This is a genomic window from Parapedobacter sp. (assembly GCF_035556095.1).
In the GTDB taxonomy this organism is placed as follows: domain Bacteria; phylum Bacteroidota; class Bacteroidia; order Sphingobacteriales; family Sphingobacteriaceae; genus Parapedobacter.
Map to the genome: position 1 here is coordinate 57,672 of NZ_DATMFT010000022.1, position 57,671 is coordinate 115,342.

A 57,671-nucleotide genomic window follows, 5' to 3' on the forward strand; every position below is an offset into this window, starting at 1 on the left:
AAATATCCACCAAGCGTTCAACATCAGGGTGCGCTTGCTTAACGATGACGAGTTCAAGTGCCCACTGGTTATTCCATCAATGATATTATCCGAACAAACATAAAACTGAAAACAACATGGAACATACAACCCTATCTCTCAGAGAACAATACGACTCGTTTAAAGCCGAGAACCCCAAAACGCGTATCCGCGATGCAGCCAAACAGCTGGGGGTATCGGAAGCCGAACTTGTCGCTACGGGCGAGCATAACATCACACTCAGACCCGAATTTCAAGACATCCTCAAAGAAATCCGTACCTTGGGGTACGTGATGGCGCTTACACGCAACGACTACGCCGTGCATGAGCGTAAAGGTATTTACACCAAAGCTACGTTCAACGGACACGTGGGCTTGGTGGTCAACCCGGATATCGACCTACGCCTATTTATGAGTGCCTGGCATCTCGGCTTCGCGGTACAGGAAGGCGATCGGCGCAGCCTTCAATTCTTCGACAAAGACGGCGAGGCCGTACACAAGATTTACCTCACCGAGCAAAGTGATGCTGCGGCTTACGATGTACTGGTTGAAAAATACAAAGCCGAAATACAAGGAGAAGTGCCACAGACCTCCCCAATAGATAAAACCATCCATGAGACACCAGACAGTGAAATCGACGTAGCCGGTTTCCAGGAAGCATGGTTGACGTTGAAAGATACACATGCATTCTTCGGTATACTTCAGAAATTCGAGGTAGCCCGTCATCAATCCATGCGATTGGCCCCCAAGGGTTATGCCACCCAGTTGTCAGTCGGCTCATTAAAACGTATTTTGGAAGGTGCATCCGAGCGGGACCTAGACATTATGGTATTTATCGGAAACCGGGGGTGCATCCAGATTCATACCGGAAAAACGAAGAAATTACTGCAGACAGGACCTTGGTTTAATGTGCTTGACCCGGAATTCAATATGCACCTACGTGATGACGCCATCGCTGACGTATGGCTGGTTAAAAAACCGACCGAAGACGGTGTTGTCACTAGTCTCGAGGCATTTGACGCCGATGGCAATCTCATCGTCCAGTTCTTCGGCAAGCGCAAGCCTCGTATTCCGGAGCGCGAAGATTGGCGACAAGTTGTAGCGGATTACGCAATCTTGATTTGACACTTAATATAAGCTGTTAATCAAATACTTGACAATTAATTATATTTTATTTATAATCTTTCTAAATAATTTATATCTTTGGAGCAGCCGCAGCGCTTATAGAGTCTATATATGGTTTGTTTATATAGTTGTTTAGTTTAGTTAGTAGAATCCCCGCTGATGTGAATCACCGGGGTTTTTTGTTTGATAATACGATTGATTTCCGTTAGGTTTTTATACACGCCCCAATGGAAGACCTAAAGAGATAATTATATAACTATTATAAATCTTACTTTTGTAGCCAACTATGGCTTCAAAAAATCAGGTGGGCATCCCCATTTCGATGTCGCTCAATGATACCTTAAGTTCGGAAGGGATCAACTCATCCTCGATACCGAACAAAACCCGCATCATCGTGATCGCCGCATACGCGGTAGCTATCGCGGCTATGATTAGCTTCATCGCGAAGTTTCTGGTGATGTTTATCAATGTAATTACCAACTTATCTTTTTACGGCACATTTTCCTTCCATGAAGGTACCCCTTGGGCTACCAATTTAGGTATATGGGTCATTGTTGTCCCGGCTATCGGGGGGCTGGTTGTTGGTCTGATGGCGTTATATGGCTCTAAAGCCATCAGGGGGCACGGCATCCCGGAAGCCATGGAGCAGGTACTGACCAACCAAAGTAAGATCAGACCTTCCATCACCTACCTCAAGCCCCTATCATCGGCCATCGCCATTGGTACCGGTGGGCCATTCGGCGCTGAAGGTCCTATTATCGCAACGGGTGGAGCCTTGGGGTCAACACTTGGCCAGCTACTAAAAATTACACATTCCGAGCGCAAAATCCTGCTAGCAGCCGGAGCTACGGCTGGTATGACGGCAATTTTTGGTAGCCCGGTAGCGGCTATTTTCCTAGCCATCGAGCTGCTTCTTTTCGAGTTCACACCCAAATCCCTCATTGCTGTCTCACTGGCTTGCATTACGGGCGCTGCTGGGCACCATTTCCTATTTAGTGCCACACCCGTTTTCGCGTTAGAACATCTTATACCCACAGCATCTAATCCAGCTATACTAAGCTATAGCGTCATCGGCATCGTCATCGGTTTTCTCTCGATCGGTATTACCAAGGCAGTCTATTGGGTAGAAGATGCTTTTGAGCGCTTACCTTTCCACTGGATGTGGTGGCCGGCCATCGGTGGTCTTGTCGTAGGTATTGTGGGCTATTTCGCTCCCCGTACGCTCGGCGTGGGTTACGAAAACATCACCGACCTACTCAACAATAGCCTGCCGTTGACGGTGGTGCTGTCATTGTGCTTGCTCAAGTTTCTCTCATGGGTAATTGCCCTCGGTAGCGGCACGTCGGGTGGTACGCTTGCCCCGTTGCTTACCATCGGAGCCGCCATCGGGCTATTGTGTGGGCACGTATTGCTCACCATCTTTCCCACTTGCGGTGTCAGCCTTCCCCTAGCGGCGCTGGTAGGCATGTCCGCCATGTTTGCAGGCGCATCCCGTGCGGTTCTCACCTCCATTGTCTTCGCATTAGAGACTACCGGACAGTTCAATGCTATGTTGCCATTGCTGGGTTCTTGCGTAGGCGCATACCTTGTTTCATACCTGTTTATGGATACTACGATCATGACTGAGAAAATTACCCGACGGGGTATCCACACACCTGATTCGTATCAGCCCGACCAGCTTAACCAGCTAACCGTTGGCCAAGCCATTGAACAAACCAGCACAGTCATCGAGGGCGACAATACGATCGAAGAGCTGCGCAACTGGTCGACCGACGAAGGAATCACTGAAAACTATTATATTGTCAGTTCATCAAGTATATTTGCCCATCATCAGGACCGTGAGAAAACCATTAAATCACTGATTAAAAGACAGCCTGCTTACCTCAGAGCAACAAACAGCCTTAGAGAAGCCATCCGTAAGATGACCCAAGAGAATGTGGATGTATTGCCAGTGCTTGATGCGCGAGGAAGCACCGTAATCGGGTTACTGCATTACAAAAACATTCTATCTGCCTACGATGCCGCCGATACGTTTAACGACCAGCGGGAAACCAATATTTCCATCAAGCGGTCTAGCATGCGAATGCTTGTAAAGGGAAAGAAAATCTTGATCAGAAAACGGAATAGTTAAACTAACCAGCGCCTGCCTAGAGTATCTGCGCTGCGAAGCCTCCCAACATGCTGCTATCCCTTTCAACGGGTTCGAACAGCTGATCGACGCGAAATGCCAGTGCGCTGTATATTTCCAAATTGCTTTGTTTTTCGAAACCTACAGATGCCAACACCTGTTGTTGAGCATTCAATGTACGATTAAAGGCTACACGGTACTTACCGTTGATGGGCTCCGAAGGTGGAAAAACCTGTGCCAGCGCATCCACCTGTTTACCATGCTTCCAAAAGCGGTAGCAAACATGCGGGCCTGTAGCTAGCCCAGTGCTCCCCACGTATCCAATAACCTGTCCTTGGCCTACCCGTTGGCCACGTTTCACGGCGCGCTTGCTCATATGGAGGTATTGTGTGGTATACACATTGTCATGTTTGATTTTAACATAATTCCCATTGCCGCTGCCATAGCTCGATTCAATTACCACACCGGCAGCTGTCGCCACGATGGGAGTACCATGGGGTGCAGCGAAATCTGTGCCCAAATGTGCTTTCCATCTGCGTTGCACAGGGTGGAATCGTCGCATCGTATACCGCGACGAGATACGGCTATATTTCAACGGCGCTTTAAGGAATGTCCGGCGCAGGCTTTTCCCATTTTCATCGTAATATGCTCCACGCTCATCATCCTCACCTTCAAAATAGTATGCTTGGTATTCTTTGCCGTTATGGCCGAATATAGCTGACTCTATCCGTCCCGGACCAACAGGCTGGCCATCTACATACTTTCGCTCATATACCAGCTTGAACCAATCGCCCTTATTGATGCGGTAAAAATTGACCGCCCAGCCGTATATCTCGGCCAATTGCACTGCCAAATCGGGGCTAGCGCCGTTTGCCTCCAATGTTTCATAAAGCGAGCTTTGGATCACTCCCGCTACGGTTTCCAGTTTTGTATTAACCGGCTTCTGCCCGCTGTATACTGAAGTGTTCTCGCTTAAATCATAGACCACGTAGTCAATCGGATTGGGCTGGTAAACGAAATAGTGTGCCTTGCCCGATTTATCTTTGAAAACGGTATAATCATGCCCTGCCGCTATCTTACGTACATCAAACACAGTCTTTGACTTCTCTGCAATCACTGCTATACGTTGCAGGTCTATCTGGTAGCGTTGCAAGATATCCGATAAGAATTCATTACGCTTCACGGTCGCTGTTTCGATATCGAATCGATCGCTGGCCAATCCATACAACAATTCCCTGTCGTCAGCCTCAGTGGTTGGCTCAGCCATAACCAACGGCTGTTCAGGTGTGGCATCGAAAGAAGAAAGAGAAATAAAAGTGGCGCCCAAAACAATCACACCAAGCACAATAAGTGCAAGTACATTTTTTCTTGAGGTCATTCTTTAATGTAGGTAGTTAGAATCTTCAAAAGTTGATCCTATATTCATCTAAGTTAAATCGGTAGCCGCCGCCACCACTCATCCATCATCACACGTAGTAAAAGCGCAAATAACACATTTTTATTTAAAAAGTTTAATTTTTTAACATTTTTTTACACTTTCAACGTATGCCAGATCGCTGATAACTATTCCTTTACAACCGAAAACCGATAAATACACGTGCTGAGATAGCTTTCGCCCGGTTCGAGCACGGTAGTGGGCCAATGGAGTTTATTGGGTGCGTCGGGAAAATGCTGGGTCTCGAGGCAAATTGCAGTCTGTTTACTGTATGGTACATTCTCTTTACCCGTACGCGAGCCATCGAGCATATTTCCTGTATATACCTGCATGCCCGGCTCGTTGGTATACACTTCCATGGCGATGCCACTACTGGGTGCATACAGCCGTGCTGCCAATTTATCGATGTCTCCATCGGTATCTAATACAAAGTTATGGTCAATTCCGCTGGCTATCTGCAGCTGCGCATGCGATGGATTGCGCGCCAATGCCGTACCGATGCTTACCGGTTCAGTAAAATCAAAGGGGCTGCCTGCTACCGGACTTATTTCGCCGGTAGTAATAAGCGTACTATCCAGTGGCGTGTATTGTGTTGCATTAACGTACAGTATATCGTCCAGTATCGTATTGGTTGGGTTCCCAGAAAGGTTGAAAAAACTGTGGTTGGTAAGGTTGATAACTGTTTTTTCTGTGGTCTCTGCTTTGTAATCAATGGTCAGTTCATTGGGATGGCTTACGGCAAATGTTACACTCACGGTTACTTCACCCGGAAAGCCGCTTTCGCCATCGGGCGAGATATATGCGAGCACCAATGTGCTGTCATTGGGTTGGTGGGCCTCAAACACTTGGCTGCGCCATCCCTCCCCACCGCCATGGATGGTATGTTCGCCATTATTGCGATCAAGTTGCACAGTATCGTCATCCAACACAAAGCGCCCATTGTTTATGCGGTTGGCAAAGCGCCCCATGGTAGCACCAAAAGAAGAAGGTTCGGCTGTATACCCGTCTATATGAGCAAAACCTTGTACCACATCACGTAACTCACCTGTCGCATCAGGCACCATCAAAGAAACGACGCGGCCACCATAGTTGGTAATGCAGACTTCCATCCCACCGGCGTTACGGATAACGTATAAGTCGGTGGAATCACCGTTTACTGTCGCCTGGAAATCTCGCCGATCCAAGCCCGATTGCGTCGTTAAAACATCAGCTTTGTTATTGCAAGCTGCCAAAAATGTCATAGCCCCCAAGCCGCAGGCCAGGGCTTTCGTCGGTACTCTCATCTGTAGTATCACAGGTTCTCTTTTAGTAGTCGTTCAAGTTCATTCGCCGGAAAAACGCCGGACTGCTGCCATTTAATCTTACCCTTTCGGAAAATAATCAGTGTAGGCACGCCCCGTATGCCAAACCTGGCTGCCGCCTGAGGGTTCTTGTCTACATCAACTTTGATGATAACTGCTTCATTGCCAATTCGCCCTTTCAACTCCTCCAATATCGGGGCCTGCGTTTTGCAAGGACCGCACCATTCGGCAAAAAAATCGACCAATACTGGCTTATCTTGATTGATTGTTTCTTGAAACGTCATCTATTTTTCTCTAAATGTCCTCCGTTGTAAAAAAACAAATTTCCGAATAATATTCGAGACCGTAAAAATTCGCATGTTTATATTAACTTCCTTTTGATTGTCCGGGATTTCGTATTTTTGCTTAGATGATTATCCTCCCGGATAAATGATACCCCATAAATACTGCCTAAAAAACCCAAAAGTCCGTTGCAAGTCCGTTAAAGTCCGTTGTCCCTCCCATGTCTCTTCGATATCCCTTCCATGTCCCTCCGTTGCCCCAATAGGGGGCCTACGGCCCATTGGCGTCATCTCTGCCGTTCCTATACATGATCAGCAGGGCTAAGGAGAATCGGATGTAGCGTGTATATATCCGGGATAAGACACGGCTATCCGGGGTAATACGGTGGCATGGCCGTAAGGCCTACCGCGTCAATCGGACTCCTTCGGGATATGAGGTCATATCATTTAAATACAACCGCTCCCACTAGAATGCCCGAGTTATTCGCGGGTAATAGGCTGCTAGCGTAGCCGCCCGTGCAATGACGTATATGATAAAACCAATCCAAAGTCCCACATTACCATACGCGGGAGCTAGCAAAAGAACTACGCCAATGAATACGAACAAGGCTATCAGTGTAGCATTACGCATTTCCAAACTCTTCGTGACGCCGATGAATACGCCATCAAGCTGGAACGCGGCAAAGGATACCGCAATGTAGATGGCGGCATACCTGCTATGAGCCAACGCAATAGCCTGTACCTGGACATCTTTGGTGAGCAAGGGAATGAGTTGACTACCGAAGATGGAAACCAGCCCGGCGAGTACCAATGCGGTAATGGCTGCCAACACACTCGAATGCCGCACCTGCTGGGTAAAAGACTCGCTGTCCCGTGCTCCATACGCTTTACCTGTAAGCATTTCGGCGACATGTGCATATCCGTCGAGGAAAAATGCGGAAAGCGACACAAACTGAAGCAGTACATGGTTGGCGGCCAATACATGGTCTCCAAAATCGGCCCCTTGGTTGGCAAACCAAGCAAATCCCGTAAGCAGTGCCAGCGTACGGATCATGATGTTACCATTTACCTTAATCAAGGCGGTAAGATTCGTCCGATTGAAAATGCGCGACCGGAGCTCACGGAAACGAAGCACGGGATTGCCAAGCTGCATCTTCCCAACAAGCAAATAGGAAGCAAAGAAAAGTGTACACCACTCGGCTAATACGGTACCGAGCGCAATACCGCGCACACCGAAATCGTAACCTACAACGAAGAGGACATTCAATAGGATATTGAGCCCATTCAGAAATAATTGCACCGCCAATAACTGCTTGGTCCACCCCGCCCCTATGAACGTGCCCAGCAACGCGAAGGTTATCAAGGTAGCCGGAGCACCCCAAATACGAATGTAGAAGTATGTACCCACGAGGGTTTTGATTTCATCGCTGGCCGTTAACAAGCCGATGACGGCCAGGCCGATCAATGACTGGAGCAGAACAAGGAGCAGCCCGATGATCCCACCCAGCAATACGGAGCGAAACAGCAAGGCATGAGTCTCATCGATATCACCTGCCCCGATGGCCTGCGCCACAAAGCCGGTGGTACCCATACGCAAAAAACCGAAGCCCCAATACACAAAGTTGAAAATGAGCGAGGCCAAGGCGATGGCACCGAGATCTGCTGCAGTGCCTGTTTGCCCAATTGCTGCCGTATCTGTCAAGCCCAATAACGGAACGGATGCATTTGCCAATATAATGGGAAACGCGAGTTTGATGATGCGGATGTAATTGCCGTGAGCCATGCGACACGCTTCTTTATAACCTTAAGCAAGGCGAACAACTACTATGTGCTCGGAGGTAGTTGTCTTGTGCTTGAATTATACCCGTTAGCTTATCCATTCGTTAATAACCATCGACAATAAAAGCTGGCCCCATTCTCTTAAAATAACAAAAGTCCTCCGTCAATGACGGAGGACTCGATCTTTTAAGCTGTGTCGGGGTGGCAAGATTCGAACTTGCGACCTCCTGCTCCCAAAGCAGGCGCGATAACCGGGCTACGCTACACCCCGAACCCTTGAGGTCTGCAAAGGTAAAAATTAAATCCTATTTCCAAAAAATACCGCACAATTCTTTTTTAAAAAACAACTTTCGTATTCCAAAAAATATCGCTAATATTGCAGCTCGATTTTTACGGGATAATAATCGTCATTAATTACTCAAAATCATGGATTTAGTAAAGTTTGTAGAAGATCGGGCGGTAACAAAAAATGAGGTTCCCGCATTCAAGGCAGGGGATACTGTTAGCGTTCACTATAAAATCCGCGAAGGAAACAAGGAGCGTATCCAGGTTTACCAAGGTGTTGTTATCCAACGGAATAGCATTGGCACCAATCAAACCTTTACGGTACGCAAGATTTCAAACGGCATCGGCGTCGAACGTATCTTCCCGATAAACTCGCCGAACATCGAGAAAGTGGAGATCAACAGCCATGGGAAAGTGCGCCGCTCTAAATTGTACTACCTACGTGGTCTTACCGGCAAAGCAGCTCGTATTAAATCAAAGCGATTCTAAGAGCTCTGCTTAATCTTAAGGATAAAAAAGAAGCTGTCTTCAAGAGATGGCTTCTTTTTTATTTAGACGGTGCGGATACTACAAAAAGCTATACCGAAATGAATAGTTGGCTGAATTGTGGTTCGTTTTGTTGTAATAACCGAGGATCTCTAATTTGACGTACTTACCGGTGGTGGTTTTGATCACCAGCACGCGGCCGGGAATAGGATTGATGCTGTGATCGGCCATATTGTACTCGTACCATCCGTTGCCACTACCTGTCGGGATAGCCTTCTCCTTTTCTGTATCGGTCTTGAAACCTGCTGTCGGCTGCTGCTTTACGTCTTCAAACGAAGTCTCCTTCAACAATGTAGCCTGTGCGCCTCCGTCGCCACTGCTCCCCCCGTTGATTAGCACAGTAGTGCGTTTGAACGCTATATCCCACGCGTCTGATGCTGCCATCACTTATTTGCCGGCAGCAAGATTAAAATAGACTGTTTCCGCCGATGCATCTATATCTGTAATGGTTTTGACCTCTTGTGCATGAAGCGTTAGCGAACATACCAAAACAAATACGATCGTTGACATGCGATTAAATCGTGTTCTCATACAGCAAACTTAGCTAAATTCCAGATTATTTAAAACGAATCTAATTTATTTCAGCCCTATTTAAAGTCATAACGATCAAATAATCATTTCTGCAGTTCATCGAGGTCGATTTCACACCGTGAATAAGGCCGGTGATTAAATGAGAAAGTTGCCCAAAAATCTTTTACTTATAATCTCAGAAAAAAGCCTACCTTTGTATCCCGTACACAAACGTGATGTTTCAAGCTTTTTTTAGCTTACTCAACGTATAGCAGACACCCAAAATTTGTCATGACTAAATACATTTTTGTTACGGGCGGCGTCACCTCGTCGTTAGGGAAAGGTATTATTTCGGCCTCCTTGGCCAAACTGCTCCAAGCGCGGGGGTACAAGGTAACGATCCAGAAATTCGACCCCTACATCAACATTGATCCCGGTACGCTCAACCCCTATGAACACGGCGAGTGTTACGTTACCGAAGACGGCGCTGAGACCGACTTGGACCTCGGCCATTATGAGCGATTCCTTAATACCGCTACATCGCAAGCTAACAACGTAACCACCGGCCGCATCTACCAACATGTCATCGACAAGGAACGTGAGGGCGCTTATCTGGGTAAAACGGTGCAAGTGGTGCCGCACATCACCGACGAGATTAAACGCCGGATGTGCTTACTCGGCAAAGACGGCGACTATGATATTGTGGTAACCGAACTTGGTGGTACTGTGGGTGATATAGAATCACTCCCTTTTATCGAGGCTGTAAGGCAATTACGTTGGGAGTTGGGCAGCAGCAACTCGCTGGTGATCCACCTTACGCTGGTTCCCTTCCTTGCTGCCGCAGGCGAACTCAAGACCAAGCCCACACAGCATTCTGTTAAAACCTTATTGGAGTACGGTATCCAACCAGATATCTTGGTTTGCCGCACGGAACACCACCTCAATTCGGAAATTCGCAAAAAACTGGCGTTGTTTTGCAACGTGAACATCAACGCGGTGATCGAATCGATTGATGCACCTTCCATTTACGATGTGCCACTGCTGATGCTCAAAGAGCAATTGGACAAGACAGCGCTGACCAAACTCAAACTGTCTACTAAGAATGAGCCCGATTTGGCCAATTGGAAGGTGTTCTTGGGTAAGCTCAAAAATCCCACAGCAGAGATTACCATCGCGGTAGTGGGAAAATACGTCGAATTGCCGGACGCTTATAAATCCATCAACGAAGCTTTTATCCATGCCGGTGCCATGAACGAGTGCAAAGTAAGGGTAAAATACATCGCTGCGGAAAGTATCGACGAAAACAATGTTCAGGAAAAGCTCCGGAAAGCTTCGGGTGTGCTGGTAGCTCCCGGTTTCGGCGAACGCGGGCTAGATGGTAAACTAACAGCGATTAAATACGTACGCGAAAACAACATTCCGTTTTTCGGCATTTGCCTAGGCATGCAGTGTGCGGTGGTTGAGTTTGGGCGAAGCGTATTGAAACTCAAAAACGCCAATAGTATAGAGATGGACCCGAAAACCAAGCACCCGGTAATCCATTTAATGGAGGAGCAGAAGCAGGTGAAGAACATGGGTGGCACCATGCGCTTAGGTGCGTACGACTGCGAAATCAAAAAGGGAACGAAAGCGGCTAACATCTACGGCAAGCACAAAATATCAGAGCGTCATCGCCACCGTTACGAGTTCAACAACGACTACCTCGAGAAATACGAAGAAGCCGGCATGGTGGCCTCAGGCATCAACCCAGCCAACAACTTGGTGGAAATCGTGGAGCTCAAAAACCATCCTTTTTTTGTAGCAGGGCAGTTCCACCCAGAATTAAAATCAACGGTTGCAAATCCTCACCCACTTTTTGTTAGCTTTGTAGCCGCTTCTTTGACCTATAGCAAAGCGGCAAAACAGAAATAGCGTACAGCGCAGATTAAGAAATGGATAGAAATACACTGACGGGCCTGGTTTTAATCTTTGTCATCATTGCAGGTTCTTTTTACTTGTTGCAACCTTCAGACGAAGAAATAAAACGCGAGCGCCAGTTACAGGACTCGCTTGCCCGCGTCCGGGCGGGCATTGAAAATGTAACACCAAATACCACCGACACCACCGGGGCAGCACCAACAACGGCTACTCCCGAAATTGACTCTACATTATTAAGTGGCCCATTCGGCCAAGCTATCGCAGGCGACGAACGGAACATCACGCTCGAAAACGAACATATCAAGGCCACCATCAGTACCAAAGGTGGCCGGATAAAATCGGTGGAGGTCAAAGATGAGAAAACGTACGATGGACAGCCGCTGATGCTCTTTGAGGGTGACCATAATAAATTCGGCCTCTTCTTTTCGGCGGCCGGCAAAAACATCATCACCAATGACCTGTATTTTACCACCGAGGGCAACAATGTCCATGTGACCGACCAAGACTCGGCCTCCGTTACATTCCGTTTGACCTATGCTGCCGATAAGTATATCGATTATATATATTCCATACGCGGCGGCGACCATAACATCGGCTTTACCATCGTGACCAAGGGCATGCAGGATGTGGTGGCTCCCACGGAAAACCAACTGGTACTCAATTGGGAGGCTGCGCTCACACAAAAGGAAAAGGATATGGATAGCGAGCGCCAGCGGTCAACCTTATATTATGCACTTTCCGACAATGAAGTAGACCATTTAAACACGTCCAAAGACGATAATGAAGAGCTCGCTGGGCAAATTGAGTGGGTCTCTTTCAAGCAGCATTTTTTTTCCAATGTCTTGGTTTCTCAAAATGGCTTCGATGGGGGTAAGGTAAATGTATATACCAGCGCTGATGCGGCAATCGTGAAACTGTTTGCTGCTAACCTCCGTCTCGATTTCAACCGCCAAGACATCAATACCTACCCCATGCATTTCTTCTTTGGGCCAAACCAGTACAAGGTCTTGAAAGCACACGGATATGGGCTGGAAAAACAAATCGATATGGGCTGGGGGCCGATGAAATGGATCAACAGGTTCATCACCGTACCGGTATTCAATTTCCTGGATAGCTTCAATTGGAGCTACGGGTTGGTCATCCTCATCCTCACTTTACTGTTGAAATCAGTGCTCTCGCCGCTTACCTATCGATCGTATGTGTCCATGGCGAAAATGCGGGTACTCAAACCGGAGATGGATCAAATCAAGGAGAAGGTAGGGCAAGACAATCCGACGTTACTGCAGCAAGAGTACCTCAAACTGTATAAGCAAGCAGGTGTAAATCCGTTGGGAGGCTGTATTCCCATGCTTCTACAGATGCCATTTACGATCGCATTTTTCTTCTTCTTCCCTAATTTGTTCGAACTGCGGGGAGAGAGCTTCTTATGGGTAAAAGACCTATCCACGTATGACTCGGTAATTACGTTTTCACCATTGCCGTTGATCGGCGTGAACCATATCAGTTTGATGTGTATTTTGATGACGTGTGCCACTCTACTGTCTACCTGGTACAATAACTCTATTTCGGGTGCTGCTAATGCGCAGATGAAATACATCGGCTATTTCATGCCTTTGATTTTCCTTTTCGTACTGAATAGTTTCCCGGCTGGATTGAACTACTATTATTTCTTATCTACGGTATTCACTTTCGGTCAGCAGCTCGTCATCCGCCAGATGGTTAATGACGATAAAATCCTAGCCATCATCGAGGCGAACAAGAAGAAGCCCGAAGCTAAGAAGAAATCGAAATTCCAGCAGCGCATGGAAGATTATATGCGCCAGCAGCAGAATAAGCCAAAGGGGAAAAAATAAATTAGGGCATCGCGAAGTAGCGGAAAAGATAAAACAGCGCCCAGCCAGCAAACGCAATAATTAATATCCATACCCAAGAAGGTATACTTTGGGGGGTTTCACTTCCCTCAATGAGGAACGATTGCTGGTTACCTTTGCCATACGCATTGACCATAATAGGGATTATCCCATCCACTACCGCGTCTTCGGTTATCCCTTCTACGTCGATTGCGGGTCCGTTACGTACCACGAACGGAATAACGCGGATCCCTTCCTTACCTGTAGGGTCTTTCCCTACAATCTTCAATGTGTGTGGACCATCAACCAATTTCTTAGTATCCAATTCGAAGTTAATCGGCGACATCACTTCCGCTATGGGTTGCGGATGGTCGTCCAAAAAAATGCGTATTCTGCTCTTGCCTTCCATAATCAATCAAGGTCTAATACATTCCGTTTGATATGGTTGGGCGTATCCTCACCGGGACGCACCAGCCATTTCATGGAATAATATAATGTAATTAGTACAATAACCGTTATCACCCCCACGATGAGGTAATCCCAATTGCTGTCGGGTCCAGCCCCATGGGCGACGCCGCGAAGCACCTTCGGCTGCTGCTTTTCACATACCGGGCATGCCCAGCCAGTTACGGACAGCAACACTAGCAAAAGTGTGGATACGGCGCCCTTCAGGCAATTATGTCTCCCTATTTTCATCTTTCCTCCACCTTATTCACTGGCACCCTGCGCCAAAAAGTCCATAATTTCTTTAACCTCATCCTCGGTCACCATCGAACCCGAATTGCCCCAACTTGTGCGTTCATGGTTGATGATGGCCGCTATCTCCGCCGCGGAAAGTTCCATCATGGTACCAATACCAGGCATCGCTGCAAACTCGGGCCGCGCGTCATAACCGTTCATGATGATGTCTATATACAACTCCAGATCATCCCCACTGACAACGGTGCTTTCTTTGAGCGACGGAAATGCACCCGGCAGCCCTTCGCCGTTGGCTTGGTGGCAGCTTTGGCAGTGGGTAGCATATAGCAACGAACCGTCTAACCCCCCCGTTTCACCGCCGGCTTCCGCTTTGGCTGCCTCCCTCGCATAGAGGAACTCGGGCGACGGCCGGCCGTCGGGAAGCGGAACCTGTTTGAGGGACTGCAGATAAGCAACCAGTTGTAAAGCTTCTTCGGTAGCCACCACTTTACCTCTACCTTTCTCAAGAAACGCCTCGGGCACATTAACCACTACGTCATCCGCCGCCGGATATTCCTTGTATTCAAATAACCAGGGATAAGCCGGCATAATTGAAGCTTCTACCACCGTACGGGGGTTATACAGGTGCACCAGGTTCCACTCTAGGCTCGGCTGACGGTTGCCAACATCGGTGAGGTCAGGCCCCGTGCGTTCGGTACCCATCAACGTCGCCGTATTGCGCCATACGTCGGTACGTGCAATACTGGCGTAATCGGCGGCTACGCTTGGCCGTCTCCCCCACGGCCTGTCCATATCCACATTGCGCACCTGCTGGGTATGGCAGGCCACGCAGCCGTTGGCAATAAAAACTGATTTCCCCTTCTCGGCTGCTTCGCTCAGTGGCTCGTGTCCCGGCAACGGAGCGTTTTGCTGTTGGTTATGCAGTGCCGGAAGAATGGCGACAAACAGCGTGAGCACCAAGAACAACAAAAATGCCGAAGTAAATAGCTTTCTATGATCGTTAAAAAATTCCATCTCCTACTGAAATATTAAACCGCTTTTTTAATCACTGAATTAATCCCTTTCAGCATGCTGAAGGGCCGTCTCCCGGATGTCAACCGGCTCTTTATCCACCGACAACATTTTGTACATATTATATGCAAAAAACAGGTGCGATAACCACATGAGGCTTCCTCCTATCGCACGCCAGAGCCAATACGGCATCATCAGCGTTACACTCTCGATAAACGGTTTCCCTTCTATCCACATCAGGCCTTTCAGGGTGCTGCCGTACATCAATGGAACGGTATAGAACAGGAGCCCAATCAGCGCCATCCAGAAATGCGCACCTACGGTCGACTGGGGAGCCTCTCTGCCGGTCAGTCTCGGCACCAAAGCGTATATACCTGCCCACAGGAAAAAGCTGATAATACCATACATCGTAAGGTGCGAGTGTGCCACGGTAAAATCCGTGAAGTGCCACAACAGGTTGGTGTAACGAAAGGCCTCGGCCGTGCCCTGCAACGAGCCCGTAAAGTAAAAGATAATACCGATGAGAAAGAAAGGAAGTGTATAACTATCTTTAACCTTATACCACCCGCCTTTAAAGGTAAGCAGGAAATTAGCCGTACCGGCTGCTACCGGAATAACCATACCCATACTGCCCACGATGGCCACCGTTTGCAACCACCACGGAATGGCGCTAAATACGAAGTGATGGGTGCCGATGAGCGTATAAAAGAGAATCTGCGTCCAGAAAGCCAAAATACCCAGGCTATAGGAGTAAATAGGTCTATTCAGTTGTTGCGGCAAGAAATAATATACCACGCCCAACATGAACAGCATAAACCACATCCCTACCCCTTGGTGCATGTAATACCCCTGAACGATGGTTTCGCCCAATCCTTTCTGCCACCATGGAATATAAGCCACAATGGATATCACCAAGGCGAAAATCACCGCGGAGATAATGTACCAGTTGGAAATATAGATTTCGCGGGTTGTTCTTCTCGCAACCGTCTTGAGGTAATTGATCAAGGTGAGTACTAAGCCGACGCCAAACAACAACATAATGGGCCAAATGTATTCGCGATATTCACCACCCCCATTGTTAATGCCACCCATGAGTGATAGCGAACCCAACACCACTGCTGTGTTGATCAGGTAAAACGAATACCAACCCATTTTCAAACTGGCTATAGCCACATTGCTTACGCGTGGTACCACATAATACCCCAAACCGATCATGGCTAGCGAAGCCCAGCCCCAGAATACCGCATTGGTATGCACGGGCCGTAAGCGTCCGAAACTCAACCAGCTTACTTGGTCGGCATCAGGAGCGACAAACTTAATACCCAGGTATTGGCCTACGGTAGTACCGAAAAGCAACCAACAAGTGGCGGCCACCAGGTACCAAACAATCAATTTGCTCAGCTTAGGGTCTATATTGGGCCGGCGCTGCGCCTTTTTCTTAACGGCAACGAAAGGAAGCCCCGAATTTTCCCTGATTTTGATAACGCCCAGCTTATCTTCGGCCGCTTCCGGCCCGGAGAGTTCGGTATCGGATAACCGGTAATCCAGCGCCTCCTTTCTTCCCACCAGCTCGCGTTCGGCCTGTTCGACATCCACTTCGCGTAGGTAAGCCGCAAACTCATCGGCTTCAGCCATATCCATCTTTCTGCGATACCGCTTAAGTACTTGCGATGCTTTCCCAACCATGATTACAAAACCGACCAGAATCGGTATGAGCAACAACACAATGGTAATGATGATACCTGCTTGGCCCAAAAGTGACTCCCCTTCTCCACTACCGGTGGTTTGTGCCCATGTAGCTAACGTTGGGGACAAAAGCAATAGAACGAGTAGCGCTTTTCGCAATGAATCGCCTCCAGAGGCGGTATGTTTCTTGTTCCTTTCGCGGACAATGGAGATGAGCTGCTCAAGCTGGCGGCTATCCAATTGCTGGATGTACTTACTGTATCCTGTTCGACTCGCTGCAGACCGCCGATCAGCTACCCCTCTGATGGTTTCGATACGGTGCAACAACCAAATAGCAAAGAGCAAAATGGCGATTAATACCAACAGCGAGATCAAAATAATCACCTCTGCACTATTGAAGGTGAAACTGAATGGCCGCATTTCCCCCTGCGCAAAAAGCAGCATCGGAAATAGTACCACAATAATTGTAAGCAATGATGAGGTCTTTACCATACTAAACCTAAAAATATATTAATACCTTTTTATCCTTTATAGAAGCAAAAAAAATTACGTTTGCTAATCCCGCTTCAAAAAGGTAAGCCTATTCTCCAATTGTTCAGTGAATGAACTAAGTTTTGCTCCTTCAAGCATGTTCCTCATTTCTTCCCGGATAATCTTGAACTGGTAATGGATTGGGCATGGTTTTGCTTCTGAGCACTGCTTCAACCCCAATCCACAGCCCGAAAAAATCTTCTCCCCATCCACTGATTTTACAATGTCAGCCAAAGAGCCGTCGAGTAGCTTGTCATCTAAAAAAAAACCACCATTGGGTCCTTTCGTTGAAAGCACCAGGCCTTTGCGACTCAAATCCTGTAATATTTTTGCGATGAATGACTCGGGAGAATCGATCTCTTTGCTGATTTCCTTGATGCCGGCCTTCTCTCCGGCCTTAGACCGTTTAGCGATAAAAATCATCGCCCGGATCGCATACTCACATGTTTTTGAAAACATCCATTAATTAATTGCGGTGCAAATATACAAAGTATAAATAAAAGATAAAAAAGTCTTTTTTATTAGTTTGTGTTTGATGTTCGCCTATACAAATGCGCTGAACCCCGTTATAGACCTACCCACAATCAATGAGTTGATTTCCTTGGTTCCTTCATAAGAGTAAATCGCCTCGGCATCGGCCAAAAATCGTGCTACATCGTACTCCAGCAAGATGCCATTGCCGCCCATCACCTCCCGTGCTTGGCTCACGATATCACGTGTGCGGAGTGTGCAGAATACTTTGGCCAACGATGCATGTTCATCGCGCAGCAGGCCCCCGTCTTGCAATTCAGATAGGCGGTATACCAAAGTCTGCATGGCCGTAAGGTTGGATAGCATTTCAACGAGGTGATTCTGGATCAACTGGAATGATGCGATGGGCTTACCGAACTGCTTGCGTTTACGTGTATAATCGAGGGCATTCTCATAGGCACCCCTTGCACAGCCAACGGCCATCCAGGCCACACCCGCCCGGGTAAGTTGCAGCACTTTGGCGGTATCTTTGAATGAATTGGCATGCTGCAACCGGTCATTTTCCCCCACCAAACAATCCGTCATCGTAATCAGTCCATTCTGCACAATCCGAAGGGCCATCTTTCCCTTGATTTTCTCCACTTCAAAACCGGGTGTACCTTTCCGTACTAAAAAGCCTTTCACTTCTCCATCGGCCACGTCTTTAGCCCAGATAACGGTTACGTCAGCAAACGTGGCATTTCCTATCCATTTCTTCTGCCCGTTTAGTAGCCAGCCGTTTTCTGTTTTGCGAGCCATGACGGTAAGTCCTCCCGCTGCCCCCGACCCCACTTCGGGTTCGGTGAGACCGAAGGCACCGATCAGTTTCATCTGCTGCATGGCCGGCAACCATTCTTGTTTCTGTTCATCGGAACCACAAAGGTATATAGACCCCATAGCCAAGCCACTCTGCACGCCAAAAAAAGTAGCCACTGACGCATCCACCCGGGCAATCTCCATCGCAATAATCCCTTCCATCAGTGATGACCTGCCCGCGCAACCGTATCCCTCATAGGTAAGCCCGCAGATATTCAGTTTCGCCAGCTTAGGGATAATCTCAAAGGGGAATTCATCGCGCAGCCAATAATGATTTACCAAGGGTCGTATTTCACGTTCCATAAAATCACGCACTATTAGTTGCAGTGCACGGTCCGCCTCACTCAGACGCAAATGCAGTTCGTAGAAATCTCCATTGATGGGCGGCAACTCGCGTTTCGGCTTTCCGCCGTCTAGCATCTTCATCAGTCCGTTGAGCTGTTTTTCGTCTAATTTGGAAAACGAGTCCATCACCTTGGGCAGGTCTACTTTTCGGGACAGCTTGTCCAACTGTTCAAAATCGATACGCTTGAACAGCTGGTATGCTTTTTTTATTTTTGAAAACATATTTCTTATTTTTCTGCTGTTTGCTTTTTTGCCGTTTGCTTAAATCTATTGTCTCTTGTCTAGTGTCTCAAATCTCACGTCTGTATCACCCCTACGTTAAAAGGCCTTTCTATCGGTGCCTGATTGGCTGCCTCAATCCCCATGGCGATGACTTTCCGCGTATCTAACGGGTCTATGATTCCATCCACCCAAAGCCGTGCCGCCGCGTAGTATGGGGTCGTCTGTTCGTTGTACTGCTCGGTAATTGCTTGCAGCAAGGCCTCCTGCTGCTTTGTATCAACTTCCGTACCGGCCTTTTTTAACGATGCCGTTTGAATCTGGAGCAGCGTTTTGGCAGCCTGACTGCCCCCCATTACCGCGATCTTTGCCGATGGCCATGCGAAAATGAGCCGCGGATCGTAAGCCTTCCCGCACATCGCATAGTTACCTGCACCGTATGAGTTGCCGATCACGATGGTAATCTTTGGCACCACGGAATTAGCTACGGCATTCACCATCTTAGCGCCGTCCTTGATAATGCCACCCTGCTCCGCCCGGCTACCTACCATAAAACCGGTTACATCCTGTAGGAAAATTAAGGGAATTTTCTTTTGATTGCAGTTCATGATAAAACGGGTAGCCTTGTCCGCAGCGTCCGAATAGATTACGCCACCAAACTGCATCTCCCCTTTTTTGCTTTTCACCACTTTGCGCTGGTTGGCTACAATACCTACAGCCCATCCTTCCACGCGCCCTAAACCGCAGACAATGCTTTGGCCATAACGCGCTTTGTATTCTTCAAAATCGGAGTCATCCACCAGTCTCCGGATAATCTCGCCCATATCATAGGGCTTTTCGCGCGAGGCCGGCAATAAACCATAGATTTCGTGTTCGCCCAATTTCGGAGGAGCCGGCTTTATCCGATCAAAACCGGCATCTTTCGGCTTCCCTAGCTTACTCATAATGCGACGAATGGAATCCAAGCACGTTTTATCGTCGGGTTGTTTATAATCTGTTACACCCGATATTTCGCAATGCGTGGTTGCCCCGCCCAACGTCTCGTTATCTACCGACTCGCCGATAGCCGATTTAACAAGGTAAGATCCTGCCAAGAACACCGAGCCAGTACCGTCTACAATCATGGCTTCATCGCTCATGATTGGCAAATAAGCACCTCCCGCTACACACGAACCCATGATCGCTGCCAGCTGTACAATCCCTTCGCTGCTCATCCGTGCATTATTACGGAAGATGCGCCCAAAATGCTCCTTGTCGGGAAAAATCTCATCCTGCATGGGGAGGTATACACCCGCAGAATCCACAAGGTAAATGATTGGTAGCCGGTTTTCCATGGCAATCTCCTGCGCGCGCAGGTTCTTCTTGGCGGTCATCGGAAACCACGCCCCAGCTTTTACAGTGGCATCGTTGGCTACGATCACGCACTGGCGGCCCGCAACGAAACCGATAACCGTTATTACACCCGCTGAGGGACATCCCCCATGTTCCGTATACATGCCATCGGCAGCTGTGGCACCAATTTCGAGCCAGGGCTGTTCGGCATCTAGCAGGTGGCTTATGCGCTCACGAGCTAACATCTTTCCTTTGGCTTTTTGCTTTTCCGCCGCTTTGGCACCACCGCCTTGGTATACCTTCTTTAACTGGCTTTTTAGCGCAGATACCGCTTGTTTATTCAGGTCCTCATTTTGGTTAAATTCAAGGTTTATCATGGTTCACAAGATACGGCATTCTTTTTTATCTTACAAAGGCCACCACGTTCGACAGCAGTATATGATATTTTTTCACTTTTTTGGGTTACCTTTTAGCCCCTCGAGTATTAAAACGTAATTGAACAAGTTTGTTTTAAACATCAAAAAGGAAATTAACATGAAAAATGCATTTAAATTCGGTTTTTTAGGTTTGTTGTTTTCTGTAGCTTTTGCTGCTTGCAACACCACGACTTCTGAAAGTGAGCAAACTGCCGATTCATTGGCAACTGAAATCGAAGCACAGGTTGATGCTACTACTGATTCTATCGATTCACTCGGTGACGCAGCCATCGACTCACTGGATTCGTTGGTAAACTAATCAATCGGATTGAGAAAATCTAAAAAAAGGCTCCGCCGTTTGGCGGAGCCTTTTTTTGTGAAATCTAGTGATTCCCAGAATAGCTCCAGTATTTGATTTCTACTTTTCTGCGTCTATCTCTATGATGGTTCCCGCGATATGCCTTAATCCATTTTCTTTATTGAAATAATAGGCAACCAACACACGGTTTTCGTCAAGTTGTACAGGCCAAGTATAACCCAGATCACCGTTTCCACCATCTGTCCGTAAGATAATTTCCTGTGACGTGCCCCAGTCAGTACACTCGGCGTTCAGTATACGCGCCCGGATACCAAATGGCTCATGCCGATATCCATAGGTAACCAACACGCGGCCACCCGGTAATTGCAGCGCATTCAACGGATGGCCCTGAAACTCCATGGATTGCCATTGAAAGGTTTTCCCGCCGTCTGTCGATCTCGCGATTACAGCCTGGTCACCAAACCCTGCTGTGCGCAAGAATCCTACGATATCGCCATTTGGTGTCTCGATCACGGAGGCCTCGTTGAATGAGACAGTCTTATCACTGGCTACGACGCCCGAATATTCCCAGGTCAAGCCTTTGTCTTTTGATACCAACAGGTAATTGGATGTTTTTCCGATACTGTCGTGTGCAGCAACGATCCACAAAATACGTCCATCTTTTGCTTCATACAAAGCCCCCCGGTTGTAGGCCGGCATAGGTTCATTAAACGCGTTATAATGCCGTTCCTGCGCTATATGCGGTGGATAATAAGGGCCTTCCCAAGTTTTACCGCCATCGATAGATCGCACCAAGTATCCTCCAAGAAAGATAAAACCACCCGCCTCAAAATAGGGCTGTTTTACTTTTATGTCGCCTCTAATGGTTGTCCATCCGTAACTTGCACAAAGCAGGGTACCATCCTTGAGTTGAAGCAAGCAAGGGTCCTGCGATCCGCCAAAAGCATGCGCATAAATTAAATCAGGAACCGGGGTCCAGTTCTCCCCATCGGTAGAACGCACTCCAACAAGATAACTATTATGGTCAACGTGATTGTTACCTTGCTCGCCGAACATAATCCGGTTAGGGGCACGTCGGAAAGCCACGAACAACTCACCGTCGGGTTTCTTTACGACCGAAGGGAACGTGCTGTAATACATAGAATCCTGATAAATAACTATATCTTTAATTTTGCGCACGTTGGGTGTATGTTTTTCCGTACCCTGGCCGAAAGAATTTGTGATACTCAAAACCAGTAGGAAAACAATGGTAAGATTTCTAACAGGCTGCTGTTCGATAATTAATTTCAACCTCATTTCCATAAAATAATTTCTTTAAATATAAATCGTTTTGTACAATCTACCCAAGGGACCATTCCCATCATCTATACAGCCGACAGTTAATCTTTTAAAGTCAGCGTATCGCCTGTATCGATCATCTCATAAATCTGGGCGCGCTCCTTCCCCGAAGGCGAATTGGGACTATGAAAGGTGAGCATAAGCCGCCCATCAAATGTCTTAAACAACATACCATGCCCCCCATTCTGATCAAAAAGCAAATTTTCCTGTTGTTTCCAAGGTCCCGTCAATTTTCCAGTCGTAGACTCAGCAATGCCAATTGCGTAACTTCCTTCTTTGAAGCTAGACCAGATCATCAGCAGCTTACCCGTCTTGGTCCGATAGAGAAAACAACCATCTGTAACGTAAGTGAGCGTACCGTCAGGATGTTGACTTCCCGTAGACCACGGAGCACTTGACGCGTGAAAAAGCGTCAAAGAAGGTCCGATGGGCTTTGAAAGATCCTGCTCCAGTTGTACCAACTCCATCGTACCATCTTCTATCTGCACCCACTCATGGCAATAAATCATGTAAGGAATCTCATTCTCGACCCACAGCGTGCCGTCCAATGCCATGCGATCCATGGGGGTGTGCGGTAACTTTTCTTCAAACGGCAGAAATGGTCCCATCGGATTATCCGCATGAAATAGCTGTGTTCCCCTAAAGGTGTACTTTGGAAAGCCTTCCCGCTGAAGTTTCCATTCAATATCGGAATTAAGCGTGGCAAACAAATAGTATTTACCTTGATACAAATGCACTTCAGGAGCCCATATGACACCTTTAATCCAATTGTCCTGCGGTGTCGCATATACAACATACGGGCCTTCCCAATATTCCAGATCCTTACTTCGGTAAGCGACCACACCACTTACGTCTACCCCTTGCTTGTCTTTAACCGGTGCCGATTTGTAAAGAATATACGAATGATTCTGCTGATCGGGCACGATATAAGGATCGCGTACATGCAAATCCGTAATGTGTACCTTTGAGGTTTGCGCCTGTATTGCTGTAGATTGACCAACTAAGAAACATAAAGTTATAAAAACAAACAACGTAGTAAAAATTCTTTTCTTCTGCATGGTTCAAAAATAGCAACAATAGACAAACGAACAATTGCCATTTGTCTTTTTGTTGTTATGCTTCTGTGCCCTTCAACTTCGAAACACAAGCGGCTAAGCAATTGGGAAAGCAAGTAGTTATTTACCGATGCGCCTTCATTGGGCCGCTCAATTCTCATACTCAATTCTACAATATCGATATTATTTTACAATCAGAACGACCATTATTTGCTTTACATTCTTAAAAACGGTAAGTTAGCATCACTACCGTAACACACCCGCATTATGAAAGCAGTAGAATACCGGTTGCCCAAGGAGTTTGACAAATCGTTCATCGTCTTTACCGAGCGTGGTCCGTTCTTCCCTTGTCCTTGGCATTACCATCCTGAGTACGAGTTTGTGTTAGTCAACAAAAGTACCGGCCGGCGTATGGTCGGCGATCATATCGGCCACTTCAATGAAGGTGACCTCGTGTTCATGGGTCCTTCCCTTCCGCATGTATGGGTTAACGACGCCGCCTATCTTGAGGGTAAAGCGCAACAGGAGGCAGATGCAGTAGTTGTCCACTTCGTTGAGGATTTCCTTGGAGAGCATTTCCTTTCCTTACCGGAATTAGAGCCACTCAAAAAGATACTGGACTTATCTAAGCGTGGGTTGGTGATTACCGGCAAGACCAAAAACGAAATCAACAGCCGGATGAATGGTATGATTGGTGAGAGCGGCCTGAGCCGGCTGTCGTCGCTATTCGCCATGTTTGATATCCTGGCCCACAGCACGGAGTATGAGCTGCTGGCCAGCCCCACCTACATGCAGCACACGCAGGGCTATTATTCCGATCGGTTCAGTAAAATCACGGATTACATCCTGCGCAATTATCACCGCGATATCACGCTAAACGAGGTCGCTTCTGAAGCCAGCATGGCCATCACCACCTTCTGCAACTTCTTCAAGGAACATTACCGGATGACGTTTGTAGAATACCTCAACACCATCCGTATCGGCCACGTCTGCAAGCTGCTCGCCGATAGCGATGACAACGTGGTTACCATCGCCTATGAATGCGGTTTCAACAACCTCGCCAACTTCAACAGGCAGTTCAAGCGGCTTAAAGGCATGTCGCCGAGCGAATACCGCAAAATGCTCATCCCGGCTTCTGCATGAGCTTTAAAAACAACAAACCCCGGTGGACACCAGGGTTTGTTGTACGATCTGTTAGCGGGCTTACCCCTTCAACAGGCGCGCTACGAGATAAATAACGCCGCAAACACCACATAGCCACGCCCACCAGGGGATTTTCAGTAGCGGCGAAACATCAGCCTCCTGCTGCCTCATACGCGTATCCCACTGTAAGGCGGTATCTTCACGCGTTGCCGCCATGGCTGCCGAGCGATCCACGGCCGCAACCGCTCCGTTCGACTCAGCTACATCCAGTCTCCGACTTTCCCGATGGATGACCACCCGCTCGGCCTGCCCCAAATATCCGCTATCGGCACTCAACCGGAAGGCACCTACTGGGATGATTTCAGCCACGTTATTCACATATTCCATGCGGATGCTAGCCGACATCGTCTGTTCCTGCCGACGCAAGTGCCTTTCCTGCCCAGACATCTCCATTCCCCGGACTTGCCATGCCAATCGTTCATCGGCCGAAAGCTTCTGCGTAGCGCAACCGGCCAGTAGGCCGATTAATACGGCCCCTATGCCCGCTATTGCCTTTATCCTTTCCATTATCTTAGCGGTCATCGGGCGAGGATGCTTACCGGGTCAGTCCAGTCACTCGCACCTACGCCATTCTTAGCGCGTACGCGAACGTAATACTCCACCCCTTTTTGCAAAGGCGCTAACACGTTAATGCTGCTCCGGGGCGTATCCAGTACGTCCACGGGCCACACCACTTGGCCACTCGCGTCCACTTCGTCGGTATACTGGTATTCATAAAGGCGTACATTGTCTACCGGCTCAAAATCGAGCCTAGCCTGCCCCTTCTGCCGGTAGTCCGAAAGCGTCACCCACAGCGGTGTCTGGGGCGGCACCGATTTGGTGGGCAGGGCAACCGGACGGAAGCCACTACTTAAAATTATTGACAAGTCTCCGCGGGCCGTCTTGTTTACGTAGAATGCTAGTTGCTTAAGCAGTTCGATCAATACCTCACGGCTGTCATTTTTCAGACTGAAATCGAGCGGGCTACCTTTTCGGTTAGCCATTTCCATTTTAGTACGGAAATCGTCGACCGATATGAGTAACGTCGCGAGATCGGGTTCTGGTGTAGCAAAATAGGCATTGCCATCCATCGCCGCATGCACCGTATAACCAAAGGTTAATAACTCCTGATCTTTCATGTGTTTAAAGCCACTCCTGGCTGTTCTTTTTTTCATCTCTTTTTCTTTTTGTGTTTCTACTCATTTTACACTACTTCTTTCATTCATTCACTGCGCCCGTCCATCTTGATACCGTACGAATGGTTTTAACGGACCTGCGTTTGCGCACCACGGCATTATTCACATTGCCCTCTACGGTGATGCACCATTTGGCATCCCACTCATCTACGAAGCCGCAGTGGCCTATGCGGCTTTTAGATGCCATGTAGATTCCGAATACATCTCCTCGCGTTGGTGTTGTGTTGTTCGTTGCTCTATTTTTCGTTGTCCACACCGTCCGTTTTGCCGGAAAAAGCGCGGCGGCCCACGCATTCCGCGGCTTGGCGTAGCCCGCCTGCCCATGGCACCAGCTCACAAACGCCGCACACCACTCATAGCCTTCGCCCAAGCCGCAATACCGCAGGTACTCCCCTACCCTTGGGCCGTCGTTGTTGCCTGTTGCTTCTTTCACCCCGATTTCATTACGGTACACCGTTTGCAGGCAACCGTCTTTCCTGCCACTTTCAATCTGATCCGTCGTTATATCAACGCTACCAATGCTACTACCAACCCCCAGAACAGCGAGAGCAAGAGCAGCAGGTAATACCCAATTTGCTTCCATGGTTTCAATACGCTAAAAGATGAATGGAAATCCCCGCGGTCGAATCCCGTGAGGCGTTTAAAGAATACGCAGGCGAGCCAAGCAGCCACGAGCCAAAAGAACCCGACAGCAAGCGCCGCCAGTACCAATACGCTGAGTATGCCGATATCCGGCACGGCCGCTGTGGCATCTAGCCACCATAACAGCGGCCCGAGGTATAGGAATAAGATCAATAAAAGCGGCACACCCACTAGCGGCCAAGGGAATGGCCGTGGCCCGGGGTGTGCCGCCTGTTCATGGAGGAAATCCACATAGTCCTCCGCATCGTTCACCTTACGCAACCGGCGCTTTGCCGGTTGGCTTGCCGGCTTTTCCAGCCGTAGGTGTTTGTTCATTATTGTTTGCTGTAACATAAGCGTTTAATTTTTTTGTTACGGCAAACATATACTCCACCACTAGCCGCTCAAAATCCGCGAACAATGTGGATGGAAAACGGAAGAAGTGGACAGATTATGGAGCTCCCCGCCTTTGTTCCATCTGCTTTTTCAGGTAAACCTCCAACAGATCTTCCTGTTCATCGCTGAGCTTCTCTTCAAATGTCCTCATGATGGTTGTCGTAGCAAAGTAAGTCAATGAGCCGGTTGAAATGTAGTAATCAAGCCAATGAGTTGCGGCTTTACCCCCATACAAAAACACTTCACCAAACAAAGCTGTTTGTTTCCAACCAACGGTCATCTCCATCATGTTGCCTGACGGCACCGACCATGAAAATCGAGCATATTCAGATTCCGACAATACATCGGCAGCCTGTTTAAAATAGCCATTCTTAGCAAGGTAACGTCCTTTGGCGAGCAGTAGGTCAGCAACCATTAGCGTATCTTTGATATTATTCTGTATCTCGCGTTCAAAATTTTCTAGTATTCTCTTATCCGACAACCCATGTGTATCTACATAATCCAGCATGCGCGAATTAAATGTCCAGTTCGGTAAACGATCTTGGGTTTTAATGAGGAAGGATGTCGCTCTTTGTGAATCTTTGGCGAGCAAAACATAAAACATTAGTCTTAAATTATACGCTTCGCGCTCAGGAAATGCAGTCATTATCGAATCAATCTTTTTTAATGATTCTGCCAACTCCCGTGTTTGTCGGTTTTTCATTACATCTTGATAAATCTCGGTAAAGGCATTCTGACGTTCCTGGAGTAAGGCCGCATCGGTTCCAACTTCCGTAACTTGTTTAATAACGAAATCAAGCTGATTGAAATCGCCCATCCCGACCCAAATAACTTTTCCATAGGAGTCTAGTAAATATGCTTTGGGAAAACCGCCCCCGTCGTTCCAAAGCTTGTTCATCAAACCACCCGGTTTATCCAGTGCGACGGTATAATTCATCTGGTCGCCTAACCTATCCCTAAGCGCGTTAATTTGTCTAGCATAAACCACCTCATCACGGTTCTCTCGTGGAAAATAACTGTATAACCCAATCACCTTCAATCTGTTGGAATATTTTTCAGCCAATCTGGTCAGGCTCGGTATCGCTTCACGACAGGGTTTACAATTTAAATGCGTGAATTCTATAAGGTATAACATCCCCGGCTTAAACTCCGTGACCGGTTCGCCATACAGCCATTTTGAAACGACTATTGGAGGTACGTGATCTCCCAACTCCAAACCTGCCTGTGAACATGCCATCCGGCTAAGCAACATGAAAACGGAAATCAATATAAATCTGTTCATAACCACTAAAGACCTTTCGTTTAATAGCCTATATTTTGCACTAAAAATGGGTTCGCCTCCAGTTCCCTGTATGGTATAGGCAGCAGAGCCTCGTTACGCCCCCAACGTTTCAAATCACTCCAACGGTGTCCCCATTCGTAAGTAAATTCTATCAATCGCTCCCGCTCAATCACATCCATCAACACATCAGCATTCAATTCATTTAATGGCGTTAGTCCACCATGTTTCATCCGTACAGTATTTATATCGGCCAATGCACCAACCCCATCATCCATACGTATGCGGGCCTCCGCCCTAATTAGATAAGCCTCAGTGAGACGCATCACCATACTTGCCTCATTGGGTGGTACATTCACTGGGTTCGACCTTATCTTATATTTATTGATGAAATTATATACCTGCTCTCCATCAGGCATGGTATAACTACCTACCCAATTTAATGTACGTTGGTCATCGCTGTCGAAGGCTTCCATTGCCGTCGCCGAATAGCTAAAGCGCGGCGGGGTATTAAGTACCGGATTAGGCAGGCCCTCCAGTCCTTCATGAGTAGCCCTCGAGTTCTCCAACACCAGAAGTTGCCAAATAGCTTCTTTATTATCTTTTAGATATACGTCTGTAGACGGGACAAGTTCATAGAGATCGTTATGCGCGAGTATTGTACTCGAAACATGCGCTGCTTCTTTCCAACGCTGTTGGTATAAATAAATCCGAGCCAATAGGAGTGCTGCCGCCCAGCGATTTGGGCGCATCCGCTCGCCAAAAGCGTGGCTGTAGTCGGCTGGCAGTATTTCCATAGCTTCTCTAAGGTCTTTTTCCAACTGATTATATATCTCTTCTGGTGTCGTTCTTGGAAGCCGGCTGGTTATACGGTAATCCGTAGTGATTACAAGAGGCACCCCTCCAAAAAGTGGAACCAATTGTGCATGGCAAAATGCCCTCACAAAGAGCGCCTCGCCCCTTAGCCGTGCCGCCAATGCCGATGTCAAGCTTTCCTTGTTGACCGTCAGTCCTTCCAACACTTCATTCGCACGGAAAACAGCTTTATAAGTACTCGACCACAGCACGTACACCATACTATTAGCAGGCAACCAGTTGCGCGCTTCAAACGCTTCCACTTCAGCACTACCATGGTTAAAAACTAACGCGCCCGATGCCACATCCATCAATGCGGTTACGCTGTTTGTGCCCCCATTGGCGAAGTTTGTGGCCCGGTCAAACATCATTTCCTGATAAATACCCGCAATGGCCCCATCTGCTAACGCCTCATCAGAAAATACAGTTGCCGGAACCAACTGGTCATGCGGCACGTCGATATCCAGGTACTTTTCGCAGCTGCAAAGTATTACAGCGAGCAAACCCCATCTTATTAGTCCTACTCGTTCTATTTTTGTTGAATTCATTTCGAAGCTGTTTGGTCATAAAGTCAAGTGTATTCCTCCGGTAACGATGCGCAGCAAGGGCATCGCCAAACCACCGATTTCTGGATCCATGCGGTTGCCTCTGTCGCTCACCCATAAATTTTGCCCACTGGCAGAGAGACGCAATCCACCGATGCCCAACGCCCTATGCCATTCCACAGGTATATGCCATGAAATAGAAGCACTGGTCAACCGGACAAAAAATGTATTCTCTATCGATGCATCACTTAGAAAGCTCATATAATCATCGTGCACGTAATAGTCGTCATATCCCGAGCGAAACTGCTGGTAGGGCTTGTTATCGCCTTTTCGTTGCCAGCGCTCCATAACACCGACCGGCTGATTTCCTACGCTTTGTCCCGGCATAGAGAACTGGCGAACCAACAGACGCTCGCGGTTATCTACCTGGAAACCGACAGCGAGTTCGACCGCGTACAAACGAAGGGAACTTTGAAGTCCCCCGTAAACCGTCCGGTATTTGTCTCGCCATTTGAGATCCGCAGTGTTAACCGTTCCGCTTCCATCAACATCTTCAAACCGATACAAACCCGTTTCGCCATCCACCCCGAGATAATGATACCGTCGGTTGCGGTCCATGCTTTTGCCTACTTCATAGACATTATAATAACTGCTCGCTTCGATATTTGGATATGACAGCAGCGTACGCTTCGGAACATTCACGTTGAATGCCATACGCCATTCGACCATGTTTCTTTTACTAATTATCGCCTGCACGTCTATCTCCCACCCACTGTTCTGCACGGTGGCAGGCAAATTATATTGCACAGAGGTAAAACCGCTCGTGGCCGGCAAAGGGTAACCCACCAATTGGTTCCCACTCCGGTTTCGGTACCACGCTACCGTTGTTCGGATACGATCCCTCACTACACCAAGTTCCATCGCCATCTCAAGTTTGCGATTTATCTCCCAATGGTAATTCACATTTGCTATTCGAGTAGGTTCCACCCACGCAATCTGATAGGGATTGGCTTGGGCTAGTAGATAAGTCGCTAAGTAGCCATAATCATCAATTTGATCACTACCCGTTGCACCGTAGCTCGTCCGTATTTTCCCGAAACTAAGCCAAGGCAACGCAGATTTCACTTGTGTTTCTTCTGTAAATAGCCATGCCGCCCCCACCGCTCCAAAGTTACCCCATCGTTTGGCCGGACCGAATCGACTACTGCCATCCCGACGAGCTGTTAAGTTTAAGTAATAGCGGTTTTTCAACGCGTAATTTACACGCGCAAACGCAGCCAGGTACCTATATTGGCTTTGAGGCATACCATACGTTCGGAGGGTAGTAGCCGCTAATGGGTTCCGGATGAGCTGTTCATTGGGGAACCCGCTTGCCTGATACGAGGCTCCTTTTCTGTCCATTTGCTGTAAGGTTCCCCCCACCAGCGCCGATATTACGCCCCAATTAAGCGAATGGTCATACGCCAGCTGAGGCTCTACATTCCATGTCACCAAACGATTATTTCTCCACGTAAACGTACTGTTTAAGTTGTAAGCCGGGTTTTGACTGCTTGCCGGATTTAGCTGTTCTTCTTCCATAAATAAGGTATTGTATCCGCCCACGGCTTTAATGATTAGCCTGTCAGCTATTCGGTAGCTAATCGATGCTTGAGCATTGGTATGCCGTTGCAGCTGGATGTATGGCTTTCGCATATAATTCATCGGGTTATTGCTGTAACTCGTTCCCTCCCAATTAAGGTCGCCCATTTCATCCAGCATATCTGGGGCATTTGGCGCCAAGGTCAGCGCCAACGACGTGATGTTGGTGGCAATATTGGGCAAATCGTTGTGATCCATAGTGTAACTAATGGCCAATTGTGTCTGAAAACGGTCGTCGGGGCTACCAGTAGCCAGTGCGGCATGTCCATTTCCGCGTCGATAACCAAAGTCTCCTGGGTAAACATTCCCCTGCCGCAAAAAACCGCCACTAAGGAGATAGCGGACGTCCGCGCCGCCGCCGCTTAGCGATGCCCTTATGTCCATTCGATCCGCATTGCCGCCGAGCAGCACCCGCTGCCAATCGGTATATTTTTCCTGATCATACACGAGCAGGTCTCGCGCCGCATTACCGATCATTGGAAACGTTGGGTCATTGGCGTAGGCCTCCCGTCGCATTTCCAAATATTGGTCGGTATCTAGCAAGTCCATAAATTTACGTACGTTGCCGCGACCGTAATTGGCATCCACGGTCAGACTCACTTTACCCGCTTGTCCGCGTTTGGTAGTGATGAGCACTACTCCGTTTGCTCCTCGACTGCCGTAAATCGCTGTGGCATCGGCGTCCTTCAAAACTTCTATGCTTGCAATGTCGCTCGGGCTTAGAGTGTTCAACGGATTGGTTGAAAAATATCCTCCAGATTGCTGCAGCGAGGTTGAAGTGAACGGCACCCCGTCAATCAAATACAGTGGGTCGTTTACACCGGGATCGTTGCGTATACTATTCTGCCCTCGTATACGTACAGTGAACCCGCCACCGATTTCACCATTTTGCTGCTGGATATCCACCCCTGCCATGCGCCCTTTGAGCGCTTCGAGCGGATTGAGGACTGGCTGTCGCTCGATTTCCTTTGCCGTTACGCGGGCGATGCTGCCCGTGCGTTCGCGGTCTTTTACGGTGTAATAGCCCGCGTTGATCTCCACTTCTTCGATGGTAACGGTGTCTTTCCGTACTTGCGATGTGTCGGGCATGCTGCCCGTAGCCGCGGGGGCCGGCGCGTTGCCGGCCGCCCACGTACAGGTGCTTACGCATGGAAAGGACAGGATAAGGGCATAGCTAGCCCGTATGAATAGGGATTGTCTTTTATTCATCATGAGTTATTAGGTTATCAATACTGGTTAACGAGGTGTCGGCCGATTCGAACCGGCGTTTAACTCGGGTTTTTGGGTTTCTTGGCGAAAAGCACGCAAAAAGCATCCATTCCGCAAATTTTGTCGGATTTTTTTGTCATTTTTACCTCTTGGTTTAGTAGGTTACGTAGGGTACGGGAAAGTGTGGGATAGGCTTTCATCCGGCTAAAAAAAATGTGGATTGGAATCCTGCCTCCACGTGACCCCTTATGTTTCCGACACAAGACACGCTTCCACAACAGGACCCAATCCACGGGTGGCAAAGATAGCCAAATGTGTGGAGTTGGGTATATACCTGTTGCCTCGCCTCTTGTATCGGATTTTTGGGGAACGAGACCTTCAATGTATTTACCTACACCGATGTTGTATGTATCAATTCATGTTATGCCATAGGCACTGCTTTTTTCTTTTCAATTCATTCATGCTGCATCCGCAAAACGGGATGGTATAACAAAGGTAGCAATAAAATTAATATAAGAAAAAATTTTCCTTAAATAATTTAAACGGAATGGGGTTTAAAGAAATAACACGAGAATCAATAAACATCACAAATGTCAAAGTAGCCGAAAAATTATACGGTTTAAGAGCTTTGCTATTGCTTTCGAGACCCAAAATTGGTGCGGAGGTAGGTGTTGACAGCAAAACCATTGGTAATTTTGAAGAAGGCCGCACCGGCGGGCAAACAGACAAACTAAGCGCGCTGATTTTCTTCTACGGCTTTACGCACAAGGAATTTTACGATTTTGACAAACCGCTGCCCACCGAAAAGCAGTTAAAAAGCCGGATGAAAAGGTTTCACGAAGCCATCGGTTCAGACGCTTACAAAATCATTTACGATCGGCCTGACCTTATCGACCTCATCGAGTTCAGGCTCCTAGCAACCGACCTCTTCAGTGAGTGGGTCACCGCCGAACAAGTGATTTCCTACTGCAAAACGAAATACCATTACGAATACCTCCCCACCAGTGTACCAAACACCTTAGACAACGCCGTTAAGAAAGGTTGGTTGGTGGTGGATGACAAGGCCAAGCCGAAGCGGTATAGGAAGAAATAGGTAAATCTCTCCTTCTGCCGCGATTCAATTTCATACCTTTTAGTCATGAAACGATAGCCGAATACGCGCAGGTCCCGTTACATGAAAACCATCGTGATAGGAAGATTCAACCGGTTTGCTTCAAACGATTTGCATTTTCTCCTGTTTAACTGTAGATTTGTTTACAGTAATTTCACTAATATGAGCACGCTTGAGTTAAAAGATGTATTAATTAGCCGTATCGCCGAAATTGACGACATTCAGTTTCTTAAAGCGATAAAAACCATCTTGGATACAAAAACAGAAAGCCAGGTGTTAGATTTATCTGCGGCTCAAATCCAAGAAATAGAGGCTTCCCGCGAAGGCATCGCTGCAGGTATGTTTGTTGACCAGTCCGATTTAGACGATGAAATTGCCGAATGGCTAAAGGAAAGATAATATGGTCTCATAAGGCCCGCATAAAACTTTATGAGATAATGGAGTTTTATGTACAGCGCAATGGCAACGCGGTTTATGCTACCAAATTGTATAGGCTTTTCACTAAAAACACCAAATTACTTCTCAAGCATCCTAAACTCGGAGCCAATACAACTCTTGAAGGGGTGAGGGGATTAATCGTCGATGATTACATACTTTTTTATGAATTTATAGATGAATCACTCGTCATCCACACATTATGGCCGTGTAAGCAAAATCCGGATGATTTAGTTATAAAATAAACTTTAAGGAGACACTACTTACTCTACAGCCCATATCCCACCAACTCATCCCCAAACAACGCAAACAACTTTTTCCGTTTCACCAGAAACCCTTTGAATGGTTTCATGGATATCTTGGGGATATAGAAGCTGTATTGGTAACTGCCGCGCTCATCTAAATCATACACATCAATGACAATATGCTGCTCGAAATCACTTCGGTCTTCATTGGCAGCCATGATGTTGCTGTGTACATATAGGAGATTGCCGTCCAGCGCGCTGTGCACATTCACCGGCAAGGGCGGCGACGCGAGGGTGGAGGTCAGTGAGTCCAAGTGCCCAACTCTGATTTTCGCCCGGCTGATGGTATCGATGGTGTTAGCCCAGTAGTGCACGTTGAGGTTCGTATCGGCCACGAGAAATTGGTTGCGGTTCGTGTAAATATACACCACCCTATTTTTCGCTTCATCAGTATGCAATTTGCCGTAGGTACAAAAGAAGCCATCCACCTGCTTCTCCAATAGGTCGGTACGCCATTTGGGGTTCGTCATGCCGTCCTGCCACTTACCAAGTGCATTCTCGCTGTTTACCATACCCAGCATTACCAGCCCCCGGTCAGACGTTGGCGCTGCCTGCAAAAAAAAGGCACTATCCATCAGCTCATGAGCCCACCATTGACCTCGCCGGCCGTACCGTATAAATGGCTTTACACCGTCTAACACGTAAAAGTAATCACCCTGCACACGAAGGGCGAGCTGCTCATAGGCAAATCTGTCCGACCAGATAGGCACACTCGTCATATCCAATAAACCAAGATCGACTTGCCAGACGTGCATTGCCTTCCGGTGATTTCCCAAATACAGGCTATCTTCGCTTTTACCAGCCAGATAAAAATCGTGAGCGGGTAATCGAAGTGTAACAAGTTCTACCGGTTTGGCAGCGAAAAATCGGCTGAATCCGAGATATTGCTCATTGGGCCGGAGCGGCCTGATGCAAAACAACACACCGAGTATGGTTGCACTACCCATGACACACACCAATAACACAATTGCTCTTCGATTACGATTCATAGCAGTTTCCAATTTTGAAGATGGCACCGGACGAGTGCCGCCCGGTGCCATTGGCTTTCTGTTAACCACCCATTTACTACTACGGCTGAATGGATCGATACAGAGGCGTACATTCAGAAGATTGATTGTCGTCCAAATGCGCTTGTACCATGTTGCCCGTTTCTGATCCTGAAGTTGCTTTGCAGAGACATGGAAAGTCCGTCTCGTTCGTCTGGCAACTCTGTGAAGTCACCTCTTCGCAGGACTCACATGGTTCCTCTTCCGCAGTTGGGTCGAAATAATTAATCACCGGCTCATTCACAGCCGACGACTTCTGGGTAACCGCCTGGGCCACCACGCCTCCTACTGACACCACTGCGGCCAGTACGAGTGCAATTATTTGCTTTCTTTCCATGAGATAAGCAAGTTAAATGATGTAAGCGCCTACTCTATTGCTCCGGTTTTCGGCCTCCCCGTCTATTTAATCGTTCAATACTCCATACACCGACATCCCGATGAATACCAAGTTTACATACACATGATTTTTCAATGACAGCGATTCGAGCAGTGCATTGCACCCACAGGGTGGATGGTCCGCACCGCTCATCAGCATGCCAATGTAAACCGTAAAGCCTACCATCAACGTGAAGAACCCGTAATAACCGATAAGCCGTGTCCACGGTATGAAAAGAAGTACCGCGATAGCCAACTCCGTAATGGGTACTGCCCACGATACAAATGTTTCATGCCCGGTGAGGATGGGCGACTTGCCTACCTGTATCTCAAATGCCGACCGGTGGGCCAGCTTGTCCACCCCGGAGTAAACAAAAAGAGCAAAACAGGCTATCAACGTCAGTAATTTCATCGTCTATTAGGATTATAAAGCAAAGGTAGACTGCGGTTCTGCCCGTTTTATGCGAACAGCTTCACAGAAAACCTCAATTAGGTGTGAAGTCCTTCACTCTTTTCAAAAAACGGTCATTTTCAACGACCGCTTTCTGAAAATCGACGACCGGAAATTGCGAACGGGAGACTGGGAATGACGCCATGATAATCGGTTAATTGCACGACCTACGGGTGATGAGAAATCAATAGCGATAATTTATGTTGGAGCAATCACTTTTCTTGCATGACTGATCGGTTAGCGCATATCACCAGTCGGGAATACGGTACAGGCGACCGATCGTTGAGAACAACCCTCAGCAAACCGCAATTCCCAACCGAAAATTGCTAGTGGTTAACCAAAGCATTCAATATGTACATCCAAAATTAAGGCGCATTAACCGCAGCAGGTTCGTCGTTGGTCGAAGGTATCCGAGCATAGACCGGTTTGTCCAGTCAGCCGCTATGCGTTTAACGACAAGCGGCCATCAATAGCTCCCTTTACGCCGCATCAGCAACGTATTCCTCGGGTTGCATATATCGGTACGGCACCCGTTCCTCCCGATGCCGCTGGTATAGATTACGCACTTGTTCCGCATCGTAGTAATCGCTATTTCCCTGGCGATCGGCCGGGTGCAGCAGTCGACCGCGCACCCAGGCATAGAAGGTGGTCCGGCCGATGTGCAGTTCGCTGCAAGCATATGTCGTATCGATGAATTTTGGCATAATCTTCACTTCTTCTACTGGCTTAGGCAGCCGCACTTCCAAAAGTTCATTCGTTCGTTTGCTTTCACGGAGAATCTCCTCCCAAAGTATATACATGTTTTTCATTACGGTATGATTTAGTTAGCAATTAGCGATGCCTGGTTGCTCGGTACAACCCGAGACCGGCATCTTTCTGTTTGTTCAGCCATTCGCGTGTCGTTTCTAGGTAACTCGCCAGTATGGCATCTGGAAATACGGCCAGCGCGTCGTCCCACTGCTGCAGGAGCCAGCAGATGCGTTCAGCGACAGATGCCGCGGAGCGGATAGCGGTAAGCCGTTCGTATTCGCGTTTACGCATGGCCAGCAGCCATAGAACAGTAAGCCGCCACGTGTCCGGATAGGCCTCACAACAATGCCAATAGGCTTCGGCACTGATTGACAGCACCGTTCCCTCCTGTTCCATGATGGCTGTGTAATGGCTTTTTTCTCGGTTAGGCAGCGAATCGGGCAAAATGAAATCGCCGGTACGGCGTATCCACAGCACCCCATCGCCCCGATCCCCGTCATACGCCACCGCACTGCCCCCAGTGAGAAAATAAACACGGTCGGGAAAGCTGCCCGCAGCCACCAAAACAGTGGCTTTGGGCAACTCTTGCCGACGCAGCGAATAGCTCAACGCTTCGAAAAAAGCGGCAGGAAGTGGCTTGTGTAGACGCCTGCATAGGCTATGCAAAACAGCTACAACCCGTTCCACATCAGCTTCCGATACCGCAGTTTGCGGAAAAGAAGACGCAGCTACGGTTTTCATGGCGCATCGGGATACTCGCTGATCGTAAAGCGCAGGTAGTCATTCCCTCCACAGGTCTTTGGCCGGTCACCAGCCGATGTGCTGGATTCTGACCGGATATACTTCGTGCTCGCGCGGATGGACAACCCGGGTTTGATGAGTTCAAGCGGCTGTTGATGAGCAATGGCATAGGCGATCTGCTGCGACCAAAGGTCAGCGGTTTCCTGCGGCAGGCTTTCTGCATACTCCAACTGATCCTCGGTAAGGATAAACCGGATCTCTAAAAATTCGGCCAATCCATCAGCGGCCAGTGTTGCTTCAGTTTGCCGCTGCGTCGGGGCTAAGCCGTTCAGCCAGTCATTGTACTGCACTACCCCTGCGGGTGTAAAATCGAATTGTGGTGTTGCTTGTCTTTCCATGACGTACGTGATTAGTTAGTGAATAGTTCGACCGGACTCTCGCCGGTCACCAATGCAAACGTATCGTCCTATACAAGGAAAAACAATGATTTTAAGGTTTTAAAGGGATTGGCTGGGCGTTGCCCACTCAATCGGATTCGGTGGACTCGGCCTGTTTTCACGGAGTTTTGGCGAATTACAATTCCGTATACCTTGCCAAAACACATGTTTTTTATGGAGTTTTGGCGAGATATAGATTTGTATAACTCGCCAAAACCTATGCCGAACAACTCCAAAAGAAACTCACTATATTCCGACAACAAACCAAGACACAGAAGACCTTATTCCTCACATTCATCACCCCATTCGGGTTGAAGGAAAATGCACATTCCATTAGCTTGGTACAAAAGGAGGCGACTATGGATGCGTTTTTTTAAGAAACTTAGCGATAGATTCACTCAATCGGATTCGGTGGATTCACCAAACCACCATGCTTCAAAAGCCTTACGCCGTCGTTTCGTCACCTTCAATACAATGGATCGGAAATGCCCTTCCTCCTCAAAAGCCATCTTCAGAGGGAGGTACCAATAATGGCCGTTCTTATACGGCTCGGCAATCGCATCGCGGTTTACCAACTTAAACTGGTCATACTCGAAAAACTGGTTACGATCCAAGAGCTCGTAAAGGTCCATCATCGATATCGCCATATTGAACTCGCGCGTACCATCCATGCGGTACTCCCAAACTGCTTCTTTCAAACCACGATTGTCATAGCAGGCGATTTCTAAATTGGTTTCCTGCTGGAATTTCGCCCTGTCTACGTGGGCCAGAATTCCACGAACCGGCCGGCCCCTCTTCCGAACCGGCCGCACCTCCGATTTCTTGGACAATAAAAACGCTGTGGTCCCGGCCATCAACTCTTTTGGCCTATGCCACGTGGCCAGTTGTCCGGTGCTTTCGCCGGCCGCACGTGCCCGTTGTGCTTTCCACCAGATCTGCACGGCCCGCCGTGCATCAGCGGTTTTCTGCAAGAAGTAGCTCAAGTAAATCAAGTTAATCGCGACGACCATCGCAATAGCAAAAGGGTAATCGATATCGTAATACTCCGGAATGATAGTTGGTTCATTTCGCTCGATGAAATAGATGGTGTAGAATCCCAACAGCACAAGTGATGGGATAATGACACCATGGTAAAGTTGTAGCGCAGACCGCACAAAAGGCACTGCATACCAGGGGTGGGAGGCGTCTAATTGTTTAAAACTCGCAGACACCAGCTTCAACACCATGTAGGCGACCAAACAGCTAGGACCTGCCGCTTTGTAAAACTCCCAATCGCGGATGGCATCGCCAAAACCGTCCGGCCCGGTGTAAAGTACCATAAACGTGCCGATGAACAAAGCGATGATCATCAGTCTCCATCGGTCAAAGTATTGGATCTGGATATGCATGGGCAGAAAAGATTTTCGGTTGGGCAAAGGTAATTCGGAAGGTAGCGGTAGCCCATGCAGAAAATTCCGAAAAACGATACTATTTTACCGAAAAATAGTCAAGTACGTCGTGTAATGACCGCTTGAGAGTAACCCGGGCGTTATAGCTCCGCCTGTATTTCTAAATTTAACGTAAACTCGTCTGATACAATTTTACGACCCAAATCACGGAAGAATCGTACCGATCCATATTTGGCATCGTGTACCGTCCGGTCTACGCGGATATTTGAAGCGGAAGCATTAAGCTTACCGTCCGTTATGGTAATGGTAGCTGGAAAGGCTAGTTCCTGCGCAATTCCCCTAATCGTCAACTCACCTAGCACCGCCGCCCGTTGTTCGTCCGCATATTCCACTCGCTTTATTACGAAAGTAGCTTGGGGGAAATTGACAGCATCGAAAAAATCGTCGGTTTTCAGGTGGTTAGCTAGCTTTTCGGCGGTTTCTCCCGTCAGGTCGGTAACCCGGATGCTATTCATATCAATGGCAAAGGTACCGCCGGTAAGCTTGTTATCCGCCACCTCAAATGTTCCATTGAGCAACTCGATCGTTCCTGCGTGCTTGCCTCCGAAAAATTTATGACCTTCCCATGACAGTGCAGAGCGGGTTATATCCACTTTGTATTGCGCCAGCTCATGGGGTTTAAATGAAACAAGCAAGAAAAACACTGCAAAAGAGCAGACGGAAGTTATAAGGTGACCTTTCATGGGATAAACATAGTTATTTTCTGGATATTTCTGAGACAGCATAAAAAGTATTGCTGTTAATTTATCTAAGCGCTCAATCCTCCATCCATATAGAATATTTTTTGCAGTTGATGTATGCACATTCTTCAAAGAATCATATTACTGCACAGTATAACCGCCGTCAATCACGATTGCCTGTCCGGTAACCCCTTTTGCCTTCTCCCTTGCCAAAAAAACAACGTAATCCGCGATTTCTTCAACGTCAAGCAGCCTTCGCTGCGGAACCAGCGGATAAATAATTTCTTCCAGCACATCAGCTATGTCCACGTTGCGTTGTCTCGCCAAATCACCTAGCTGATTCCTAACCAACGGCGTATCGACATACCCCGGACAAACCGCATTGACCGTAATCCCATAGGGAGCGCCTTCCAATGCTGACACCCTTCGTCAGCCCAATCACCCCATGCTTGGCGCTGTTATAAGCCGCCTTTCCGGCGAACCCAACCAAGCCATTGATGGAAGCCATATTGATGACACGACCATATCCTTGCGCCTTCATGATGGGAAAAACATGCTTGATTGCGTAAAACGGCGCAGTCAACATGACTTTAACCAACAGTTCAAACTTTTCCGACGGAAAAGCCTCGATTGCGGAAACATATTGCGTGCCGGCGTTATTGACCAAAATATCCAAGCGACCAAAGCGATCCACTAACCAGTAAATGACTTGGGACACCTTAGCCTCATCGGTAACATCACATCCGATACCCAAACCACTAAGGCCCTTTTGATTTATCGCTGCTGCTTCTCTTTCGGCCTGTTCGGCGTTCAGATCGGCCAGACAAACCGTTGCGCCGGCTTCCGCCATCGCTTTAGCGATTTCCAATCCGATGCCATTGGCCGCTCCAGTAATCAATGCAATTTTCCCGTTCATTTCCCGTAAAATTACGCATTCAATCCGCCATCCATCAGGATGTTTTCGCCATTGATGTAGGCACCGGCCGCTGAAGCAAGTAGTACGACCAGTCCCTTGATGTCATCCCGGTTGGCCATGCGGCCCATCGGCACTTTCTTGCAGTAGTTTTCGAGGAATCGCTCGGGCTGGTGGTTGAACAGCCCGCCCGGGCTTATACAATTGAAACGGATATTATTGCCTTTGTGGATCCTGGCCATATAACGCGAGAGGTTGATCAACCCCGCGTTGTGGAAGAAGTAATCGGGCGGCGGGTTGCCCATATCCGTGCCTTCGTAATTGGTCAGGTCAGGTCCTTTCATCCCCATCATCGAGGCGATGTTAATGACACTGCCCCCGCCCGACTGCACAATCAGATCGGTCATTTCGCGGAGCAGGTGGAACATACCCGTAGCATTGTCTTGCATCGACGAGGCGAATTGTTCGAGCGGTGCTTCGTAGCTTTTCATGGGCCTGGATACCGCATTATTGATAAAGCCGTGCAACTGTCCGAACTGCGCCTTGATTTCCTTCACTAGCTGCGCAACGGAGACGGGGTCGGCCTGATCTACCGACATAGCCCGCACGTCGAGCCCGGCGGCACGGAAAACGGCTGCAGTATTTTCCGCGCGAGCCAGCTCGCGCGATGTTGTGATTACGGTGGCGTCGGCTTCGGCCAACCCCTCTACAATACATTGCCCATACATACCCGAACCGCCGGTAACGAGTATGATTTTATCTTTTAGGCTAAATAGTTCTTTTACGTTCATATCAGGATAATACGATGCAATTGCCGCCCTGTAGCCGGCTTTCATTCGCTGCGATGATGATGTTCATGAGTTGATGTGTTTTCCCGAAATCCAAGCGCGGGCTGCCTTCCTGCACCGAGCGGATGAACTCGACGAGGTTGTCCCTGAACATGGAATACGAATTACGGATGTCTACCGATTCCCAGCCCTGCTGACCGAAAAATGTGACCTGGAACGTGCCGGAAACGGCATTGAACAGGTGCAAGGTGATGTCGGCGCCGCTCGCCAGCCGGACATGAACGATTTCACGGTCCAACCCGCCAAGGTGCTGCACGCTGGCCGGCCGTGGGTCATCCAGTACAGCAAACACGGCTTCGAGCAGGTGTATACCATATTTTTTCCAGTCTTTCTTACCTACCGCAGTGACGAGCTCGATGGGCACCAGCGCGGCAAGTTCCTGCTTGGCGATACGGCATTCGTTGGCATAACGCATCGACGAGCACGACATGATGAATTTGCCATTCCTATTTTGTTCGGAAAACCAATTCAGGTCTTCGCGCGAATAGGCTAAGGGCTTGTCGATAAAAATGGGGATACCCGCCTCGATGAAGGGCCGGGCCAGGACCACATGGCTCTCCGGATCGTCCCGCCCGAGAATGACGGCGTCTACCTGACCCATCATTTCCGCCAATCCATCCACGATGTGGTCGATACCCGATGAACGGGCGATGCTTTCAGCTATGCTGCGGTCCTGGCACCAAACATGTGACACACGTGCACCGGGAATACCCAAGGTATCATGGTTGGCTTGTAGGTAGGTTGCTACCGCCGGATAGCCTGCGCGGGTGATTTCCGCACCGTCATACTGCCCATTGATAATCGATGACCACGAGTAAGGATGGGCATTCCCTTCGCTCATACCGATTATGCCGATGTTGATCATTTTTTGCTACTTACTTTGAAGAAAGAGATATTCGATTTGATACTGACCCTGAAAACCAACATTTTAAAACTACTACTCCAAGTAAGATTTATTTGCTTCACCTGTTTTGCCAAATGCCGACACGATATCCTGGCAATAGTTTTTCAGGCCCACCACGTCGGCACCGACGCTGACGAAATGGTACCCCATAGCCAACAGTTCCTGCAAATTGGCGGCCGACCCCACCGTGGCCGCGAACTTGCCGTGCCGATTAGCCACCTCGGCCACCCGCTTGCGCGTCTCGATAAGCAACGGGTGATCCCACTGTCCCGGCGCGCCGATGCCTTGGCTGAAATCGCCCGGGCCGAAAAACAGCATGTCAAACCCGTCCAATTTGGCGATTTCCTCCAGCTCGTCTAACGGCTCAGGGTCTTCGATTTGCAAGGCGATGAAACGTTCGCGGTTGGCCGATTGGAGGTATTCATTGAAATCCATGGCTGTGTATGCGCCATCGGCGTTGCCGCCATCGATGGGCCTGCGGCCGATGGGATGGAAACGGGTCATACGGATGACCTTTTTCGCATCTTCCACGCCCATGATGTGCGGCACCAAAATACCGGTGGCGTCAAGCTCCAGCGGCTTGACGTAATCGCTGTACGATCCGCGCGGCACGCGGACCATCAAGTCCACGTCGTGTGCCTTGGTGGCCCACACGTGCGAGGCGATGACCGACCACTCCTGGCCGATGTGTTCCAGATCGACCCAGACGCAATCGAAACCTGACTGGGCGGCGATCTCGACCGACTGTGTATCCTTGAGGTTCACCTTGAAGCAGCTGGCCGTTTGACCTGACCGTAAAAGTTGTAAGATTTTGCTTTTTCTCATATCGTAAAAATAATACGTCAACTAATTCGTTCCTGTTTTCTGCTTTAAGCTGAAAAGTAGCAATGAACAAATCACCATACTCATTGCTGCTAGCTGGAAAACGAGGCTCAAATCCACATCACTGTCTCGCAAGGCTCCAGCCGCATAGATACCAATGCCGCCGATGATGCAACTGCAAAGATTCAGGAAACCGTATCCTGTGGCAAGATACCGCTTATCGGCGATCATCCCTAAAATGGGCATCATGTTGGCATCGATGAACGGCCTTGTCAAGGCATAGACCAGGAAACCCGCTACGGTAGCCCATAGCACCGTGGTATAGCTGGCGAAGAATACGGCAGGAACGGCAATCAAAAAACCGATAGCGGGTAGCCACATCCGCGCCCGCGGATTCGTCCTCGACCACCAATCGGCCAACGCGCCGCCTCCGATGACCCCGATCAGCATGGCGGGAAAGAAATACGCAGTCGAGTATAGGCCTGCATCGGTTTGGGAAAGGTCGAATCGCTCTTTGTAATAGGTAGGCAACCAGCCGCTGACCATCCAACTGATGGCCCCGGCAATACCCCATACAACCAATAACAGGATGAAGGACGGATTGCCGAACAGCCTACCCAACGCTTGCCGGATGTCGGATTGCGCAGCCGGAGCGGCGCTTTTGATATTCATTTCATAAGCGGGCAAAATTTTCCGGTCGTGCAAGAAGAAAATCAGGATTACGGCATACGCAACCCCGATGATCCCGAATATGCTGAAGGCATAATTCCAGCTGTGACTTTCGGCCAGCCAACCGCCGATGAAACCGAGGCTTTGCCCCACCATAACACCGGCCACATGTATACCCGTGGCCGTAGACCGTGTCTTACCCGTGTGCCAATCCATGATCAACGCCATGGCGGCAGGGATGTAGAACGCTTCGCTGACCCCCATCAACGCGCGCGCGGCCAGTAACTGTTCGAACGTGGTGGCGAGCGAGGTAAGCCAGGTAACCAATGACCAAACGAAAAGGCTACCGATAATCACCCTACTCCGGCTATAACGATCCGCAATGAACCCTGCAACGGGACTCATCAACCCATAAACCCATAAAAAAACGGATGTCAATAAGCCAAATTGGGCATCGGTCATCGGTATTTCTCCCACGATGCTGCTCCGCATGGTCACGATTACCATACGGTCCAGGTAATTCAGGCAACCGACGATGCAAAGGAGGGCGACCAGGAACCAGGGGTAATATTTTCGATTATTCATTTATGTATGCGAAATCAGCGCATATGCTTTAAGAACCGCGTATGCAGCGGTAGCGTGGGTATCCGCATCATATTCAACCCTATCTTTATTTCGAACCTCTTCATATATCTTCTTCAACATTTCGTAATCTGCTTCGTTTGTTGGCTCTGAAAGCACCAGCAGTAGGTTTATCAAAACCCCATCTTCAGCTTTAATCGATTGCAATTTACGTTTTAGGGGAACCAATTCCGATGAATCAACATCAGGCGATGCACTGATCCATGCCGTCGTCAACAAACTTGCCTGAATATGATATGCTCCCCTATATGACAAAGCAATTTCGCGGATACGTTTCCAGTGTTCTTGCCCAATTGGCCCCACGTTCCGGACGATGAATGACAGCACAGGCAACAACTTCTCATCCCCTGCTGCCAAACAACTATCGATCACATCAAATAAGAACTCCCGGATCTCATCAACTTGTTGATTTTGTCGATATACAGCATTCCACAGACTATACAGCGCAAACGCATCAAGACTCCTTTGGACAGTTTGCGATAAGTCCAAGACATCCGTTATGACAGGATGTCTCAACTTGGCCAAGGTTTCAATAGCATGTAAGCGATCCGGCCCTTCCGCATCTTCATAGGCACGCACAATCCTGCTGACCCAGCCAGTTCGTTCTTCTTCTGTTAGGGCAACCTGGGCCAAAACCCGCCAGATACCAATGCGGTATTGGGCCATAGTATTGAATTTTCTATTTTCTTTCAAAAATTCGTTTCTGACTTCTTGAACCAGTTGATTTTCCCGCAACAAAAACTCAGCAACGTGAACCTTCACCCATAAATTCTCGGTCAAAAGAAGACTATGTAAATCTTGAAGCGCATTCTCAAAAAAATCATGTCGATCCCTAATACTTATACTGCTAGCCAAACAAATCGAATTTACAGCGAACAAGCAAAAAGCAATACAAATCCGCAAGGTTACCAACACGTCCATCCTCCGTCCACCATCAGTGTCTGTCCAGTAATGAACGAAGCTGCATCACTCAACAAAAACGCCACAACCCCTGCTATTTCCTTGGGTTCCCCCACCCGTCCCATAGGAATCTTCTCAATTAACCGACCAACGAATTCCGGGTAATCTTGCCTAACACTTGAATTAGGAAATGGTCCAGGCGCTATACAATTGCACCGCACGTTGTTTTTTGCCCAATGAACAGCCATATACTTGGCCATTTGAGCGATTGCAGCCTTGCCAACTCCATATTCTATGGGATTCTTGTTCATTGGAGGCTGATATATGCTTTCATTTGGTACAACCATCCCATACATGCTGGAGAACAACACGATACTTCCCGACTTCCTTTTAACCATTAGCTCCCCGGTTAACTTCGTAAAGTGGAAAGTAGCCGTAATCCCTCCATGGTTGACCTCGTCAAAATCGGCAGGAGTAAGATCCTCAAAACGCTTTGAAGTGCTGGCATATGATAAATTAACTAAACCGTGGGGAATACCACGCTGAGCAACCTCATCATTGACAAACTCCGATACCCTCTCTAGATTGCGCACATCCAATTCCACCGGCCTCACTGTCGCCTTGCCGAATTGCGCAACCAAATCTTTAGCCTTATCCGCTAAATCGATACAAACGACATCGGCCCCAAGCTCATTCAACAACATCGTGACTGAAGCTCCCAAATAACCAGCACCGCCCAAAACCCAAATCGTTCGGCCCTTCAACGAGAAAATACCTTGACCGACCTTATCGCTAACATCAAACATTTAACACTTGTTTTATCGAACAAAAACTAATCAAAATAAGACAACGGGACTTTGGACAAATATATCGCTGTCCCCCCCTCGTGCTGCGAAAAATAAGAAATCCAAAGCTCATTTCCAACAACGAGCATCCCTGTGTAGCTCGTATCGCCATTACTTGGTAACGGAAATTCTCGATCCACTTTCAGGTGCTCGTCAAAAGTGAACAGCGAAGTATAGACCCGGGCCAAAGAGGTTCTTGTGGAATCCTTCCATTCAAATGCCCTAGAACCCACACAAATCCTGCCGTTTGGCAAAAAAAGGAAGTTAGGCCCCCCTAGGCGAATATCAAGTTTTTCAAAGTTCCAGTCATGGTAAGGAAATTCACTCCTTGCGAAATACCCCATTCGATCGCCTGAATCTGTCCTGATGAGTACATGCATCGCGCCTTTACTATCGAATCGGATGGTGCTTTCGTTTGGAAAGTTGGAAACTGGGATCGTCGAAACACGCCTATAGGAAACGCCGTCTACTGTCTTTACCAGATACAGGTCGGTAATTCCTTCTTGTTGGGGAGGAAAGCATATGGCATAACCTTCACCTTTATACCAGGTTACCCGCCAAACCCAAAACTGTTCATATGGTATACTTGAATCCAGCTCTATCGGTTCCGGATAGCTAAATCCCCCTTTTGCACCATCCAAAAATGAAACATGGGTGTGCATCTTTACAACTTTTTCACCCTCGAAAGTTGACCCCCCCATGATAACCATCAAACGGTCGTCAGCCGTAATGGACAGTTTCGGATCGCGCAAATCGACGCCAGTTTTCGATAACATTCCTACTTTGTCCCACACGAGACCATCTTTAGACATCAATATGACTATTTGGCCATCCGTACCTAATACATGCTTTGAAGCCTCGCGAAAGACCACATAATACTTTCCTTTATAAAATGTGATATCAGTGAAAGCACTATGCAATTCGCTTTCGTAAATTTTCTGTGAAGTGATGGCTTTTGACGTCCTAGACTGCGACAGGACGCCTCTGTTGGAACAACCGAATATAATCGACACTAAAATAGCGCCAAAAAACTGCCAAGAAACAAGAACTGATTTTCTCACTTACTCCCCCTTTCTTTACTACTGGATATAAATTTTTCTAATTTTCAGATTGTTTGGAACCATATACACACCCGGAGGGACGAATTTAATCCCAGACATATAGCCCGCATAACCAGAAGCAGTTCCAATAGGTACTGTATACGTCCGGAACTCGCCGTCATTGATGACACTGAATCCAATATGATCACTTGCCCCGAAAGTCGAAGAGCCATGTTTACGCCAGTAAGCCTGCATTGTTCCAGCGGTCCCCTCCAATGCCATTTCAATATACAAATTATGATTTGAATTCGCCTCCCAATGCTCTGAAGGTCCAACGATATTGGCATTATTCGTAGTTTGCGTAATATCCAACTGGCCTGCAATTGGCCAACCGGTGTCCTTCACATTTTGGTAATACCAGCCTTCCCTATCGTCTATAAAATCATAGTCAGGTAATGTCGGCCGATCGGCATTATCGTACACATAGCCACGGATTTGTTCCAAAGAACCCACAATTAATGTGTAATCATAATCATATTTTATATCACTATCCAAAATCTCTGTTCTAATCGGCGCTATATATGCGGTTGGCGCGTCATTGGTGCCTCCAGAAACGCCCTTCTGCCCTGCAAAACCACCAACATAGTTCTGGGTCTTATTGTTCAAAATACCTAGCCCCCAACCGTCGTCATTCAAGGTTGCAGCCCACTTTTCTGTCGATTGCCAATAGCTCCATTGTACCGGCCCGCTAATGTTTTCATTATCTATAGTATCTATAGTATCCCAAGCGAACGGGTTGGTGCCTGTGTAAGTGACGATATTGTGGAAAGCGGCATTTGTGTATACAGCTGGGAGTTCTTGGTGCCGACCAGGGTATTGATTCGTATCTACCCTGCTATTATTCAACCGAGCCCTGACTTTCACCCTATTCCCGTCTAAGGATATCCAACTCTCAAATTCGCAATTGCAAGGTTCATTATCTAAAGGCCAATGCTTAGGCACAGTCTTGATATAAATCTCGGAACCATCATTGGCATACTCCAATAGCTCAGATTTATTGCCAAAATAATCCCCTGATTGGATTGGATTCCAACCGATATTGGCCCATCTTGGTTCAGGTTGCTTTCCATTGGGCGCGTAGGGCACCGGGTGACTGTAAAAGGACATCTGAACCTGTCTACCCCAATCGTAGTTATTGATCAGATTCTGACTGTCAATTTTGCTTGCGAGGTAGGTTATGGCCCCTCCCAATTCCAGGTTCAATCCTACTCGTATCGAGTCGTTCTCTAATACAGGAGGTAGGACAGAAATACCCTTTGATTCATCCAAATATAGCTTTTTACAGCTTTGAAATCCTGCGAAAAGCCATATCGCACTTACAACTAATTTCAACATCGACATAGAACTTTTATTTTAATGATAGTCTCGACTTTTAAACTTACCACCCGGGGTTTTGATTTGCAGTGAAATCCGGTATTACCGCCGCGTCAGATCGTGGAATCGGCAATAAAAGGTATTTATCTTCCCAAGCAGACCGATGCCCGACAATGAAGCGATGATAAGTTAATGATTCTCCGGTTTTTCTGATTTCCATCCCTGTAATCAATTTATCTGTCTGCCCCAAGATTTTCCATCTCCTGACATCGAAAAATCGATGTTCCTCGAAAGCAAACTCTACGCGACGCTCATTTCGAATTCGATCACGCATAGCCTCCTTTGTCAGGCCAGCAGGAAGGTCTGGCATCTCTGACCTAGCCCTAACGGCGTTTACCGCGTCATAAACCTCCTGAACGGGTCCCTCAACCTCATTAAGCGCTTCCGCCAAATTCAGGTAGATTTCTGCTAACCGATATTTCTTAAACTGAGCGGTCGGAACATGACCAGGTTGGAGTTTTGGGTCCATAAATTTCCTCAAGTAATAGCCCGTATGTGTATTCTTTCGGTTTGGCGGAGTCTTAATCAATTGATCTCTTCCCCCGTTGAAAGTTTCGACGATATGGATACTGCCCGCAATGTTATCATATTCCGCGCCATTATACCATACCGTATGGTAAAACCTTGGATCTCGGCCAACGTAGGGGTTTGCGGGATCGTAACCGGAAGCATCGTTGATGATAGGATTGAGGTGATTGTCATCCTCATACCCCAGTATCGGGGACTCCCCGGTTTCCTTCATTCCATAGCTATCTACAAGCTCTTGCGTTGGACAGGCACCTGATTTATATTGCCCAGGCATAGAGGGGATTGAATTGACGATTACAAATGTTGCCGCAGGGCGTTCTGGGATTTCAAAAATCGTTTCCTTATCCTGCGGGTTGGTATTGACGTCTGACGCCCTCAAAAAATAGTCCCCATAATCTGGATAAAGTGTATATCCATTTGCCTCAAGAAAGTCTTTTGCTGCCCTACCGGCCACTGCCGCCGCTTGCCATTTTTCAGTTGCATTGGTTCCGTTCCACAATGCGCTCGCATTGTGTAGCAGCGTTTGGGATTTGATGGCATGGGCTACCGCTTTTGTGAATCGCCCCCGTTCCGCTTCCAAAGTTATCCGTACCGGCAATTCTGAACTTGCAATAGCCCAGTCGCAATCAGCGACGATGAAATCCGTGATTTCCTGGAAGCTAGGACGCTGCAGGGATGAATACTCGAAATCACTGGAAAACGGCTCTGAAATGACAGGAAGAGGGCCGTAGAATTTTATCAACTCCAAATAATAAAATGCCCTCAATAACCTGGCTTCAGCTGTCATCCGCGTACGAAACGACTCGCCCCGGACAGGTGCATCACCGATATTGGCCAAAAATACGTTAGCATGCCGAATACCTGCCCAACAGGTTTGGTAACGATCCGTACCCTTACCTTGCCCAGCCAAAGCCAAGGGATTGAAGGATGGCGTCAGGTTGCCGGTAATCCATTGCGCCGCCATTACACCGGGCTCATTGCCAACATCTCCATCCTCCGCTTCATCCGTGACAGTCGCAAAAAATGCGTTGAAATGATATTTGTAAAAATAGGACGGAATTTGTGAGTAAACCGTATTCAAATAAGCTTCGGTACGCCTTTCATCGCTGAAAACATCCGCAAGCGTGATTCGGCCATCGGGTGTGATATCAAGAGGGTCATTCTTACAACCTAAAACAAACAACAATAAAACCGTATGTTGGATCAATCTTTTCATTTCTCAAGAATTAAAATATAACATTAAGACCGCCGTTCATCACAGACATTTGCGGATAGGTCAAGGCACCCGAAAGTTCCGGATCGAAATCCTTTGTGGGAAGTTTATCCCATGTAAGCAAATTAAGGCCGTTTGCATACACCCTTAGCCGTCTTGCCCCTATCTTCTTGGCCAAGCGTGTACTGAATGAATAACCTATCTCAGCGTTTTTCAAGCGAATAAAACTTGCATCCATTACGAAAAACGTATTGGCTATTTCATTTGGGGATACCTGCGTGGTTAAACGGGGATAATCAATGGGATCGCCGTTGGCGAACCGTTCTTCTGTCCAACTGTTCAAATGGCGCGCCACATAATTAGTGCCTGCAAATACCCCCCTTCCTGAGAAGAATCTCGACACTTTGGAAACACCTTGTAACAATACGCTGACATCAAAATTCCGATAGTTGACATTGAACGCGGCACCAAATGTATATTCTGGCACAGAAGAGTTTCCAATTGGAGCCATGTCTCGATCATTTATTATATTGTCACCATTCAAATCCCTGTATTTGAAATCGCCCGGTTTGGTTGGCCTTCCACCCACTACTTGCGAAGGCGAGTCCCGAACATCGTCCTCACTCTCGAAATACCGGTCAACGATATAACCGAAAGCTTGTCCTATCCGATACCCCGTTCTCCGATAACGGTAAGCGAATTCTTCATCCAACATCGGCTCGTCAACAAACACCTGCCTATTTTGCGCGTGATTAAAATTCAATTTGGCTAAAAAGCTTAAGCGTTCATTGTATCGTTTATTGTAATTCAGCTCCACTTCGTAACCACGATTATGAATCACGCCGATATTCACCGGAGGCAAAACAGTAGTGGGTAGTCCATTGAGAACCGGAATGGTTCCCCGTGTCATGAGGATATTATTCCTTTTTTCGTCAAATACATCCAAAATCAGATTCAACGACTTGAACAATCCCAATTCTAGTGCTATATTGGTCTTTTTTGCAACTTCCCATTGAAGTAATTCATTACGCAAAAAGGTTGTATTTACCTGCTGACCACTTCCAAGACTGCTACTGTATCCGCCCCCGCCCACGGTGATATTATCCAAATACAAAAATCTGCTTCCGCCCATTCGATCGTTACCCACCAAACCCCAAGAGGCCCTGAATTTCAATAAATCGACAAAGCTTTGCTGGGGAAAAAATGGTTCATCCGATAATAACCAGCCACCGGATATTGCGGGGAAAAAGCCAAAACGGCGCTCTTTAGCAAATTGTTCCGACCCGTTGTATCCACCATTAAATTCAACAAAATAACGATTCTTGAAACCATACGATACCCTTGAGGATAACCCTCGCATATTATAGGGCAAATCATGGTTAATGATATTCTTTTGTTGCTGATAAAGCAATAGACCGGACAGGCTATGCTCACCAAAGACATCGCTATAATTCAGGTAACCCTGAAAATTTGAAAGCGAAGTGAAAGTGCGCACCCCCGATATAGCCAAAGGAGTGTTTTCCGCAGCATTAAATCGTGTGAAGTACACGCTATCCTGCCCGTCTTGACCTACTAAATTCGGATCGATTACCTGTATATAACGTTCGTAATTCCTGGATGCGTAAAAATGATTACCAGTATGGGAATCAAATGACATCACTGCCTTCACCGACAATCCATCAAGTAACATCCCAAGATCCTGCTCCATGCCAAATGTGGCAATAACATTGGATCTCGTTTGTTTAATGTATCCTGACCTATTCAATTGTCCATACGCAGGGTGTTCCTCGACACTGGACGTCAACACCCCTCCATCAGGAGTAATGGGGCCGGGAATTGTTGCGTTCAAATCAAGCATTTTCGCGATAATCAAACTTGATGGTGTAGACGTAGAACCTGCAGTAAGCGTACCCATTGGCGAGTTTTGTGACTCCAGGTATCCAGCGACATTCAAAAAAGCATTCAGTGACTCCGTTAGCCGAATATCTATATTAGAACGAAAATTATATCTGTCTAATTTAAAACTGGGATCGTAACTTAAATCCTGCTCTGTATTGAACATCCCTCCCTGCTTGAGGTAACCTGCATTCACAAAATACTTAGTAGCTTTAGTCGCTCCTGATACGTTTAGGTTCACTCGTTGTTGGATAGCTTGGTTTTTAAGCATGATGTCCTTCCAATCCGTGTTTGGGTAGCGAAGAGGATCGGAACCGTCTTTATACATTTGCAATGCATAAGCGGAAAAGGCATCTCCCATACCGTCATTCCGCTGAGCCAGATTCCTTAACGTAGCATAGTCAAAAGAATTCACCGGATTGACGAAGCGGGTGAATCCCTGAACCGAAGTCTCCGTTGAGACATTGATTTCCGGAACGTCAGCAGTGCCCCGCCTAGTTGTCACCAAGATAACACCATTTGCACCCCTTACGCCAAACAAGGCAGTAGAGGACGCGTCTTTAAGGATTGTTACTGACGCGACCTCATTGGGATCGATATATGTCAAATCACGTTCGATTCCATCTACGAGTACGATTGGAGCCTGAGTATTCGTGGTTCCTTGTCCTCGAATGAAAAGTTGTGTGAGGTCTCGACCAGGCTCGCCGGTTGTTTGTATTGCGGTAAGTCCAGGCAGTCTACCGGTCAAACTGACGGCCAGGTTTGCAGCAGGACTTTGCTTAATTTCTTTCGTTTGTATTGATGAAATAGCACCCGTGACCGTTAGCTTCTTTTGCGAGCCGAATCCAACAATAACGACTTCGTCCATTTGTTGACCTCCTTCGAAAAGCTGTATATCGATAATGGAGTCTCTACCTACTGTACGCTCTTCTGTACGCATACCAATGCTAGAAAACACCAAAATTGAATCGCCAACAGATAGTGTAATCCGGTAATAACCTTGTCCGTCCGTAGACGTTTGCGCACCTCCACCTTTTACACTAACCGTTACGCCTTCGATACCGTTCTTATGGGTGTCAGTCACAATTCCTTTTATTGAGTTCTGTGCAAAAACGTAATTTGCGGAAACCGATAACAAAAAAATCGCAACGCAAAGTGAAACGTGTGAAACAAAAGCTGAACTTCGAGGAAAAGGTTTCCTTGATTTTTTAACAGATCCAATCTTCATACCATTTAGTTTTATACCATATATAAGTTAGTTGAATAATGTTGTCAAAAATATGACAGCGCCCCTTCTTAAACTACTACTTTTATTTACATAAGTAATACAATATTTCTACCCACCCCTATCCAATCGGGAAATCGTATCAGGTATCTGAAATATAGGAACATCATGGTTGTACAGCCGATAACGGGCAGTGGAAAAACGCTGAAATCTTACAAAAAAAAACTCCAAAAATCTATGAGGTCGATGATTGGATATTCGGTGCTTTCTATAGGCATGGGCGGCATCTCGTTGACGTGACCCGGCCAGTTGGCTGGCTGCGGGTTGTAAATCAATTGCACCATCTTTTCGTCCGAATTTTTGCAAACACGCGTTACCGGAGCGAATTAATTCGATTCGTGATGAAATCGAGTTCGTCAATAGTCATGACGAAAAACAGATTTCATAATCAAAGACCTTGTCGGCGAGTTTGCGCAGCCACCTTTATACAGGTTTTTGCCGATGACATCTTGCCGTCGGCATGGCACCGAATCCTGACGGTAAAATCTCCATTTTTTACCGTTAGCCTGGATGGTTGAGGGCCTCATTACCGCCTGACAGTATACCTAACGGTAAAATTTCCGTTTTTTACCGTTAGCTTGGATAATTGACGATACGGTTACCGTTTGGCAGCAAACCTAACGGTAAAATTTCCATTTTTTACCGTTAGGCCAATCAGGATGTTTACCTTTGTATCATGGCCTATCGCGTGAATCCCGACAGAAACAAGCCCTGGAATGGGCTGCCCGATCTTCCGATCGAAGAAAGCTATTACCGCACAGTCGACATCCTCGAGCAATTGGTCAATGCGAAAGCCGCTATATCCAGGTTGCAAGGGAGAAGCGTGGTCATTCCCGACCAAGGTATGCTGATAAACACCATTAGTTTGCAGGAAGCCAAGGCATCCAGCGCTATCGAGAACATCTTCACTACGGATGATGAGCTTTACAAGGCGTACAGCGAAAACGCATCGCACCTGCAAAGCGGCCCGCAGAAAGAAATCCTTCATTACCGGGAGGCGCTATGGGAAGGATACCATGATCTGGAAAACAAAGAAAAAATAGACAAGGAATACCTGGGGAAAATCTATCAGAAAGTGACGGGGCAAGGGGATGGCATACGCCAGCCTTTTGCGCAAACGTATATCCGCCAAGGCGGATCCGGGCCGAATGCGGGAAAGGCGATCTATACTCCTCCACGTGGTATGGGCATTGTTGAAGCCAAACTGGATAACTTGCTGGATTTTTTGAATGACGATAGCATACGGGTAGACCCGCTCATCAAAATGGCGATTGGCCACCTGCAATTTGAAGCGATCCACCCGTTCAGGGACGGCAACGGGCGTACGGGTAGGATACTGAATATCCATTACTTGGTCAAAAAGGGATTGCTTGATTACCCGATATTGTTCCTGAGTAAATACATTGTGGAGCATAAGGAAGACTATTACCATGCTTTGGCGGGCGTGACGCAACGCGGGGCGTGGTCGACCTGGCTTAGTTACATCCTGAAGGCCGTGGAGACGACAGCAAATGACACCTACTACCGAATCAACGATATCGTGAACGTAAAAGATGCGATACTGGATACCATACGTAGGGAAACCGACGTGCTACGCCCGGAAATCTTGACCGAGGTAATCTTTACACAGCCGTACAGCAAGGTGAAACATTTTGTTGAGAAGGGCATTTTCGCTGAGAAAACAGCACGCCAATACCTCAACAAACTCAGTGACATGCACATTTTGGAAAGAAGGACCATTGACGGGAACCACTACTACCTTAACCTCGAACTCTACCGGATATTGTCGCAGTAACTCCTACCGGGAAATCACTATATTAATTGCTATTTTTGTATTGGTTAGCGTGTGTTCACAACCATGAGATTGGAGTTCTTACATAGAAAATGTGGGGGGTCTGCCTCCAACAATGAAAAATCGAGGTCTTCGGAGCTGACTTCGAATACCTGTTCGGAAATACCCCCCAATAGGTTAGGGCCGATTCCATGGATACGTGGCTGGGGCGCCGCACTGCCCCTTGAAGATTTCCTTGCTACGTTCGAAACAACCAAATAATTGTCACTATAAAAAAGACAAAAAACATAAATATATCACTTTAATAATGACAATATATCTATATTTGTCATTGTATGAAAGAAAAGATAAAGCATATCCTAATCGAGAGCCGAGCGGAAATATTAGGTAGAACACTGATAAACAGAGCTATCGATTTGCATATCGATCTTGAAAAGGCCCAGGCGATATTGGGACCTCGCCGGACAGGCAAAACCTCTGCGATGGTCTTAGCCATGAAATCGTTGATCGAAAACAATGCCGTTTCGCCAGACAGGATTATCTATTTCAACTTTGAGGATGAGCGCATACAACTGGACGGGGACAATCTCGATTTGATCTTGCAGGCTTGGCAAGAACTTTTTCCTGAGCTGCTACTAAGTAATTGCTATTTCTTTTTCGATGAGGTCCAGGCTGCTGGAGGATGGGAGTATTTCATCAATCGAATAAGCGAAACGATAACCAAAAAAATCTTCTTCACAGGCAGCAATTCTGCCGTGCTGCATACGGAGATAAAATCGGTGATGCGGGGCAGAAGCATACCGATCGAAGTTTTGCAGCTGTCTTTTCCGGAATACTGCAAATTCGCGAACATCACGCCGACCCTGTACGGCCGTGACAAGGCCAAAACGTTGGTCGCCTTTTATCAATATCTTGAAAACGGCGGTTATCCCGAGACCATCAACCTGCCTTCGGATGCACTTCGGACTACATTGCTGCAGGAATACTACAGCGCGATGTTGCTACGCGACATCGTGGAATACAATAAAGTCAGCAATTTCACCTACCTGCGGAGCCTCTACCGAATGGCCGCTTCCAGCATCGGAAAAACCGTGTCCATGCGTCGATTACACAATCAATTGAAGGCAAATGACTATACAGTGGGGCTCAATTCCGTCTACGAAGCGATGGATATGGCAGAGCATGCCTATCTTTTTAAGCGCATCAGCCGTTTTGATTTCTCAGACGCCAAACGTGACAAATCGGAGAAGAAAATATACTGGCTGGACAACGGCCTGCTAAACGCCAACACGGCCCACTTTATCGGAAATAAGGGGATATTATTGGAAAACCTGCTTTTCAGGGAATTGTATCGACGTTTCGGAAATATCTACGAAACGCACATCTATTACTTTAACGACGCAACGGCTGAATGTGACTTCATTGTTTTTCCCACGCAAACACAGCCACTTCCCATCCAGGTATGCTGGACAGTGCAACCCACGGATACCAGGACCCGTGAAATAAAAGGGTTATTGAAGGCCTGTACGTATTGCAAGGTGAAGGAAGGCTGGATACTGACTGCGGAAGATGAAGAAACCTTGACCGTGGAAGGAATAACAATCCGTATCATCCCGACATGGAAATGGTTCCTACAAGTCCATTAATTGATTGAAAAAAGCGGTCACCTCGTTAAGCGACCGCTTTTTTTACGGAGGCACGCCACCCCTACCTTAACGAATTAATATACGTCGCGATCTTGAGCGCATCGGCCTCGGGCACGTGCGGCAATCGGTTCTTGCAAATCCGG

The 57,671-nt window shown here is 47.6% G+C and carries 55 protein-coding genes and 1 tRNA gene (1 of these 56 only partly in view); 13 read left to right on the plus strand and 43 right to left on the minus strand.

Features of this window, described 5'->3' with window-relative positions; all coding sequences use genetic code 11:
- The 3 genes from VNQ80_RS14100 to VNQ80_RS14110 form a co-directional block, all read left to right on the plus strand.
- Positions 1-103 carry the final stretch of a heme ABC transporter ATP-binding protein gene (locus VNQ80_RS14100; RefSeq protein ID WP_325639713.1) on the plus strand. 689 nt of this gene lie to the left of the window's left edge, so 103 of the gene's 792 nt are visible here — the last part of the coding sequence; its start codon lies off the left edge, out of view; it ends in the stop codon at positions 101-103.
- A gap of 13 nt (positions 104-116) precedes the next feature.
- Positions 117-1,142: a hemin-degrading factor gene (locus tag VNQ80_RS14105; RefSeq protein WP_325639715.1), complete on the plus strand. Its 1,026-nt coding sequence runs from the start codon at positions 117-119 to the stop codon at positions 1,140-1,142.
- A gap of 286 nt (positions 1,143-1,428) precedes the next feature.
- The gene (locus VNQ80_RS14110; protein WP_325639717.1) at positions 1,429-3,273 is read left to right on the plus strand and encodes a chloride channel protein; all 1,845 of its coding nucleotides are present in this window, start codon (positions 1,429-1,431) and stop codon (positions 3,271-3,273) included.
- 16 nt (positions 3,274-3,289) lie between these two features.
- Here VNQ80_RS14110 and VNQ80_RS14115 read toward each other — a convergent pair whose 3' ends face one another.
- The 5 genes from VNQ80_RS14115 to VNQ80_RS14135 form a co-directional block, all read right to left on the minus strand.
- A complete protein-coding gene (locus VNQ80_RS14115) occupies positions 3,290-4,648 on the minus strand; it encodes a M23 family metallopeptidase (RefSeq protein WP_325639719.1) in 1,359 nt (452 codons plus the stop codon).
- Positions 4,649-4,833: 185 nt separating this feature from the next.
- Entirely contained in the window at positions 4,834-5,988 is a 1,155-nt protein-coding gene (locus VNQ80_RS14120; RefSeq protein ID WP_325639720.1) for an aldose epimerase family protein, read from the minus strand.
- Between the two features lie 8 nt (positions 5,989-5,996).
- Positions 5,997-6,290: a thioredoxin gene (gene trxA / locus VNQ80_RS14125; RefSeq protein ID WP_325639722.1), complete on the minus strand. Its 294-nt coding sequence runs from the start codon at positions 6,288-6,290 to the stop codon at positions 5,997-5,999.
- Between the two features lie 463 nt (positions 6,291-6,753).
- Positions 6,754-8,070 (minus strand): MATE family efflux transporter, encoded by a 1,317-nt coding sequence (locus VNQ80_RS14130; RefSeq protein ID WP_325639724.1) that lies wholly within the window; start codon positions 8,068-8,070, stop codon positions 6,754-6,756.
- A gap of 192 nt (positions 8,071-8,262) precedes the next feature.
- Positions 8,263-8,337, minus strand: a tRNA-Pro gene (locus VNQ80_RS14135).
- Between the two features lie 155 nt (positions 8,338-8,492).
- On the opposite strand from VNQ80_RS14135, the gene rplS reads away from it, so the two are divergent.
- The gene (gene rplS, locus VNQ80_RS14140) at positions 8,493-8,840 is read left to right on the plus strand and encodes a 50S ribosomal protein L19 (RefSeq protein ID WP_349255656.1); all 348 of its coding nucleotides are present in this window, start codon (positions 8,493-8,495) and stop codon (positions 8,838-8,840) included.
- Between the two features lie 78 nt (positions 8,841-8,918).
- Here the strand turns inward: rplS and VNQ80_RS14145 are convergent, their stop codons facing one another.
- Complete coding sequence (locus tag VNQ80_RS14145) at positions 8,919-9,281, minus strand: HmuY family protein (RefSeq protein WP_325639726.1); 363 nt, start codon at positions 9,279-9,281, stop codon at positions 8,919-8,921.
- Between the two features lie 417 nt (positions 9,282-9,698).
- Between VNQ80_RS14145 and VNQ80_RS14150 the strand changes: the two genes are divergently transcribed.
- On the plus strand, positions 9,699-11,318 hold the full coding sequence (locus VNQ80_RS14150; RefSeq protein ID WP_325639728.1) for a CTP synthase: 1,620 nt from the start codon (positions 9,699-9,701) through the stop codon (positions 11,316-11,318).
- A 20-nt stretch (positions 11,319-11,338) separates the two neighbouring features.
- Positions 11,339-13,177, plus strand: coding sequence for a membrane protein insertase YidC (yidC, locus tag VNQ80_RS14155; RefSeq protein ID WP_325639730.1), 1,839 nt, complete (start codon positions 11,339-11,341; stop codon positions 13,175-13,177).
- 1 nt (position 13,178) lies between these two features.
- Here yidC and VNQ80_RS14160 read toward each other — a convergent pair whose 3' ends face one another.
- The 7 genes from VNQ80_RS14160 to VNQ80_RS14190 form a co-directional block, all read right to left on the minus strand.
- Positions 13,179-13,583, minus strand: a complete 405-nt coding sequence (locus tag VNQ80_RS14160) for a cytochrome C (RefSeq protein ID WP_325639732.1) — start codon at positions 13,581-13,583, stop codon at positions 13,179-13,181.
- A 2-nt stretch (positions 13,584-13,585) separates the two neighbouring features.
- Positions 13,586-13,870 (minus strand): hypothetical protein, encoded by a 285-nt coding sequence (locus tag VNQ80_RS14165; RefSeq protein ID WP_325639734.1) that lies wholly within the window; start codon positions 13,868-13,870, stop codon positions 13,586-13,588.
- Between the two features lie 12 nt (positions 13,871-13,882).
- Positions 13,883-14,887, minus strand: coding sequence for a cytochrome c (locus tag VNQ80_RS14170; RefSeq protein WP_325639736.1), 1,005 nt, complete (start codon positions 14,885-14,887; stop codon positions 13,883-13,885).
- Between the two features lie 39 nt (positions 14,888-14,926).
- A complete protein-coding gene (locus VNQ80_RS14175; RefSeq protein ID WP_325639738.1) occupies positions 14,927-17,044 on the minus strand; it encodes a cbb3-type cytochrome c oxidase subunit I in 2,118 nt (705 codons plus the stop codon).
- An 81-nt stretch (positions 17,045-17,125) separates the two neighbouring features.
- The gene (locus VNQ80_RS14180) at positions 17,126-17,560 is read right to left on the minus strand and encodes an Rrf2 family transcriptional regulator (RefSeq protein WP_325639740.1); all 435 of its coding nucleotides are present in this window, start codon (positions 17,558-17,560) and stop codon (positions 17,126-17,128) included.
- Positions 17,561-17,644: 84 nt separating this feature from the next.
- On the minus strand, positions 17,645-19,003 hold the full coding sequence (locus VNQ80_RS14185; RefSeq protein ID WP_325639989.1) for an acyl-CoA dehydrogenase family protein: 1,359 nt from the start codon (positions 19,001-19,003) through the stop codon (positions 17,645-17,647).
- 65 nt (positions 19,004-19,068) lie between these two features.
- Positions 19,069-20,697 (minus strand): acyl-CoA carboxylase subunit beta, encoded by a 1,629-nt coding sequence (locus VNQ80_RS14190; RefSeq protein ID WP_325639991.1) that lies wholly within the window; start codon positions 20,695-20,697, stop codon positions 19,069-19,071.
- Positions 20,698-20,857: 160 nt separating this feature from the next.
- Here VNQ80_RS14190 and VNQ80_RS14195 point away from each other — a divergent pair, with 160 nt between their 5' ends.
- The gene (locus tag VNQ80_RS14195) at positions 20,858-21,058 is read left to right on the plus strand and encodes a hypothetical protein (RefSeq protein WP_325639742.1); all 201 of its coding nucleotides are present in this window, start codon (positions 20,858-20,860) and stop codon (positions 21,056-21,058) included.
- A gap of 99 nt (positions 21,059-21,157) precedes the next feature.
- Here the strand turns inward: VNQ80_RS14195 and VNQ80_RS14200 are convergent, their stop codons facing one another.
- The gene (locus VNQ80_RS14200; RefSeq protein ID WP_325639744.1) at positions 21,158-22,354 is read right to left on the minus strand and encodes a sialidase family protein; all 1,197 of its coding nucleotides are present in this window, start codon (positions 22,352-22,354) and stop codon (positions 21,158-21,160) included.
- Positions 22,355-22,437: 83 nt separating this feature from the next.
- Positions 22,438-23,454, minus strand: a complete 1,017-nt coding sequence (locus tag VNQ80_RS14205) for a glycoside hydrolase family 43 protein (protein ID WP_325639745.1) — start codon at positions 23,452-23,454, stop codon at positions 22,438-22,440.
- A 264-nt stretch (positions 23,455-23,718) separates the two neighbouring features.
- Between VNQ80_RS14205 and VNQ80_RS14210 the strand changes: the two genes are divergently transcribed.
- Positions 23,719-24,594, plus strand: coding sequence for an AraC family transcriptional regulator (locus VNQ80_RS14210; protein WP_325639747.1), 876 nt, complete (start codon positions 23,719-23,721; stop codon positions 24,592-24,594).
- A 60-nt stretch (positions 24,595-24,654) separates the two neighbouring features.
- On the opposite strand, the gene VNQ80_RS14215 is transcribed toward VNQ80_RS14210, so the two are convergent.
- The 7 genes from VNQ80_RS14215 to VNQ80_RS14245 form a co-directional block, all read right to left on the minus strand.
- Positions 24,655-25,176: a hypothetical protein gene (locus tag VNQ80_RS14215; RefSeq protein WP_325639749.1), complete on the minus strand. Its 522-nt coding sequence runs from the start codon at positions 25,174-25,176 to the stop codon at positions 24,655-24,657.
- Complete coding sequence (locus VNQ80_RS14220; RefSeq protein WP_325639751.1) at positions 25,173-25,808, minus strand: fibronectin type III domain-containing protein; 636 nt, start codon at positions 25,806-25,808, stop codon at positions 25,173-25,175. Before VNQ80_RS14220 ends, VNQ80_RS14215 begins: the two co-directional genes overlap by 4 nt.
- Positions 25,809-25,851: 43 nt before the next feature.
- Positions 25,852-26,412, minus strand: a complete 561-nt coding sequence (locus tag VNQ80_RS14225; RefSeq protein ID WP_325639753.1) for a CHAP domain-containing protein — start codon at positions 26,410-26,412, stop codon at positions 25,852-25,854.
- Entirely contained in the window at positions 26,331-26,786 is a 456-nt protein-coding gene (locus tag VNQ80_RS14230) for a hypothetical protein (protein ID WP_325639755.1), read from the minus strand. Before VNQ80_RS14230 ends, VNQ80_RS14225 begins: the two co-directional genes overlap by 82 nt.
- A 115-nt stretch (positions 26,787-26,901) precedes the next feature.
- Entirely contained in the window at positions 26,902-28,128 is a 1,227-nt protein-coding gene (locus tag VNQ80_RS14235; RefSeq protein WP_325639757.1) for a hypothetical protein, read from the minus strand.
- Positions 28,129-28,148: 20 nt separating this feature from the next.
- Complete coding sequence (locus VNQ80_RS14240) at positions 28,149-29,528, minus strand: RagB/SusD family nutrient uptake outer membrane protein (protein WP_325639759.1); 1,380 nt, start codon at positions 29,526-29,528, stop codon at positions 28,149-28,151.
- 15 nt (positions 29,529-29,543) lie between these two features.
- Positions 29,544-32,375 (minus strand): SusC/RagA family TonB-linked outer membrane protein, encoded by a 2,832-nt coding sequence (locus VNQ80_RS14245; protein ID WP_325639761.1) that lies wholly within the window; start codon positions 32,373-32,375, stop codon positions 29,544-29,546.
- Between the two features lie 544 nt (positions 32,376-32,919).
- Here VNQ80_RS14245 and VNQ80_RS14250 point away from each other — a divergent pair.
- From VNQ80_RS14250 to VNQ80_RS14260, 3 genes are all read left to right on the plus strand, one after another.
- Positions 32,920-33,465, plus strand: a complete 546-nt coding sequence (locus tag VNQ80_RS14250) for a hypothetical protein (RefSeq protein WP_325639763.1) — start codon at positions 32,920-32,922, stop codon at positions 33,463-33,465.
- A 180-nt stretch (positions 33,466-33,645) separates the two neighbouring features.
- The gene (locus VNQ80_RS14255; RefSeq protein WP_325639765.1) at positions 33,646-33,882 is read left to right on the plus strand and encodes a hypothetical protein; all 237 of its coding nucleotides are present in this window, start codon (positions 33,646-33,648) and stop codon (positions 33,880-33,882) included.
- Entirely contained in the window at positions 33,864-34,163 is a 300-nt protein-coding gene (locus VNQ80_RS14260; RefSeq protein WP_325639767.1) for a type II toxin-antitoxin system RelE/ParE family toxin, read from the plus strand. Before VNQ80_RS14255 ends, VNQ80_RS14260 begins: the two co-directional genes overlap by 19 nt.
- 23 nt (positions 34,164-34,186) lie before the next feature.
- Here VNQ80_RS14260 and VNQ80_RS14265 read toward each other — a convergent pair whose 3' ends face one another.
- The 20 genes from VNQ80_RS14265 to VNQ80_RS14360 all read right to left on the minus strand — a co-directional run bounded on the left by VNQ80_RS14265 (position 34,187) and on the right by VNQ80_RS14360 (position 54,033).
- Positions 34,187-35,212, minus strand: coding sequence for a hypothetical protein (locus VNQ80_RS14265; protein WP_325639769.1), 1,026 nt, complete (start codon positions 35,210-35,212; stop codon positions 34,187-34,189).
- Positions 35,213-35,291: 79 nt separating this feature from the next.
- Positions 35,292-35,567, minus strand: a complete 276-nt coding sequence (locus VNQ80_RS14270; RefSeq protein WP_325639771.1) for a hypothetical protein — start codon at positions 35,565-35,567, stop codon at positions 35,292-35,294.
- A gap of 105 nt (positions 35,568-35,672) precedes the next feature.
- Positions 35,673-36,056 (minus strand): MauE/DoxX family redox-associated membrane protein, encoded by a 384-nt coding sequence (locus tag VNQ80_RS14275; RefSeq protein ID WP_325639773.1) that lies wholly within the window; start codon positions 36,054-36,056, stop codon positions 35,673-35,675.
- A 518-nt stretch (positions 36,057-36,574) separates the two neighbouring features.
- Positions 36,575-36,904: a hypothetical protein gene (locus VNQ80_RS14280; protein ID WP_325639775.1), complete on the minus strand. Its 330-nt coding sequence runs from the start codon at positions 36,902-36,904 to the stop codon at positions 36,575-36,577.
- Between the two features lie 22 nt (positions 36,905-36,926).
- Complete coding sequence (locus tag VNQ80_RS14285) at positions 36,927-37,586, minus strand: Crp/Fnr family transcriptional regulator (protein WP_325639777.1); 660 nt, start codon at positions 37,584-37,586, stop codon at positions 36,927-36,929.
- Positions 37,583-37,984 (minus strand): hypothetical protein, encoded by a 402-nt coding sequence (locus VNQ80_RS14290; RefSeq protein WP_325639779.1) that lies wholly within the window; start codon positions 37,982-37,984, stop codon positions 37,583-37,585. Before VNQ80_RS14290 ends, VNQ80_RS14285 begins: the two co-directional genes overlap by 4 nt.
- Positions 37,985-38,421: 437 nt before the next feature.
- Complete coding sequence (locus tag VNQ80_RS14295; protein WP_325639780.1) at positions 38,422-39,411, minus strand: hypothetical protein; 990 nt, start codon at positions 39,409-39,411, stop codon at positions 38,422-38,424.
- 140 nt (positions 39,412-39,551) lie between these two features.
- Positions 39,552-40,154: a YceI family protein gene (locus VNQ80_RS14300; protein ID WP_325639781.1), complete on the minus strand. Its 603-nt coding sequence runs from the start codon at positions 40,152-40,154 to the stop codon at positions 39,552-39,554.
- Positions 40,155-40,292: 138 nt separating this feature from the next.
- On the minus strand, positions 40,293-40,574 hold the full coding sequence (locus VNQ80_RS14305; RefSeq protein ID WP_325639785.1) for an SDR family oxidoreductase: 282 nt from the start codon (positions 40,572-40,574) through the stop codon (positions 40,293-40,295).
- Complete coding sequence (locus VNQ80_RS14310; RefSeq protein WP_325639787.1) at positions 40,495-41,067, minus strand: SDR family NAD(P)-dependent oxidoreductase; 573 nt, start codon at positions 41,065-41,067, stop codon at positions 40,495-40,497. Before VNQ80_RS14310 ends, VNQ80_RS14305 begins: the two co-directional genes overlap by 80 nt.
- An 11-nt stretch (positions 41,068-41,078) precedes the next feature.
- Positions 41,079-41,855, minus strand: a complete 777-nt coding sequence (locus VNQ80_RS14315) for an SDR family oxidoreductase (RefSeq protein ID WP_325639789.1) — start codon at positions 41,853-41,855, stop codon at positions 41,079-41,081.
- 1 nt (position 41,856) lies between these two features.
- Entirely contained in the window at positions 41,857-42,777 is a 921-nt protein-coding gene (locus tag VNQ80_RS14320) for a Gfo/Idh/MocA family oxidoreductase (RefSeq protein ID WP_325639791.1), read from the minus strand.
- Positions 42,778-42,849: 72 nt separating this feature from the next.
- Complete coding sequence (locus tag VNQ80_RS14325) at positions 42,850-43,641, minus strand: HpcH/HpaI aldolase family protein (RefSeq protein ID WP_325639793.1); 792 nt, start codon at positions 43,639-43,641, stop codon at positions 42,850-42,852.
- A gap of 21 nt (positions 43,642-43,662) precedes the next feature.
- A complete protein-coding gene (locus VNQ80_RS14330) occupies positions 43,663-44,892 on the minus strand; it encodes an MFS transporter (RefSeq protein WP_325639795.1) in 1,230 nt (409 codons plus the stop codon).
- The gene (locus VNQ80_RS14335; protein ID WP_325639797.1) at positions 44,893-45,870 is read right to left on the minus strand and encodes a hypothetical protein; all 978 of its coding nucleotides are present in this window, start codon (positions 45,868-45,870) and stop codon (positions 44,893-44,895) included. It abuts the gene before it with no gap.
- On the minus strand, positions 45,855-46,655 hold the full coding sequence (locus VNQ80_RS14340; protein ID WP_325639799.1) for an SDR family oxidoreductase: 801 nt from the start codon (positions 46,653-46,655) through the stop codon (positions 45,855-45,857). Before VNQ80_RS14340 ends, VNQ80_RS14335 begins: the two co-directional genes overlap by 16 nt.
- Positions 46,656-46,681: 26 nt before the next feature.
- Complete coding sequence (locus VNQ80_RS14345; protein WP_325639801.1) at positions 46,682-47,755, minus strand: hypothetical protein; 1,074 nt, start codon at positions 47,753-47,755, stop codon at positions 46,682-46,684.
- 18 nt (positions 47,756-47,773) lie between these two features.
- Positions 47,774-49,135, minus strand: coding sequence for a hypothetical protein (locus VNQ80_RS14350; RefSeq protein WP_325639803.1), 1,362 nt, complete (start codon positions 49,133-49,135; stop codon positions 47,774-47,776).
- 37 nt (positions 49,136-49,172) lie between these two features.
- Positions 49,173-50,912, minus strand: coding sequence for a RagB/SusD family nutrient uptake outer membrane protein (locus VNQ80_RS14355; RefSeq protein WP_325639805.1), 1,740 nt, complete (start codon positions 50,910-50,912; stop codon positions 49,173-49,175).
- Between the two features lie 10 nt (positions 50,913-50,922).
- Positions 50,923-54,033 carry a TonB-dependent receptor gene (locus VNQ80_RS14360; RefSeq protein WP_325639807.1) on the minus strand — a complete coding sequence of 1,037 codons (3,111 nt, stop codon included), beginning with the start codon at positions 54,031-54,033 and terminating at the stop codon, positions 50,923-50,925.
- A gap of 733 nt (positions 54,034-54,766) precedes the next feature.
- Between VNQ80_RS14360 and VNQ80_RS14365 the strand changes: the two genes are divergently transcribed.
- On the plus strand, positions 54,767-55,885 hold the full coding sequence (locus tag VNQ80_RS14365; protein ID WP_325639809.1) for a Fic family protein: 1,119 nt from the start codon (positions 54,767-54,769) through the stop codon (positions 55,883-55,885).
- Positions 55,886-55,929: 44 nt separating this feature from the next.
- Here the strand turns inward: VNQ80_RS14365 and VNQ80_RS14370 are convergent, their stop codons facing one another.
- On the minus strand, positions 55,930-56,139 hold the full coding sequence (locus VNQ80_RS14370) for a hypothetical protein (protein WP_325639811.1): 210 nt from the start codon (positions 56,137-56,139) through the stop codon (positions 55,930-55,932).
- A 78-nt stretch (positions 56,140-56,217) separates the two neighbouring features.
- Between VNQ80_RS14370 and VNQ80_RS14375 the strand changes: the two genes are divergently transcribed.
- Positions 56,218-57,528, plus strand: a complete 1,311-nt coding sequence (locus VNQ80_RS14375) for an ATP-binding protein (protein WP_325639813.1) — start codon at positions 56,218-56,220, stop codon at positions 57,526-57,528.
- The last annotated feature ends 143 nt before the right edge of the window (positions 57,529-57,671 follow it).

What these genes read in the sequence shown, in the direction of transcription:
- VNQ80_RS14105 (WP_325639715.1), top strand. Translation starts at nt 117, where the DNA reads ATGGAACATACAACCCTATCTCTCAGAGAACAATACGACTCGTTTAAA.
- VNQ80_RS14110 (WP_325639717.1), top strand. Translation starts at nt 1,429, where the DNA reads ATGGCTTCAAAAAATCAGGTGGGCATCCCCATTTCGATGTCGCTCAAT.
- VNQ80_RS14115 (WP_325639719.1), bottom strand. Translation starts at nt 4,648, where the DNA reads ATGACCTCAAGAAAAAATGTACTTGCACTTATTGTGCTTGGTGTGATT.
- VNQ80_RS14120 (WP_325639720.1), bottom strand. Translation starts at nt 5,988, where the DNA reads ATGAGAGTACCGACGAAAGCCCTGGCCTGCGGCTTGGGGGCTATGACA.
- trxA (WP_325639722.1), bottom strand. Translation starts at nt 6,290, where the DNA reads ATGACGTTTCAAGAAACAATCAATCAAGATAAGCCAGTATTGGTCGAT.
- VNQ80_RS14130 (WP_325639724.1), bottom strand. Translation starts at nt 8,070, where the DNA reads ATGGCTCACGGCAATTACATCCGCATCATCAAACTCGCGTTTCCCATT.
- rplS (WP_349255656.1), top strand. Translation starts at nt 8,493, where the DNA reads ATGGATTTAGTAAAGTTTGTAGAAGATCGGGCGGTAACAAAAAATGAG.
- VNQ80_RS14145 (WP_325639726.1), bottom strand. Translation starts at nt 9,281, where the DNA reads ATGGCAGCATCAGACGCGTGGGATATAGCGTTCAAACGCACTACTGTG.
- VNQ80_RS14150 (WP_325639728.1), top strand. Translation starts at nt 9,699, where the DNA reads ATGACTAAATACATTTTTGTTACGGGCGGCGTCACCTCGTCGTTAGGG.
- yidC (WP_325639730.1), top strand. Translation starts at nt 11,339, where the DNA reads ATGGATAGAAATACACTGACGGGCCTGGTTTTAATCTTTGTCATCATT.
- VNQ80_RS14160 (WP_325639732.1), bottom strand. Translation starts at nt 13,583, where the DNA reads ATGGAAGGCAAGAGCAGAATACGCATTTTTTTGGACGACCATCCGCAA.
- VNQ80_RS14165 (WP_325639734.1), bottom strand. Translation starts at nt 13,870, where the DNA reads ATGAAAATAGGGAGACATAATTGCCTGAAGGGCGCCGTATCCACACTT.
- VNQ80_RS14170 (WP_325639736.1), bottom strand. Translation starts at nt 14,887, where the DNA reads ATGGAATTTTTTAACGATCATAGAAAGCTATTTACTTCGGCATTTTTG.
- VNQ80_RS14180 (WP_325639740.1), bottom strand. Translation starts at nt 17,560, where the DNA reads ATGTTTTCAAAAACATGTGAGTATGCGATCCGGGCGATGATTTTTATC.
- VNQ80_RS14195 (WP_325639742.1), top strand. Translation starts at nt 20,858, where the DNA reads ATGAAAAATGCATTTAAATTCGGTTTTTTAGGTTTGTTGTTTTCTGTA.
- VNQ80_RS14200 (WP_325639744.1), bottom strand. Translation starts at nt 22,354, where the DNA reads ATGAGGTTGAAATTAATTATCGAACAGCAGCCTGTTAGAAATCTTACC.
- VNQ80_RS14205 (WP_325639745.1), bottom strand. Translation starts at nt 23,454, where the DNA reads ATGCAGAAGAAAAGAATTTTTACTACGTTGTTTGTTTTTATAACTTTA.
- VNQ80_RS14210 (WP_325639747.1), top strand. Translation starts at nt 23,719, where the DNA reads ATGAAAGCAGTAGAATACCGGTTGCCCAAGGAGTTTGACAAATCGTTC.
- VNQ80_RS14215 (WP_325639749.1), bottom strand. Translation starts at nt 25,176, where the DNA reads ATGACCGCTAAGATAATGGAAAGGATAAAGGCAATAGCGGGCATAGGG.
- VNQ80_RS14220 (WP_325639751.1), bottom strand. Translation starts at nt 25,808, where the DNA reads ATGAAAAAAAGAACAGCCAGGAGTGGCTTTAAACACATGAAAGATCAG.
- VNQ80_RS14225 (WP_325639753.1), bottom strand. Translation starts at nt 26,412, where the DNA reads ATGGAAGCAAATTGGGTATTACCTGCTGCTCTTGCTCTCGCTGTTCTG.
- VNQ80_RS14230 (WP_325639755.1), bottom strand. Translation starts at nt 26,786, where the DNA reads ATGAACAAACACCTACGGCTGGAAAAGCCGGCAAGCCAACCGGCAAAG.
- VNQ80_RS14235 (WP_325639757.1), bottom strand. Translation starts at nt 28,128, where the DNA reads ATGAACAGATTTATATTGATTTCCGTTTTCATGTTGCTTAGCCGGATG.
- VNQ80_RS14240 (WP_325639759.1), bottom strand. Translation starts at nt 29,528, where the DNA reads ATGAATTCAACAAAAATAGAACGAGTAGGACTAATAAGATGGGGTTTG.
- VNQ80_RS14245 (WP_325639761.1), bottom strand. Translation starts at nt 32,375, where the DNA reads ATGATGAATAAAAGACAATCCCTATTCATACGGGCTAGCTATGCCCTT.
- VNQ80_RS14250 (WP_325639763.1), top strand. Translation starts at nt 32,920, where the DNA reads ATGGGGTTTAAAGAAATAACACGAGAATCAATAAACATCACAAATGTC.
- VNQ80_RS14255 (WP_325639765.1), top strand. Translation starts at nt 33,646, where the DNA reads ATGAGCACGCTTGAGTTAAAAGATGTATTAATTAGCCGTATCGCCGAA.
- VNQ80_RS14260 (WP_325639767.1), top strand. Translation starts at nt 33,864, where the DNA reads ATGGCTAAAGGAAAGATAATATGGTCTCATAAGGCCCGCATAAAACTT.
- VNQ80_RS14265 (WP_325639769.1), bottom strand. Translation starts at nt 35,212, where the DNA reads ATGAATCGTAATCGAAGAGCAATTGTGTTATTGGTGTGTGTCATGGGT.
- VNQ80_RS14275 (WP_325639773.1), bottom strand. Translation starts at nt 36,056, where the DNA reads ATGAAATTACTGACGTTGATAGCCTGTTTTGCTCTTTTTGTTTACTCC.
- VNQ80_RS14280 (WP_325639775.1), bottom strand. Translation starts at nt 36,904, where the DNA reads ATGAAAAACATGTATATACTTTGGGAGGAGATTCTCCGTGAAAGCAAA.
- VNQ80_RS14285 (WP_325639777.1), bottom strand. Translation starts at nt 37,586, where the DNA reads ATGAAAACCGTAGCTGCGTCTTCTTTTCCGCAAACTGCGGTATCGGAA.
- VNQ80_RS14290 (WP_325639779.1), bottom strand. Translation starts at nt 37,984, where the DNA reads ATGGAAAGACAAGCAACACCACAATTCGATTTTACACCCGCAGGGGTA.
- VNQ80_RS14295 (WP_325639780.1), bottom strand. Translation starts at nt 39,411, where the DNA reads ATGCATATCCAGATCCAATACTTTGACCGATGGAGACTGATGATCATC.
- VNQ80_RS14300 (WP_325639781.1), bottom strand. Translation starts at nt 40,154, where the DNA reads ATGAAAGGTCACCTTATAACTTCCGTCTGCTCTTTTGCAGTGTTTTTC.
- VNQ80_RS14310 (WP_325639787.1), bottom strand. Translation starts at nt 41,067, where the DNA reads ATGAACGGGAAAATTGCATTGATTACTGGAGCGGCCAATGGCATCGGA.
- VNQ80_RS14315 (WP_325639789.1), bottom strand. Translation starts at nt 41,855, where the DNA reads ATGAACGTAAAAGAACTATTTAGCCTAAAAGATAAAATCATACTCGTT.
- VNQ80_RS14320 (WP_325639791.1), bottom strand. Translation starts at nt 42,777, where the DNA reads ATGATCAACATCGGCATAATCGGTATGAGCGAAGGGAATGCCCATCCT.
- VNQ80_RS14325 (WP_325639793.1), bottom strand. Translation starts at nt 43,641, where the DNA reads ATGAGAAAAAGCAAAATCTTACAACTTTTACGGTCAGGTCAAACGGCC.
- VNQ80_RS14330 (WP_325639795.1), bottom strand. Translation starts at nt 44,892, where the DNA reads ATGAATAATCGAAAATATTACCCCTGGTTCCTGGTCGCCCTCCTTTGC.
- VNQ80_RS14335 (WP_325639797.1), bottom strand. Translation starts at nt 45,870, where the DNA reads ATGGACGTGTTGGTAACCTTGCGGATTTGTATTGCTTTTTGCTTGTTC.
- VNQ80_RS14340 (WP_325639799.1), bottom strand. Translation starts at nt 46,655, where the DNA reads ATGTTTGATGTTAGCGATAAGGTCGGTCAAGGTATTTTCTCGTTGAAG.
- VNQ80_RS14350 (WP_325639803.1), bottom strand. Translation starts at nt 49,135, where the DNA reads ATGTCGATGTTGAAATTAGTTGTAAGTGCGATATGGCTTTTCGCAGGA.
- VNQ80_RS14355 (WP_325639805.1), bottom strand. Translation starts at nt 50,912, where the DNA reads ATGAAAAGATTGATCCAACATACGGTTTTATTGTTGTTTGTTTTAGGT.
- VNQ80_RS14360 (WP_325639807.1), bottom strand. Translation starts at nt 54,033, where the DNA reads ATGAAGATTGGATCTGTTAAAAAATCAAGGAAACCTTTTCCTCGAAGT.
- VNQ80_RS14365 (WP_325639809.1), top strand. Translation starts at nt 54,767, where the DNA reads ATGGCCTATCGCGTGAATCCCGACAGAAACAAGCCCTGGAATGGGCTG.
- VNQ80_RS14375 (WP_325639813.1), top strand. Translation starts at nt 56,218, where the DNA reads ATGAAAGAAAAGATAAAGCATATCCTAATCGAGAGCCGAGCGGAAATA.